Origin of the sequence: Rhodococcus sp. MS13 (assembly GCF_013277835.1) — a bacterium.
In the GTDB taxonomy this organism is placed as follows: Bacteria; Actinomycetota; Actinomycetes; order Mycobacteriales; family Mycobacteriaceae; genus Rhodococcus_F; species Rhodococcus_F erythropolis.
The window spans coordinates 401,461-459,131 of sequence record NZ_VBTL01000007.1; the positions used below are offsets into that span (position 1 = coordinate 401,461).

52 protein-coding genes and 2 tRNA genes (2 of these 54 only partly in view) are annotated in these 57,671 nt (G+C 63.5%); 24 read left to right on the forward strand and 30 right to left on the reverse strand.

What is annotated here, in order from left to right:
• Positions 1-492, reverse strand: partial view of a Xaa-Pro peptidase family protein gene (locus tag FEZ59_RS15940; protein ID WP_172932876.1) — the beginning only. It extends 645 nt beyond the left edge of the window; only the first 492 of its 1,137 coding nucleotides appear in the window; it begins with the start codon at positions 490-492; its stop codon lies beyond the left edge, outside the window.
• A gap of 37 nt (positions 493-529) precedes the next feature.
• Between FEZ59_RS15940 and FEZ59_RS15945 the strand changes: the two genes are divergently transcribed.
• Complete coding sequence (locus tag FEZ59_RS15945) at positions 530-1,495, forward strand: 5'-3' exonuclease (RefSeq protein WP_069146631.1); 966 nt, start codon at positions 530-532, stop codon at positions 1,493-1,495.
• A gap of 4 nt (positions 1,496-1,499) precedes the next feature.
• Here FEZ59_RS15945 and FEZ59_RS15950 read toward each other — a convergent pair whose 3' ends face one another.
• From FEZ59_RS15950 to pafA, 7 genes are all read right to left on the reverse strand, one after another.
• Complete coding sequence (locus FEZ59_RS15950; protein WP_020907805.1) at positions 1,500-2,333, reverse strand: DUF4333 domain-containing protein; 834 nt, start codon at positions 2,331-2,333, stop codon at positions 1,500-1,502.
• Positions 2,334-2,385: 52 nt separating this feature from the next.
• Positions 2,386-5,097 carry an RNA helicase gene (locus tag FEZ59_RS15955; protein WP_172932877.1) on the reverse strand — a complete coding sequence of 904 codons (2,712 nt, stop codon included), beginning with the start codon at positions 5,095-5,097 and terminating at the stop codon, positions 2,386-2,388.
• Between the two features lie 48 nt (positions 5,098-5,145).
• A complete protein-coding gene (tatC, locus tag FEZ59_RS15960) occupies positions 5,146-6,174 on the reverse strand; it encodes a twin-arginine translocase subunit TatC (protein WP_019748510.1) in 1,029 nt (342 codons plus the stop codon).
• A 73-nt stretch (positions 6,175-6,247) separates the two neighbouring features.
• Positions 6,248-6,523, reverse strand: coding sequence for a Sec-independent protein translocase subunit TatA (gene tatA / locus FEZ59_RS15965; protein ID WP_003944836.1), 276 nt, complete (start codon positions 6,521-6,523; stop codon positions 6,248-6,250).
• A gap of 134 nt (positions 6,524-6,657) precedes the next feature.
• The gene (locus FEZ59_RS15970) at positions 6,658-7,635 is read right to left on the reverse strand and encodes a YafY family protein (RefSeq protein WP_020907807.1); all 978 of its coding nucleotides are present in this window, start codon (positions 7,633-7,635) and stop codon (positions 6,658-6,660) included.
• Positions 7,635-8,648: a YafY family protein gene (locus tag FEZ59_RS15975; RefSeq protein WP_019748512.1), complete on the reverse strand. Its 1,014-nt coding sequence runs from the start codon at positions 8,646-8,648 to the stop codon at positions 7,635-7,637. Before FEZ59_RS15975 ends, FEZ59_RS15970 begins: the two co-directional genes overlap by 1 nt.
• Positions 8,649-8,758: 110 nt before the next feature.
• Positions 8,759-10,117: a Pup--protein ligase gene (gene pafA / locus FEZ59_RS15980; protein WP_007729869.1), complete on the reverse strand. Its 1,359-nt coding sequence runs from the start codon at positions 10,115-10,117 to the stop codon at positions 8,759-8,761.
• Positions 10,118-10,261: 144 nt separating this feature from the next.
• On the opposite strand from pafA, the gene FEZ59_RS15985 reads away from it, so the two are divergent.
• Entirely contained in the window at positions 10,262-11,680 is a 1,419-nt protein-coding gene (locus FEZ59_RS15985; protein ID WP_021344323.1) for a phosphatase PAP2 family protein, read from the forward strand.
• Between the two features lie 37 nt (positions 11,681-11,717).
• On the opposite strand, the gene prcA is transcribed toward FEZ59_RS15985, so the two are convergent.
• The 4 genes from prcA to dop all read right to left on the reverse strand — a co-directional run bounded on the left by prcA (position 11,718) and on the right by dop (position 15,198).
• Complete coding sequence (gene prcA / locus FEZ59_RS15990; protein ID WP_019748514.1) at positions 11,718-12,485, reverse strand: proteasome subunit alpha; 768 nt, start codon at positions 12,483-12,485, stop codon at positions 11,718-11,720.
• The gene (gene prcB, locus FEZ59_RS15995) at positions 12,482-13,360 is read right to left on the reverse strand and encodes a proteasome subunit beta (protein WP_019748515.1); all 879 of its coding nucleotides are present in this window, start codon (positions 13,358-13,360) and stop codon (positions 12,482-12,484) included. Before prcB ends, prcA begins: the two co-directional genes overlap by 4 nt.
• A complete protein-coding gene (locus FEZ59_RS16000; RefSeq protein WP_003944925.1) occupies positions 13,357-13,551 on the reverse strand; it encodes a ubiquitin-like protein Pup in 195 nt (64 codons plus the stop codon). Before FEZ59_RS16000 ends, prcB begins: the two co-directional genes overlap by 4 nt.
• Before the next feature lie 147 nt (positions 13,552-13,698).
• Complete coding sequence (gene dop / locus FEZ59_RS16005) at positions 13,699-15,198, reverse strand: depupylase/deamidase Dop (RefSeq protein WP_019748516.1); 1,500 nt, start codon at positions 15,196-15,198, stop codon at positions 13,699-13,701.
• 58 nt (positions 15,199-15,256) lie between these two features.
• Between dop and FEZ59_RS16010 the strand changes: the two genes are divergently transcribed.
• The gene (locus FEZ59_RS16010) at positions 15,257-15,814 is read left to right on the forward strand and encodes an NUDIX domain-containing protein (protein WP_020969670.1); all 558 of its coding nucleotides are present in this window, start codon (positions 15,257-15,259) and stop codon (positions 15,812-15,814) included.
• A gap of 50 nt (positions 15,815-15,864) precedes the next feature.
• Here the strand turns inward: FEZ59_RS16010 and FEZ59_RS16015 are convergent, their stop codons facing one another.
• On the reverse strand, positions 15,865-16,542 hold the full coding sequence (locus FEZ59_RS16015) for a TIGR00266 family protein (protein ID WP_003944961.1): 678 nt from the start codon (positions 16,540-16,542) through the stop codon (positions 15,865-15,867).
• A 117-nt stretch (positions 16,543-16,659) separates the two neighbouring features.
• Positions 16,660-18,435 (reverse strand): proteasome ATPase, encoded by a 1,776-nt coding sequence (gene arc, locus FEZ59_RS16020; protein ID WP_003944870.1) that lies wholly within the window; start codon positions 18,433-18,435, stop codon positions 16,660-16,662.
• A 195-nt stretch (positions 18,436-18,630) separates the two neighbouring features.
• Here arc and FEZ59_RS16025 point away from each other — a divergent pair, with 195 nt between their 5' ends.
• A complete protein-coding gene (locus tag FEZ59_RS16025) occupies positions 18,631-19,155 on the forward strand; it encodes a hypothetical protein (protein WP_021344326.1) in 525 nt (174 codons plus the stop codon).
• Positions 19,156-19,219: 64 nt separating this feature from the next.
• On the opposite strand, the gene FEZ59_RS16030 is transcribed toward FEZ59_RS16025, so the two are convergent.
• Positions 19,220-20,143 carry a tRNA (adenine-N1)-methyltransferase gene (locus FEZ59_RS16030; RefSeq protein ID WP_007729892.1) on the reverse strand — a complete coding sequence of 308 codons (924 nt, stop codon included), beginning with the start codon at positions 20,141-20,143 and terminating at the stop codon, positions 19,220-19,222.
• Between FEZ59_RS16030 and FEZ59_RS16035 the strand changes: the two genes are divergently transcribed.
• Together FEZ59_RS16035 and FEZ59_RS16040 are read left to right on the forward strand one after the other, a co-directional pair.
• The gene (locus tag FEZ59_RS16035) at positions 20,111-21,172 is read left to right on the forward strand and encodes a RecB family exonuclease (protein WP_031333396.1); all 1,062 of its coding nucleotides are present in this window, start codon (positions 20,111-20,113) and stop codon (positions 21,170-21,172) included. The genes FEZ59_RS16030 and FEZ59_RS16035 overlap by 33 nt on opposite strands.
• Position 21,173: 1 nt before the next feature.
• Positions 21,174-21,983 (forward strand): thioesterase family protein, encoded by an 810-nt coding sequence (locus FEZ59_RS16040; protein ID WP_019748522.1) that lies wholly within the window; start codon positions 21,174-21,176, stop codon positions 21,981-21,983.
• 46 nt (positions 21,984-22,029) lie between these two features.
• Here the strand turns inward: FEZ59_RS16040 and hisG are convergent, their stop codons facing one another.
• From hisG to metH, 6 genes are all read right to left on the reverse strand, one after another.
• Complete coding sequence (gene hisG, locus FEZ59_RS16045; protein WP_003944905.1) at positions 22,030-22,881, reverse strand: ATP phosphoribosyltransferase; 852 nt, start codon at positions 22,879-22,881, stop codon at positions 22,030-22,032.
• Between the two features lie 97 nt (positions 22,882-22,978).
• The gene (locus FEZ59_RS16050) at positions 22,979-23,260 is read right to left on the reverse strand and encodes a phosphoribosyl-ATP diphosphatase (protein ID WP_020907813.1); all 282 of its coding nucleotides are present in this window, start codon (positions 23,258-23,260) and stop codon (positions 22,979-22,981) included.
• Positions 23,261-23,301: 41 nt separating this feature from the next.
• Positions 23,302-24,216, reverse strand: coding sequence for a pseudouridine synthase (locus FEZ59_RS16055; RefSeq protein WP_172932878.1), 915 nt, complete (start codon positions 24,214-24,216; stop codon positions 23,302-23,304).
• 3 nt (positions 24,217-24,219) lie between these two features.
• Entirely contained in the window at positions 24,220-25,080 is an 861-nt protein-coding gene (locus FEZ59_RS16060) for a rhodanese-related sulfurtransferase (RefSeq protein ID WP_003944828.1), read from the reverse strand.
• 12 nt (positions 25,081-25,092) lie between these two features.
• Complete coding sequence (locus tag FEZ59_RS16065; RefSeq protein ID WP_020907815.1) at positions 25,093-25,791, reverse strand: HAD family phosphatase; 699 nt, start codon at positions 25,789-25,791, stop codon at positions 25,093-25,095.
• On the reverse strand, positions 25,784-29,353 hold the full coding sequence (metH, locus tag FEZ59_RS16070; RefSeq protein WP_020907816.1) for a methionine synthase: 3,570 nt from the start codon (positions 29,351-29,353) through the stop codon (positions 25,784-25,786). The genes FEZ59_RS16065 and metH overlap by 8 nt, the downstream gene beginning before the upstream one ends.
• 168 nt (positions 29,354-29,521) lie before the next feature.
• Here metH and FEZ59_RS16075 point away from each other — a divergent pair, with 168 nt between their 5' ends.
• From FEZ59_RS16075 to FEZ59_RS16100, 6 genes are all read left to right on the forward strand, one after another.
• On the forward strand, positions 29,522-30,376 hold the full coding sequence (locus FEZ59_RS16075; RefSeq protein WP_223257810.1) for a PAC2 family protein: 855 nt from the start codon (positions 29,522-29,524) through the stop codon (positions 30,374-30,376).
• Between the two features lie 41 nt (positions 30,377-30,417).
• Positions 30,418-31,533, forward strand: a complete 1,116-nt coding sequence (locus FEZ59_RS16080; protein ID WP_164840877.1) for an MFS transporter — start codon at positions 30,418-30,420, stop codon at positions 31,531-31,533.
• 146 nt (positions 31,534-31,679) lie between these two features.
• Complete coding sequence (locus FEZ59_RS16085; RefSeq protein ID WP_019748530.1) at positions 31,680-32,765, forward strand: hypothetical protein; 1,086 nt, start codon at positions 31,680-31,682, stop codon at positions 32,763-32,765.
• A gap of 33 nt (positions 32,766-32,798) precedes the next feature.
• Positions 32,799-34,304, forward strand: coding sequence for a TIGR02677 family protein (locus FEZ59_RS16090; protein WP_019748531.1), 1,506 nt, complete (start codon positions 32,799-32,801; stop codon positions 34,302-34,304).
• Complete coding sequence (locus FEZ59_RS16095) at positions 34,301-35,743, forward strand: TIGR02678 family protein (protein ID WP_019748532.1); 1,443 nt, start codon at positions 34,301-34,303, stop codon at positions 35,741-35,743. The genes FEZ59_RS16090 and FEZ59_RS16095 overlap by 4 nt, the downstream gene beginning before the upstream one ends.
• Positions 35,740-39,915, forward strand: a complete 4,176-nt coding sequence (locus FEZ59_RS16100) for a TIGR02680 family protein (protein ID WP_092763963.1) — start codon at positions 35,740-35,742, stop codon at positions 39,913-39,915. Before FEZ59_RS16095 ends, FEZ59_RS16100 begins: the two co-directional genes overlap by 4 nt.
• A gap of 57 nt (positions 39,916-39,972) precedes the next feature.
• On the opposite strand, the gene mshC is transcribed toward FEZ59_RS16100, so the two are convergent.
• Positions 39,973-41,214 (reverse strand): cysteine--1-D-myo-inosityl 2-amino-2-deoxy-alpha-D-glucopyranoside ligase, encoded by a 1,242-nt coding sequence (gene mshC / locus FEZ59_RS16105; RefSeq protein ID WP_172932879.1) that lies wholly within the window; start codon positions 41,212-41,214, stop codon positions 39,973-39,975.
• 10 nt (positions 41,215-41,224) lie between these two features.
• The gene (locus FEZ59_RS16110; protein WP_202022891.1) at positions 41,225-43,414 is read right to left on the reverse strand and encodes an MMPL family transporter; all 2,190 of its coding nucleotides are present in this window, start codon (positions 43,412-43,414) and stop codon (positions 41,225-41,227) included.
• Between the two features lie 30 nt (positions 43,415-43,444).
• Between FEZ59_RS16110 and FEZ59_RS16115 the strand changes: the two genes are divergently transcribed.
• Positions 43,445-43,906 (forward strand): MarR family transcriptional regulator, encoded by a 462-nt coding sequence (locus FEZ59_RS16115; RefSeq protein WP_003946187.1) that lies wholly within the window; start codon positions 43,445-43,447, stop codon positions 43,904-43,906.
• Here FEZ59_RS16115 and FEZ59_RS16120 read toward each other — a convergent pair.
• Genes FEZ59_RS16120 through FEZ59_RS16135 form a run of 4 tightly spaced genes read right to left on the reverse strand, consistent with a single transcriptional unit; the run spans position 43,903 to position 46,968 of the window.
• A complete protein-coding gene (locus tag FEZ59_RS16120) occupies positions 43,903-44,709 on the reverse strand; it encodes an SCO1664 family protein (RefSeq protein WP_019748536.1) in 807 nt (268 codons plus the stop codon). The genes FEZ59_RS16115 and FEZ59_RS16120 overlap by 4 nt on opposite strands.
• Positions 44,710-44,713: 4 nt before the next feature.
• Positions 44,714-45,313, reverse strand: coding sequence for a DUF3090 domain-containing protein (locus FEZ59_RS16125; RefSeq protein ID WP_019748537.1), 600 nt, complete (start codon positions 45,311-45,313; stop codon positions 44,714-44,716).
• Positions 45,314-45,368: 55 nt separating this feature from the next.
• Positions 45,369-46,064 (reverse strand): histidine phosphatase family protein, encoded by a 696-nt coding sequence (locus FEZ59_RS16130; RefSeq protein ID WP_019748538.1) that lies wholly within the window; start codon positions 46,062-46,064, stop codon positions 45,369-45,371.
• Between the two features lie 58 nt (positions 46,065-46,122).
• Positions 46,123-46,968, reverse strand: a complete 846-nt coding sequence (locus FEZ59_RS16135) for an undecaprenyl-diphosphate phosphatase (RefSeq protein ID WP_019748539.1) — start codon at positions 46,966-46,968, stop codon at positions 46,123-46,125.
• A gap of 228 nt (positions 46,969-47,196) precedes the next feature.
• Between FEZ59_RS16135 and FEZ59_RS16140 the strand changes: the two genes are divergently transcribed.
• From FEZ59_RS16140 to FEZ59_RS16160, 5 genes are all read left to right on the forward strand, one after another.
• Positions 47,197-48,132: an aldo/keto reductase gene (locus FEZ59_RS16140; protein WP_003946175.1), complete on the forward strand. Its 936-nt coding sequence runs from the start codon at positions 47,197-47,199 to the stop codon at positions 48,130-48,132.
• Between the two features lie 92 nt (positions 48,133-48,224).
• Positions 48,225-48,911 (forward strand): biliverdin-producing heme oxygenase, encoded by a 687-nt coding sequence (locus FEZ59_RS16145; protein ID WP_003946162.1) that lies wholly within the window; start codon positions 48,225-48,227, stop codon positions 48,909-48,911.
• A complete protein-coding gene (locus FEZ59_RS16150) occupies positions 48,908-49,915 on the forward strand; it encodes an ABC transporter substrate-binding protein (RefSeq protein WP_019748542.1) in 1,008 nt (335 codons plus the stop codon). The genes FEZ59_RS16145 and FEZ59_RS16150 overlap by 4 nt, the downstream gene beginning before the upstream one ends.
• 63 nt (positions 49,916-49,978) lie before the next feature.
• On the forward strand, positions 49,979-51,076 hold the full coding sequence (locus tag FEZ59_RS16155; RefSeq protein WP_021333494.1) for an iron ABC transporter permease: 1,098 nt from the start codon (positions 49,979-49,981) through the stop codon (positions 51,074-51,076).
• Complete coding sequence (locus FEZ59_RS16160) at positions 51,073-51,936, forward strand: heme ABC transporter ATP-binding protein (RefSeq protein WP_020969682.1); 864 nt, start codon at positions 51,073-51,075, stop codon at positions 51,934-51,936. Before FEZ59_RS16155 ends, FEZ59_RS16160 begins: the two co-directional genes overlap by 4 nt.
• On the opposite strand, the gene FEZ59_RS16165 is transcribed toward FEZ59_RS16160, so the two are convergent.
• On the reverse strand, positions 51,917-52,339 hold the full coding sequence (locus FEZ59_RS16165) for a hypothetical protein (RefSeq protein WP_020969683.1): 423 nt from the start codon (positions 52,337-52,339) through the stop codon (positions 51,917-51,919). The genes FEZ59_RS16160 and FEZ59_RS16165 overlap by 20 nt on opposite strands.
• A gap of 183 nt (positions 52,340-52,522) precedes the next feature.
• Between FEZ59_RS16165 and FEZ59_RS16170 the strand changes: the two genes are divergently transcribed.
• The 3 genes from FEZ59_RS16170 (at position 52,523) to FEZ59_RS16180 (ending at position 54,942) form a co-directional block, all read left to right on the forward strand.
• Complete coding sequence (locus FEZ59_RS16170; protein WP_172932881.1) at positions 52,523-53,548, forward strand: hypothetical protein; 1,026 nt, start codon at positions 52,523-52,525, stop codon at positions 53,546-53,548.
• Entirely contained in the window at positions 53,548-53,796 is a 249-nt protein-coding gene (locus tag FEZ59_RS16175) for a DUF5703 family protein (protein ID WP_003946171.1), read from the forward strand. The genes FEZ59_RS16170 and FEZ59_RS16175 overlap by 1 nt, the downstream gene beginning before the upstream one ends.
• Before the next feature lie 75 nt (positions 53,797-53,871).
• Positions 53,872-54,942 carry a quinone-dependent dihydroorotate dehydrogenase gene (locus tag FEZ59_RS16180; RefSeq protein ID WP_046378589.1) on the forward strand — a complete coding sequence of 357 codons (1,071 nt, stop codon included), beginning with the start codon at positions 53,872-53,874 and terminating at the stop codon, positions 54,940-54,942.
• A gap of 58 nt (positions 54,943-55,000) precedes the next feature.
• Here FEZ59_RS16180 and FEZ59_RS16185 read toward each other — a convergent pair whose 3' ends face one another.
• Both FEZ59_RS16185 and FEZ59_RS16190 read right to left on the reverse strand, forming a co-directional pair.
• Positions 55,001-55,537, reverse strand: a complete 537-nt coding sequence (locus FEZ59_RS16185; protein ID WP_007733394.1) for a YbhB/YbcL family Raf kinase inhibitor-like protein — start codon at positions 55,535-55,537, stop codon at positions 55,001-55,003.
• A gap of 65 nt (positions 55,538-55,602) precedes the next feature.
• The gene (locus tag FEZ59_RS16190) at positions 55,603-56,955 is read right to left on the reverse strand and encodes a M20/M25/M40 family metallo-hydrolase (protein WP_003946170.1); all 1,353 of its coding nucleotides are present in this window, start codon (positions 56,953-56,955) and stop codon (positions 55,603-55,605) included.
• Between the two features lie 118 nt (positions 56,956-57,073).
• Between FEZ59_RS16190 and FEZ59_RS16195 the strand changes: the two genes are divergently transcribed.
• From FEZ59_RS16195 to FEZ59_RS16205, 3 genes are all read left to right on the forward strand, one after another.
• Positions 57,074-57,159, forward strand: a tRNA-Leu gene (locus FEZ59_RS16195).
• A gap of 162 nt (positions 57,160-57,321) precedes the next feature.
• A tRNA-Leu gene (locus FEZ59_RS16200) sits at positions 57,322-57,407 on the forward strand.
• A 108-nt stretch (positions 57,408-57,515) separates the two neighbouring features.
• Positions 57,516-57,671, forward strand: the beginning of a protein-coding gene (locus FEZ59_RS16205) for an SDR family NAD(P)-dependent oxidoreductase (protein ID WP_242459822.1). 1,386 nt of this gene lie beyond the right edge of the window; 156 of the gene's 1,542 nt are visible here — the first part of the coding sequence; the start codon lies at positions 57,516-57,518; its stop codon lies beyond the right edge, outside the window.

Genomic DNA, 57,671 nt, shown 5'->3' on the forward strand with positions numbered 1-57,671 from the left:
ACCGGCCCGTCGCAACGCCTCGATCTCGGCGTCGTCCTTGACCATCCGCAATTCACGCAATACGCCGGTAGCGAGGATCGGCAACGCGCCCAAGGTGTCTGCGAGCGGGATCAGGTGCAATGCAGGCATCGCATCCGTCACCGCAACCTTGGCGCCGGTCGGGAGTTGCGCCGCCACAATCGCATACGGGTCGACACTGTCGACCCAGTCGAGGACGGTCAGCCCGAGATCGCCCACCGCCGATTCCTTCAACGACGCCAACTCCAAGCGAGGAAGCACGACAGACGCCTTCGCCGTGTCCGCAGCGATGACCAACGCGGTCAAGCGCTCGAACGAGTCGGCCCGAGAACCCGTCAGGTACCGCAGATCCGGGCCTGGAGTCACCACCAGACCGTCGAGTCCTGCTGATCGAGCCAACTCCGCGGCGCGAGCGATACGTGCGCCGTAGACGGCGCTGGAGAATCGGGAATCCTGTTCGGCTGGAGACGTCATGGCTTACAGGTTAGTGCCGACTGGCAGGATGGTGACCATGAGTGGGCCATTGCTTCTCCTCGACGGTGCCAGCCTGTGGTTTCGTGCGTTCTACGCGCTGCCCGAGTCATTCGTCGACCCCGACGGAAGACCTGTCAACGCCGTGCGCGGTTTCACCGACATGGTGGCTTCCCTGATCACCAAACACCAGCCGAGTCGTCTCGCGGTGTGCCTGGACTTGGATTGGCGACCGCAGTTCCGCGTCGATGCAGTCCCGACGTACAAAGCGCATCGCGTCGAAGAAGGCTCTGACGGTTCGTCCGAAGAAGTTCCGGACACGTTGACGCCTCAGGTCGACATGATCATGGACGTGCTCGCAGCAGCAGGAATCGCGACGGCGGGTGCCGTCGGACTCGAAGCCGACGACGTGCTGGGAACGCTTGCCGCCACCGAGCGCGAAGATCTCACCGTCGTCGTCAGTGGTGACCGAGACCTTCTGCAGGTCGTCACCGACGAGTACGTGCCCGTTCGTGTCCTCTACGTGGGCCGTGGCTTGTCCAAGGCAGAACTCTTCGGACCGGTCGAGGTTGCCGAGAAGTACGGAGTACCCGGTGACCGTGCGGGCGAGGCATACGCCGAACTCGCGGTACTGCGCGGAGACGCCTCCGACGGTCTACCCGGCATCAAGGGTGTCGGTGAGAAGACTGCGTCGACGCTGATGCTGCGCTACGGCTCGTTGGCCGGACTTCGCGCGGCCGCAGCTGATCCGGAATCCGACATGGCCAAGGGAATTCGCGCAAAACTCACCTCACCAGAGGCCATCGCTTACCTTGATGCTGCGTTGCCGGTAGTACGAGTGGTTCGCGACGCGGACGTTCAGTTCTCGAAGGACGACCAACTCCCGGCGACCCCCGCCGATCCCGCACGCTTCGAGGAAGTGGCGGCCTCGCTGAACATCGAGCGCTCGGCCGGACGGCTTGCCGCCGCGCTCGCGGCTGCGGCGGCAGGCCGTTCCGACCAGTAGAGCGTCAGCTCGGGCGGCTGACCTCGTACGTGCCGTTGTCGTCGACAAACGTCACAGTCACGTTCGACTTCACACCCGCGATCGAAAGCGTGCAGGTGAACTTGTTGCCTGACTTGACTTCCTGGTCCGCGGGGCACTGAACGTTGCTCACGTTCTTTGCCCCGTAGGACTCGGTGACGATCTTCTCGACGCCGGCCTGAGCCGCGCTCTGATCGAGTGTGTTCTTGCCGAAGACACCGAACACCAGGGCCACCACGACAGCAGCAAGAACGACGAGAACACCGATCGCACCGAAGATCAAAGGCTTCTTCGACTTACCCGACTGGTTTCCGGGCGCACCGGGACTCGGGAACGGCTGAGCCTGGTTCCACTGATTCTGCTGTCCCGGCGCTTGGCCGGGAGCCGCGGCGCCCCATGCCTGCTGAGGTGCGGCAGCAGGCGGCTGACCCCAGGCCTGGGTTGCGTCAGGTGCCTGCTGTTGCCCGGGCTGACCCCACGGCTGAGCGGGAGGCTGCTGCTGGGGTTGTCCCCACGGCTGTTGCTGGCCGGGTTGTCCTTGTCCAGGTTGCTGCGGCTGACCGTACGCAGGCTGACCACCAGGCTGCCCGGGCTGGCCGTAGGCAGGTTGTCCCCACGGCTGTTGCTGGCCGGGTTGTTGACCGGGCTGCGGTGTTTGACCAGGCTGACCCCACGGCTGCTGCTGGCCGGGCTGCTGACCAGGCTGCTGCTGACCGCCCGGCTGCTGAGGATTCTGCCCCCACTGCTGCTCGTTCGGCTGCTGCTGATCACCAGGACCCCATTGCCGATTCGGATCGTTCGGTCCGTAAGGCCCGCTCATGTTCGCCTCCCACTCGAAATACCAGTCTGCGAATCAAACCACATAGTTGCGGTCATGCTGCGTCGACAGCAACTACCCCGCGACGAATTGCAGCTACCGCCCGCGCCGCAGTCTTCGCGACGTCGGCATCCGTCGATGTCAGGCGGACCTGATCGAGGAGATCGATCACCTGACGACACCAACGTACAAAGTCACCCGCAGACAGCGCACGGCCCTGTGCTCCGGCCGCGATCAGTGCGTCGACAAGCGAGTTCTCACTCGCCCAGTGATAAACGGCGGTGACGAATCCGAGATCCGGTTCCCGCGTCGGCGGCAGCTTGTGGCGAATCTCGTCCGACCGCAGTTCGCTCCACAATCGTTGAGTGTCGTTGAGGGCGTGACGAAGCGCCGCTGTCGGCACCCGATCAACGGTGTCGCCGTCCCGACGTGATTCGTAGACCACCGAGGAGACGACGGCCGCCAACTCGGCCGGGCTGAGACCTGTCCACGCCCCGGTCCGCAGGCACTCGGCGACCAGAAGGTCGCTTTCGGAGTAGATGCGGCTGAGTCGTCGTCCGGATTCGGTGACTTCGGGCGCTGCTTCGGCAGTCATGTACTCACGCTCTTTGAGTAGCGCAATGATGCGGTCGAACGTCCGCGCCAACGAGTTGGTGGTGGCCGCTGCCTTTTCCCTCATCGACTGCGTTTCCCGGGCCAGCCGGTTGTAGCGCTCACCGATCCGGCTCAGATGTTCACGATCGGGCCAGCTGTGGCACGGATGCGAGCGAATAGCGCGTCGCAAAGTAGCGACCTCGGCGTCTTCGGACGCGCCCGCCTTGTGGCGCTTCTTCCGCCGGGGGGCACTGATCCCGGTACTACGCAACGCCGAGGCCAGATCGCGCCGGATCCTTGCGGTGTGGTGATCGACATGCTTGGGCAGGCGCATCTTTCCCAGAACGTCGGCTGCTTCCGGGAAATCACCCGAGGAGAGTCGGCCGGCCCACTGATCGGCAGTCAGAACCAGCGGACGCGGGTCCTTCGGATCGTTGTCCGGGACGAGGACCACTGCCACCCCGGAATGACGACCGATGGGAATTGCGATCACGTCACCGCGGGCGAGTGCACGGAGGGACTCCACCGCATCTCCGCGTCGATCTTCGCGGCCCTTACGTTCGAGCGCGCGCTCGCGCGCACTGAGCCGCTCACGCAACGACGCGTATTCGAAGTATTCGCCGTCCGCACCGCCGAGTTTCTCCTGCAAACCCTTCAGGGCTTCTTCGTTCCGCTCGATGCCACGCACCAGGCCGACCACCGAGCGATCCGCTTGGAACTGTGCGAAGGAACGCTCGAGCAGCTTCCGTGAATCGGCCGCGCCCATGCGTTCGACGAGGTTGATCGACATGTTGTACGAGGGGCGGAACGAACTGCGGAGCGGGAACGTCCGGGTCGACGCCAAGCCGGCGACATCCGTGGGCTCGACCCCGGGCTGCCACAGGACCACAGCGTGCCCTTCGACGTCGATGCCGCGTCGGCCTGCCCGACCGGTCAGCTGCGTGTACTCCCCCGGTGTCAGTTCGGCATGCGATTCACCGTTGTACTTGACCAGACGTTCGAGGACCACCGTGCGTGCCGGCATGTTGATGCCGAGGGCCAGCGTCTCGGTCGCGAAGACCGCACGCACGAGACCTTTGACGAACAGTTCCTCGACTGTCTGGCGAAATGCCGGCAACATGCCGGCATGGTGAGAGGCCAGTCCGCGTCGCAGTGCCTTGCACCAGTCCCGATATCCGAGAACTTCGAGATCCTCCTCGGGTAGTTCCCCGGTGTGTTTCTCGATGATGGTGTCGATCTCGCGAACCTGCTCCGGCGAAGTCAGATCCAGTCGGGACCGCAGGCACTGTGCAAGAGCCGCATCACAACCGGCGCGGCTGAAGATGAAGGTGATCGCCGGGAGCAGTCCGGACTGGTCCAGCTGCGCGATGACGTCAGGTCGTGGCAAGGGTCGGAAATCGTTGGAACTCTGGTAGCTGCCACGACGCCCGCGGCCACGCGGCTGCCAGCTCTCGACGCGTTCGAGAGCCTGACGCTGCTTGACGTGGCGAACCAGATCCTGATCGACGAGCACGGTCTTCGGCCCAGCGGCAGGATGACTGCGGCTGTCGAAGAGATCGAAGATCCGTCGACCGACCATGATGTGCTGCCACAGCGGGATCGGCCGCGTCTCGTCGACGACCACGGTGGTGTCGCCGCGGACGGTTTCCATCCAGGAGCCGAATTCTTCGGCATTGCTCACGGTCGCCGACAAACTCACCAGCCGAACGTCCTCGGACAGGTGCAGGATCACTTCCTCCCACACCGCACCACGGAACCGGTCCGCCAAGTAGTGCACTTCGTCCATGACTACGTGCGAAAGCCCGCGCAGTGCCTCGGAATTTGCGTAGAGCATGTTCCGCAGGACTTCAGTGGTCATGACGACCACCGGTGCGTCGGAGTTGATACTCGAATCACCCGTCAGCAGGCCGACCTCGCTCGGGCCGTACCGCTCGACGAGTTCTGCGTACTTCTGATTACTCAACGCCTTGATCGGCGTCGTGTAGAAACACTTGCGGCCCGCCGCGAGAGCCAGGTGGACAGCGAACTCGCCGACCACGGTCTTGCCTGCGCCGGTCGGCGCGCAGACAAGGACTCCGTGGCCCGCTTCGAGCGCAACGCATGCCTTCACCTGGAATGGATCGAGTTCGAACTTCAGGCTGGACGCAAACGTGCTCAGTTCACTCTTGTTCATAACCACCTCGTCAGGGTTTCACACGCCGCCGACGTGGTGGCACGGCGCTCAGAGGGTGTCAGTGAAATCCTGACCGGGCGCGTTGTCGCCGCCGGTGTCGGATTTCTCCGCAACCGGAGCCTTGGACTTGGACTTACGTCCGAACAATCCACTCGATTCGGCCTTGGGTTTGGTCGGATTGTCGAAAGCCTCGTTCAGATCGGACGGAGACGAGATGGAGGAAGCTTCCTCGTCGGACAGTGCGCCCCAGTCTTCACCGGCTCGCTTGGCCTTACGTTTGTCGTTGAGGCGAGCGATCTGAACAGCGACCTCGAAGAGAAGCGTCAGGGCCAGCGCGAGCGCCAGCATCGAGAACGGATCCGAACCCGGCGTGGCGACTGCAGCAAATACGAAAAGCCCGAAGATCAATCCTCGACGCCAGGCCTTCAAACGCTCGTACGTCAGAATGCCGGCAAAGTTCAGCACGACGACGAGCAGTGGAATTTCGAAGCTGACACCGAAGATGAGCAGCAGGTTGATGATGAAGCCGAAGTACTCCGAACCACTGAGCGCGGTGATCTGGACGTTGTCACCGATGGTCAGGAGGAAGTGCAAAGCCTTCGCCACGACGAGGTACGCCAGGATCGCGCCGAGAATGAAGAGAGCGGCACCGGCGGTGACGAATCCGACCGCGTATCGACGTTCTTTGGCGTAGAGCCCCGGGGTGATGAATGCCCACAATTGGTAAAGCCACACCGGGCAGGCAAGAACGATGCCGGCGGTGAGCGCCACTTTGAATCGCAGCATGAACTGCTCGAACGGCCCGGTCGCCAGCAATCGGCACGCGTCGTCGGTGCTGAGGTTGGCGCGACTCTCGGACGGAAGCTCGCAATACGGTCCACGAAGCAGATCGCCCAGACTCTCGAGACCGAGTATCGAGTGTGAGTACCAGAAGAAGCCGAACGCCGTGGTGATGATCACGCCGAGGAATGCGAACAACAAACGAGTCCGCAATTCGTACAGGTGGTCGACCAACGACATGGTGCCGTCTGGGTTGACCTTCCGCTTGCGGTTACGCGGATCTAACGGAATACGCACTGTGCATCCTGGTCTTGGTCAGCAGACAACCGGGGTGAACGAATATTTCACCCCGGCTAGAACGCAGTGTGTACTAGAGCGGCTTGACTTCGGTCGGCTGCGCAACAGGTGCTGCTGCACCGTTTGCGACCACCGCGGTGTTGGCCGTCGGCAACTGTGCCGGAGCAGGCTGTGCGACCGGCGCGCTTGCGGGCGCCGCATCGTCGTTCTGCATTTCCTTGACTTCGCTCTTGAAGATGCGGAGTGAACGACCCAGACCGCGTGCTGCATCGGGAAGCTTCTTCGACCCGAACAGAATTACGACGACAACAGCGACAATCAGCCAATGCATCGGCTGCATTGCACCCATAACGACCTCCCATGATCAGATTCCTCGATGCTACCGGACACAACCGGCGCTCGGAGGTGTCAAAGCACTTACTTCAGCTACCTTTTACCTGTTTGTTTCCTGCGAACCCACTGAACGCGTAGTTTCCCCAACTTTTACGAACCGATTACGTCGTAGGCGTCGAGTGCCGCAACGGCCCGATCATGGACTTCGGAGACCAGTTCCGGCGGATGAAGGACCCGAACTCCCTCACCGAATCCCAACACCAGCCTTGCCATCCATTCGAGTGTTCCGAAACTCATCGTCGCCTCGACCGACCCGTCGCCGTTCACGTGCTCGACGTCCATCGGGTAGTAGTCGAGCATCCACACCCACTCTTTGGTGATGAACAACCGTGCTTCCGGAAGGGAACCGTCGCCGCTGAACAACTCGAGATTCGAATCCTCCTCGAGGGCCTGCGGCGGCGGGTCGGCCGGCTCGTCGAGTTGGACGGCGGCATCGATCCGATCGAATCGGAACAACCGCACACCCTCGGCCTGACGGCACCAGGCCTGGAGGTAGCTGTAGTTGTCGACCAACACGATACGAACGGGATCGACGATGCGCTCGGAGACCGCGTCACGCGAGGCCGAGTAATACGTCAATCGCAGGGCGGTCTTGTCTGCGAGCGCGGCTCTGACCGTCGCGGCGATCGGGTCTTCGGCGATGTCCGGCGCCGGCGATGTATCCCGGTCCTGACCGATGGCTCGTGCCGCGGCCGAGCCTGCTGCGTCCTCGATCTTCGCGATAGCGCGCTGGGCCGACGACGGATCGACCATGCCCGGCATTTCCACCAACGACCGAAGGGCGATCAGCAATGCCGTCGCTTCGGTAGAGGTGAGGCGCAGCGGGCGATCGATCCCGGCCGAGAACGTGACCTCGATACTTTCCTCGGAGAAGGACAGGTCGATGAGATCGCCGGGACCGTACCCGGGCAGTCCGCACACCCACAGCTGATTCAGATCGGTCATCAGTTGAGTCGTGCTGACGCCGAGTTCCTCGGCGGCCTCGGCGGGACTGATGCCCGGATTCGCGATGAAGTACGGCACGAGGTTGAGCAGCCGTGCCAACCGCGATGACAGTCGATTGCTCATCAGTTGTCCCCCTGTCCGTCATTGCTGGTGGCCGGGCTCGCCGCGGCGGCGCGAAGCTTCGCGACGACCTCAGCACGCAAATCCGGTGGGTCCAACACCAGTGCATCCAAACCGTGACCGGCGATCAACCGAGCGGTCCATTCCCAGGATCGGACGGGAATAGCCAGCACGCTGCCATCACGATCGGTCAGCCGCCGATCGGACGACGACGTCGCAAGCCGCCGAAGCTCATGTGCGCGGCCGTCTGCGACCCAGACCGTGGCGGTTCCGGTGACGACTCCCGATCCGGTCACGCGGTCGACGACCTCGCGAAGATCAACACCTTCGGGTTTGTGAACCGAACCGGCCGGGCCGAACTCCCTGACATCGTCACCGATCCGGGAGAGCCGGAAGGTCCTCACCGCATCACGGTCGACGTCGTGCCCGACCAGATACCACTTGCCGTTGTGCGTGACGACGCCCCACGGCTCGACGGTGCGCTCGGTGAACGGTTCGTTCAACGCGCCGCGGTGCTGAAAATGAACTGCTCGTCCGGCGTCGACGGCTGCAAGCAGCTTGCCGAGCGCGGGCTCCGAACCGCGGGTGCGCGCGGGAATCGCCGTGACCGGCGCGGCACTGACTTCTGAGTCGACCTGGACGCCGGCCGCTCGGAGTTTGAGTAGTGCACTCTGGGCTGCCGAAATCAGTTCCGGCGACTCCCACAACTGCACGGCGACGGCAACCGCAGCAGATTCCTCGCTGGTGAGGTCAACGTCCGGAAGCTCATAGGCATTGCGATTGATCCGATAACCCTCGACTGTCGAGAACCGTCCTGCCAGACCGGTTTCCAACGGGACACCCAGGTCACGAAGTTCGTTCTTGTCGCGTTCGAACATGCGACTGAACGCTTCGTAGTTCGCGGAATCGTTGTACCCGGCCACACTGTCGCGGATTTTCTCCGCCGTGAGGAACTGTCTGGTGGACAGCAATGCGATCACCAGGTTCATCAACCGCTCGATTTTTGATGTCGCCACGCCGAAATCCTAGTGGCTATCCGATAACCGAACGCGCGCCGGACACTTTCGTGCCCGGCGCGTCGCCGCAAAACAGACCTGCCGTGTTGTAAATCGTGAAAATGAGTGACCTACATCGAAGCGATCAAACGCTCGACACGCTCGTCGACGGAACGGAACGGATCCTTGCACAGCACCGTTCTCTGCGCCTGGTCGTTGAGCTTGAGGTGAACCCAGTCGACCGTGAAGTCCCTGCCTGCGGCCTGGGCTGCAGTGATGAAGTCGCCTCGCAATTTGGCGCGCGTGGTCTGCGGCGGATTCTCGACGGCATCGTCGATCGTCTCGTCCTCGGTGACCCGCTTGACCAAGCCCTTTCGCTGCAGCACGTCGAAGACACCCCGGCCGCGTTTGATGTCGTGGTACGCCAAGTCGAGCTGCGCGATCTTGGGATCGGACAGGTCGAAACCGTGACGGTCCTGGTAGCGCTGGAACAGCTTGCGCTTGATGACCCAGTCGATTTCCGTGTCGACCTTCGCGAAATCCTGAGCTTCGACGGCATCGAGGGTGCGACCCCACAGGTCGACTACCTGCTCGACCTGCGGGTCCGGTTCGCGGTTACGCAGGTGTTCGACTGCCTTGGCGTGGTATTCGCGTTGAATGTCGAGGGCACTGGCCTGACGACCACCAGCTAGACGGACAGGCTTTTTACCCGTCACGTCGTGACTCACCTCGCGGATGGCACGAATCGGGTTGTCCAAAGCGAAATCGCGGAACGAAACCCCGGCTTCGATCATCTCGAGCACGAGTGCTGCAGAACCGACCTTGAGCATCGTCGTTGTTTCGGCCATGTTCGAATCGCCGACGATCACGTGCAGTCGGCGGTACTTCTCGGCGTCGGCATGCGGTTCGTCGCGGGTGTTGATGATCGGGCGCGAGCGCGTGGTCGCCGACGAGACACCTTCCCAGATGTGTTCCGCACGCTGCGAGAGGCAGAACGTCGCGGCCTTCGGCGTCTGCAGCACCTTGCCGGCGCCGCAGATCAACTGGCGCGTGACGAGGAACGGCAACAAGACATCCGAAATGCGGGAAAACTCACCGGCGCGCGCGACGAGAAAGTTCTCGTGGCATCCGTACGAGTTTCCGGCCGAGTCGGTGTTGTTCTTGAAGAGGTAGATGTCGCCACCGATCCCCTCCTCGGCGAGTCTCGCCTCGGCGTCGATCAGCAGTTCTTCGAGCACTCGCTCACCGGCACGGTCGTGATTGACCAACTGGATGAGGCTGTCGCACTCTGCGGTCGCGTACTCCGGGTGCGAACCCACATCCAGGTACAAGCGGGCTCCGTTACGGAGGAAGACATTGGAGCTGCGACCCCACGACACGACACGACGGAAGAGGTAACGAGCAACCTCGTCGGGGCTCAGTCGCCTGTGCCCGTGAAAGGTGCAGGTAACGCCGAATTCCGTCTCGATACCCATGATTCGTCTCTGCACACTTCGACACTACAACCAGAATGCGAGGTTCACCCGTGTACTTCGATCGCGTCGTAAGTCACGACTCGACAACGTCGGGCGGCGGCATAGTGTGACGGTGTGAGCCTTATTCGCCGAAAAGTTGTCCGAAGCGACGTCAAAGTCATGGAAAGCACTGGAGCACTGCGTCCTTCCGTGCTCGACCCGACCATGCGGTTTCTCTCCAGAGCTGCCGATCACGGCGTTTTGTGGATGGTTGTCGCAGCCTTGCTCGCGATGATCGGTGGCCGCCCCAGGAGGGCAGCGGCACGTGGGATGCTCGCGCTGGCAGGTTCGAGCGCGCTGGCCAACGGCATACTCAAGCCCCTCTTCCCCCGCCGGCGCCCACCGGCGCGTGTCTGGCTGAGCCCGAAGCGAGGCGTCGACATTCCGACGTCGTCCTCGTTCCCCTCCGGGCATTCGTCTTCTGCCGCGGCATTCACCGCGGCAGTGGCCATGGAGTCCCCGGCGGCGGGCGCCGCACTCGCGCCACTGGCCGCAGCAGTGGCGTACTCACGCGTTCACAACGGAGTGCACTGGCCGTCCGACGTCTTCGCAGGCCTCGCGGTCGGCGGCGCAATCGCTGCCGGCACACGTCGTTGGTGGGCGGTGCGAGACGAAGAACCCGCCGAACTCGGACCCGAGTGCGTGGTTCCCGCGCTCGCGCGCGGAGAAGGCTTGTTGGTCTTCACCAATCCTGGTTCAGGCTCCGAGGACGACGGGATCGTGGAATCGATTCGAGAACTGCTACCGGAAGCCATCGTCTACGAGTTCGACGCGGACATCGACTTCGACATGCAGATCGATGCCAAGATCCCCGAACTCTCGCCGAAAGCGTTAGGAGTATGCGGCGGCGACGGAACAGTGGTCACGGTCGCGACCGCGGCGACAAAGCACGAGCTACCACTTGCCGTCTTTCCCGGCGGAACGTTGAACCATTTCGCCCGCGACGTCGGGGCGGTGAATGTCGAGGAGACCGCACAGGCAGTCGAGTCCGGTCAGGCGGCATTTGTCGACCACGCGGTGGTGCGCACGGATTCCGGAGTGACTGCACGGTTTCTCAACACAGCCAGCCTGGGCGGATACCCGGACGCTGTGCGTCTGAGGGAAAAGTGGGAACCGCGTTTCGGTAAGTGGCCGGCCGCTGGTGCTGCAATGATCCGGGTTCTCGCAGCGGCAGAGCCGATGACTGTCACCATCGACGGGAAGCGGACCACCATCTGGATGCTGTTCGTCGGAAACGGGCGATACTCCCCCGCTGATCAGGTGCCGATGTCGCGTCCGGAGATGAACCGTGGACTGCTGGACGTCCGCTACTTGCGCGCGGACAAGAAGTTCTCGCGTTCACGCCTGCTGTTTGCTGCTGCCACAGGAACATTGGGCAGCTCGCGGGTCTACGTTCGCGAACTCGTGTCCTCGATGTCGGTTCGAGTGGCCGATTCACCGGTAGCCATCGCCACCGACGGTGAAGTGGTGGCAGACGCGCGCCGGTTCGATTTCGACACCGAACCGGGCGCGGTGGCCGTCTACAGAATCACGCAGTAACTCCAGACCTGCAGTAACTCCCAGACCGACGCAGCAACTACGAGGGTGCGTCGCCGTTTGCCGGCGGCGCGTCCTCAGTTGCTGCCGGAGTTGGAAGCATCTCTTCCAATGCCGAACCAGCGATTCTTTTGAACGCACGGCGTGGACGGTTGCTGTCGAGAACGGCAACCTCGAGTGCACTCACATCGAGTGTTCGCGGTTCCGCCTCAGTGGTTCCGGCCGGCGCCGGACCGCCCTTTTGAAGCGCCCCAACCGCGAGCCGCACCGCGGATTCGAGGTCGAGGTCTCGCTGGTAGGACTCGCGCATCGCCGTCACGATCGGTTCGGTTGTACCGCCCATGACCACGAATTCCTGCTCGTCCGCGATGGAACCGTCGTACGTGATCCGGTAGAGCTGAGCCGGCGTACTACTCCCGAAACGGCCGATCTCGGCAACGCAGATCTCGACCTCGTACGGCTTGGGCTGCTCGGTGAAGATCGTTCCCAAGGTCTGTGCGTACGCATTGGCGAGGGAACGCCCCGTGACGTCCCGACGGTCGTACGAGTACCCACGCATGTCGGCGTGGACGATGCCCGCGCGGCGCAGATTCTCGAACTCGTTGTACTTGCCCACTGCCGCAAATCCGAGACGGTCGTACAGTTCACTGACCTTGTGCAGCGCCCTCGACGGGTTCTCGGCGACAAAGAGCACTCCGTCGCGGTAGGTGAGAACGACGACGCTGCGTCCGCGGGCAATTCCCTTGCGCGCCAATTCCGAACGATCGCGCATGATCTGTTCGGCTGATGCGTAGTACGGCATCGTCATAGCGCAGACTCCCCTTCCGGACTCGCTGTCGCAGTACGAGCCGCGACGATCTCCCTTGCGATCTCGGCAGCCTTGGCCGTCGACAACTCCACGGCACCGGCCGAGGTGATGGTGACCGCAGTCGGATAGATCCCGCGTGTCAGATCAGGACCACCGGTAGCCGAATCGTCATCTGCCGCGTCGTACAGCGCCTCGACTGCGAACCGAAGCGCGGTGTCCTCGTCGATTCCCGGGGAATACAGCTTCTTGAGCGCCGATTTCGCGAACAGGGAACCGGATCCGACTGCGTGATAGCCCGCGCGCTCCTCGTATCGCCCACCGACGACGTCGTAGGAGACGATGCGACCTGCCCTCGACGGATCGACCGCGTCCAGGTCGTAACCCACGAGCAATGGCACGACCGCCAAACCTTGCATCGCTGCTCCGAGATTTCCTCGAACCATCGACGAAAGTCGATTAGCCTTGCCGTCGAACGTGAGTGGGACGCCTTCGATCTTCTCGTAATGTTCGAGCTCGACCGCGAAGAGCCGGACCAGTTCGATTGCGATCCCGGCCGTACCGGCGATACCCGCAGCCGAGTAGTCGTCCGTGACGTACACCTTCTGCACGTCACGGCTGGCGATGAGGTTGCCCATCGTCGCTCGGCGATCACCCGCGAGCAGAACTCCACCCGCATAGCTGATCGCGACGATGGTGGTGCCGTGCGGAGCTACGTCTCCCCCGCCCATGACAACACCTCCTGTGTCGGCGAAGCGGTTCTGCGGAAGATGCTCCGGTGCATGCACCCGAAGGTATTCCGAGAATGACGACAGATTCGAGCCGAAGCTCAACCGTGTGTCCCCGTCGGTGATCCGGGGCGCGCGATCCACCGTCACTGGCCGCCCTTCTGGACATAGGCACGGACGAAGTCCTCGGCGTTCTCTTCCAACACGTCGTCGATCTCGTCGAGCAGGTCGTCGGTTTCTGCAGCGAGCTTCTCACGACGTTCCTGGCCGGCACTGCCGTCGCCACCAGTGGTTTCGTCGTCTTCGCCGCCACCGGCACGCTGCGTCTGTTCTTGAGCCATCGCCGTCGACCTCCTTGTGTGAAGGGAGCTCTCGCGAGCATCCTGTTCGGCCCAGCAGAGTCGGTAACTGATCCCGCTCGGACCTTCACCCTACCGAGCGGCACCGTCAGGTGTGGAGAGACGCGACGGCGAGCCGCATCGGCTGTTTCAGTGAGTGAGCTGATCAACCAGTTCCGCGGCGCTGTCAACGGAGTCGAGCAACGCTCCGACGTGCGCTTTGGTACCTCGAAGCGGCTCGAGGGTGGGGATGCGGATCAACGACTCGCCGCCGAGATCGAAGATGACCGAATCCCAGCTCGCGGCCGCGATATCGGCACCGAATCGGCGTAAGCACTCGCCACGGAAGTATGCGCGAGTGTCGGTGGGAGGGTTCGTGACCGCGTCGAGAACCTGCTGTTCGGTGACAAGCCGCTCCATGGAGCCGCGAGCAACCAGACGGTTGTAGAGGCCCTTGTCGAGTCGCACGTCGGAGTACTGCAGATCCACCAGATGCAATCGCGGAGCCGACCACGCGAGTCCCTCACGATTGCGGAAACCTTCGAGCAGGCGCAGTTTGGCCGGCCAGTCGAGGATGTTCGCGCACTCCATGGGATCGCGCTCGAGGAGATCGAGAACCATCGCCCACTTGGCGACGATATCGTCCGCTCGCGGATCACGATCCGCCTCGCGATCGAGGAACTTCGAGACACGTTCGAGGTAAATACGTTGCAGCGCAAGCCCCGTCAGTTCGCGACCGTCGGCCAGCGCAACGGTCTTGCGAAGGGTGGGGTCGTGGCTGATGTGGTGGACGGCGGTGACCGGACGTGCCAGTTGCAGATCGGTGAGGTCGACGCCCGCCTCGATCAGGTCGAGTACCAGCGCGGTTGTTCCCACCTTGAGGTAGGTCGACATCTCCGCGAGGTTCGCGTCACCGATGATGACGTGCAGCCGGCGGTACTTGTCCGCATCCGCGTGCGGTTCGTCGCGGGTGTTGATGATTCCGCGCTTGAGGGTGGTCTCGAGGCCTACTTCGACCTCGATGTAGTCGGATCGCTGCGAAAGCTGGAATCCGGCCTCGTCGCCGGACTGACCGAGACCCACACGACCGGAACCACAGATCACCTGCCGCGACGCGAAGAACGGCGTCAAGCCGGTCACGATCGAGGCGAAGGGGGTGTCACGCGAGCAGAGGTAGTTCTCGTGCGTGCCGTACGACGCACCCTTGCCGTCGACGTTGTTCTTGTACAACTGCAACCGTGGGGCACCCGGCACGCTGGAGGCATGCCGCGCAGCTGCCTCCATCACTCGTTCGCCGGCCTTGTCCCAGATCACGGCATCGAGCGGGTCGGCGACCTCGGGGGCCGAATACTCCGGATGGGCGTGGTCGACGTACAACCGTGCCCCGTTGGTGAGAATCATGTTCGCGGCGCCGATCTCGTCCGCGTCGATGACCGGTGCGGGCCCGCTCATTCGCCCCAGATCGAAGCCTCGGGCATCTCGCAGCGGAGATTCGACCTCGTAATCCCAGCGTGTGCGCTTGGCCCGTGGCACGCCCGCTGCGGCGGCGTAGGCAAGCACCGCCTGGGTTGAAGTGAGAATCGGATTCGCCGACGGCTCACTGGGTGAAGATATTCCGTATTCGACCTCGACACCGATGATCCGCTGCATGACACAAGAGCCTATGTGATTGCGGCGCGGCACCCACAGGCGTGGCACAGTTGGAGGAATGCACCAACCTCTCACCGCAGACCTGAATCCCGCGGACGAGGTAGTCGCCGTGTACGACCGGACGGGTAATCCGATCGGCCGAGCACCACGTTCCGTCGTCTACTCGGGTGGGCTCTGGCACGCGAGTGCGGGCGTCCTGGTTCGCACCGGGGACGGCTCCCGCATCTACGTCCATCGCCGAACCGATACAAAAGCGGTGTTCGGGGGCTATCACGACTGTCTTGCCGGAGGTGTCGTTGATCCAGGTGAGACGCCGCAGGAAACCGCGATCCGTGAAGTCGGTGAAGAACTCGGAATCTTCGGAACAGCAGATCAGCCACTCCAACTGACGGAGATCGCTCGAATCTCCTGGGACGGCGAGTGGAACAACTCTCCGTTGCGCTGTCACCTGTTTGCGTTCGAACTCAGATACGACGGGCCGATGGCACATCAACCCAGCGAGATCGCCGAAGGTTGGTGGTGGACGCCGAAAGAACTCGGCGCCCACCTGCAGGACCCGTCGTGGCCGTTCGTTCCGGACTCACGCGCGCTGCTGGCCGACTATTGCTGGAGCTGAACACCGCTGGAGTTGAACACCGCTGGGACTGAACACTGCTGCGACCGTGATCAGCCCGGGGTGATCGCTGAGAGCCAAGCTGCAAACGCGCTGGGGTTGCGGGTCTGCGCGAGAACGCGTCCTGGGCCGGTGAAGTCGAAGACAAACCCTTCACCGGACTTCATCGACTGAATGGTGCGCCCCTGAACGGCGCGCCGCATGTTGAAGTTCATCCCGAGGTCGTAGGCGACCACGTGACCGGTATCGATCGTGACCGTCTCGCCTGGCTGCAAGTCGATGACGTCGATCGCGCCGTAGACGGCCAGCACTACTTCACCGTCGCCACTTGCCCGCAGACCGAATCCACCCTCACCGCCGAAGAGGTTGGACATGCCTCCCCACTTGGACTCGACGGTCACGCCGTAGGAGTTGGCCAACCAGGTTCCACGGTTGAGGAAGAACGGGCGGTCGGACGTGATGGTCAGTGGGATCAGATCGCCGGGAAGCACGCCGGTCACGTCGACCCAACCACCTTGCGGCGGAGCGGTATACGTCGTGACGAAAAACGACTCCCCACTGAGCATCGACCGCTTGAGTCCCTGCAGGACGCCGCCCTGCGCCTTCGCTTCGAGAACTACGCCTGCGGAATGCGCGAGCATTGCCCCGCTCTCCACGCGCAGCGGTTCGCCGGGCGCGAGGTAGCAGCGAGCGACAGTGGACGACGGATTGTGTCGAAGATGTATCTGCACGGCGGGACTCTAAACCAGCGCGACCGACCGGTCCAATCGCAACGGAGGGAACGGCAGCGACGCACAGATCGGGCCGACGACTCCCGAGGAGTGCCGGCCCGATCGGTGTTCGTTTCGCTACAGGTACTGGCCCGTGTTCGACTCTGTGTCGATCGCGCGGCTGGCACTGGCGTTCTTACCGGTGACGAGTGTGCGGATGTAGACGATCCGCTCACCCTTCTTGCCCGAAATACGTGCCCAGTCATCAGGATTGGTGGTGTTGGGCAGATCCTCGTTCTCGGCGAACTCGTCGACGATGGAATCGAAGAGGTGCTGCACACGCAAGCCAGGAGCACCGGTGTCGAGTACCGACTTGATCGCGTACTTCTTGGCGCGGTCGACGATGTTCTGGATCATCGCACCCGAGTTGAAGTCCTTGAAGAACAGAACTTCCTTGTCGCCGTTGGCGTAGGTGACCTCGAGGAAACGATTCTCTTCGCTCTCCGCGTACATGCGATCGACGACGCGAACGATCATCGCCTTCAAGCATGCGGTGCGATCGCCACCGAACTCGGCAAGGTCGTCCGCATTGATCGGCAGACCGTCCACCAGGTACTTCGAGAAGATGTCCTGAGCGGATTCCGCGTCGGGGCGCTCGATCTTGATCTTCACGTCCAGTCTGCCCGGACGCAGGATGGCCGGGTCGATCATGTCCTCACGGTTGGAAGCGCCGATGACGATGACGTTCTCGAGCCCTTCCACACCGTCGATCTCGCTGAGCAGCTGCGGGACGACCGTTGTCTCCACGTCGGAAGAGACTCCCGAACCACGGGTACGGAAGATCGAGTCCATCTCGTCGAAGAAGACGATCACCGGCGTCCCCTCGGACGCCTTCTCACGAGCACGCTGGAAGATCATCCGGATGTGACGCTCGGTTTCGCCGACGAACTTGTTCAGAAGTTCCGGGCCCTTGATGTTCAGGAAGTAGGACTTGGCGTCCTTGCTGTCCTGACCGCGAGCTTCGGCGATCTTCTTCGCCAACGAGTTGGCGACGGCCTTGGCGATGAGCGTCTTACCGCAACCAGGCGGACCGTAGAGCAGTACACCCTTCGGCGGCCTCAGCGAGTACTCATGGAACAGGTCCTTGTGGAGGAACGGGAGTTCGACGGCATCACGGATCTGTTCGATCTGACGCCCGAGACCACCGATGTCGTCGTAGTGAACATCCGGAACTTCCTCGAGAACCAGATCTTCGACCTCGGCCTTCGGGATGCGCTCGAAGGCGTACCCGGCCTTGGTGTCGACGAGCAACGAGTCGCCCGGACGCAGTTTCCTGGTCGGAGAATCGGCGTCGTACGCGATGATGTCGGCTTCGGGGTCGGCGAAGACCGCTGCCAACGGCGCTGCGAGCCAGACGATGCGCTCTTCGTCGGCATGACCGACCACCAGTGCGCGCAAGCCGTCGTCGAGTACCTCACGGAGCGTGCTGATCTCACCGACCTGCTCGTAGGTGCCGGCCTCGACGATCGTGAGTGCCTCGTTGAGGCGCACCGTCTGTCCGAGGGCAAGGGTGTCCGTGTCGATGTTCGGTGAGCACGTCAATCGCATCTTGCGACCCGACGTGAACACGTCGACGGTCTTGTCCTCGTGTACCGAGAGAAGGACTCCGTAACCGCTCGGCGGCTGACCGAGTCTGTCGACTTCTTCACGAAGTGCGATGAGCTGCTGACGGGCCTCCTTGAGGGTGTCCATCAACTTGCTGTTTCGGATGGACAGCGAGTCCACCTTCGACTCCAGCTCACGCACCTGCTCCGGCGATTGTGCAAGTTGTCGGCGCAGTACTTGTGCTTCCACTCGTAGCGCGTGGAGTTCTTCTGCTGCCGCAACCGAATCCGGGTTCTCTGTCGAGCTCATGTGCGTCTCCTCCCAGTGCGATCCATCAACGCTACCGGCATAAGGCCCCAAGTGTCGCCAGACACGGTGCGCGAGTGCGAATTCACACCTGAGTACGGACCGTGCCGACTGGTCTCGAGCCAGGTTTTGGTCATGTTAGCCTTGCCTACAAGATGGAGACAGCGCCTGTCTCTCTTTACAACGAAAGGTAACGCTGTGATCATCCGCAAGACTCTCATCAGCGCTTGTGCCGTCGCTGCCGTCCTGACCATGGGCGCATGCAGCTCGGACGACAACAAGGATTCGACGGCTGCCAGCTCGACTTCGGTCGCCGCCTCGAGCACCACGGCCAAGGCCTCGGCTTCCGCTACGACGCCTGCTGCCGCTGCCGCAACGGCTCCGACGGCCGAGGAGCTCAACGCTTCGCTCGTCGCTCTGATCGATCCGGCCAAGCCGATCGAGGAGAAGACCGCTCTGGTGGTCGACGGAACCAAGCGTCAGGCCAACATCGAGACGATGAGTGCTGCGCTGGGCGGTAACCCGGCCTACGCGATCACGTTCAACGTGGACAACGTCAAGGTCGACGGTCAGACCGCAACCGCAGACGTCGCCGTCGTCAGCCCGCACGGCGCCGCACCCGCCACCCCGTGGACCTGGGAGCTCGAAGACGGCTCCTGGAAGCTGTCCGACACCTCGGCATGCGTGCTCCTGGAAATGGGCCGCGCTTCCTGCACCGCATAACTTCCAGCTACGACAAGAGCGGCGATCCGGAATCCGGATCGCCGCTCTTGTTGTTTTCGTATGACTACTTGGCTGCCGTGTTCGAGCCCTTGCCCGCGCGCCGCTGCGGCTTCGGGGTGACCGTTCCTTCGGCCAGACGACGAGCGCTCACGAGGAACGCGGTGTGGCCCTGCATCCGATGCTCGGGACGCACCGCCAAACCGACGACGTGCCAACCGCGCACGATCGATTCCCACGACCGTGGCTCGGTCCAGCATTCCTGCTCACGCATCGCTTCGACGACCTTCGAGAGCTGAGTAACGGTCGCGACGTAGACGATCAACACGCCGCCTGGCACGAGCGCCTTCGAGACGGCGGGCAGGACGTCCCATGGAGCCAGCATGTCGAGTACGACGCGATCGACCTTGCCGCCGTGCGCTTCCGGATCGAACTCCGCCAGATCGGCGATGGTCAGTTCCCAGTTCGGCGGACGTTCACCGAAGAAGGTCTCGACGTTGCGAACCGCGTGTTCGGCATGATCGTCGCGGACCTCGTAGGAGATGACCTTGCCCTCGGGTCCGACGGCACGCAGTAGTGAACACGTCAGTGCGCCGGAGCCGGCTCCGGCTTCGAGCACGCGTGCTCCTGGAAACACGTCGCCTTCGTGGACGATCTGAGCTGCGTCCTTCGGGTAGATGACCTGTGCACCGCGCGGCATGGACAGCACGTAGTCGACCAGTAGCGGGCGCAGGGCGAGGTAGGGCGTGCCGTTGACCGACTTGACGACGCTGCCCTCGTCGGCGCCGATCAAATCGTTGTGAACGATTCCGCCCTTGTGGGTGTGGTACTCGCGGTTCGCCTCGAGAACGATCGTGTAGTGGCGTCCCTTGCCGTCGGTCAGCTGGACTCGGTCGCCGACGCGAAACGGCCCCGACGGCCGCTTGCCCGGCGCAGTGAGATCAGCTTCTGGAAGCTCTTGTTCGGGAATCTCGGCGACAGCGGACTGCACAACCTCATCCACTTCGGTCGTGCCTTCTTCTGGTTGCAGCTCGTTCGCCATGCGCAGATGATCCCTGTTCGCTTGTTTCCGGTGTCCTCGCCACCGGCTCCGACGGAGTTGTCGGACCAACCGCATAGCCTGCCAGGTGTGAGCTCTGTCGAATTGCCAACCCCCACTCCAACGGGTGCAACATCACAGGAGCGCCCGCGTAGTCGGCCGGCGCTCTCTCCTTCGCGTGCGGGTGACTACAAGCAATGCCCCCTGCTCTACCGGTTCCGAGCGGTCGACAGAATTCCGGAAACACCTACCAGAGCCCAGGTCAGAGGCACCGTCGTCCATGCGGCCTTGGAAGCGCTTTTTGCACTCCCGACCGGCCACCGGGTTCCCGATCGCGCAGCCGAACTCGTCCGTCCCGCGTGGGAACGTGTCAGTGCCGAGTCTCCCGAGGCAGCTGATCTGATTCCGGAAGACGAGCTGGACGCGTTTCTCGGCGAAGTCGGCAAGCTCGTCGCGACGTACTACACGCTCGAAGATCCCACTCGATTCGATGCCGAGGCGTGCGAGGTCTACGTCGAGACCGAGTTGGAGAACGGCGTTCGACTCCGCGGCTTCGTCGACCGGATAGACGTTGCACCTACCGGTGAGGTGAGGGTGGTCGACTACAAGACCGGAAAGGCACCCCGCGAGTTCACCGAGTCCAAAGCGCTCTTCCAGATGAAGTTCTACGCGCTCGTATTGCTGCGCACTCGCGGAATCGTTCCCGCGCAACTGCGCCTGATCTATCTGGCCTCCGGCTCGATTCTCACGTACGCCCCGGATCACGACGAGCTCATTCGATTCGAGCGGACCCTCTCCGCCATTTGGAAGGCGATCCTCGCGGCAGGTGCGACCGGAGACTTCAGACCCAAGCCTGGCAAACTGTGCGACTGGTGCGATCACAAGTCACTGTGCCCCTCGTTCGGCGGAACACCACCGCCGTATCCAGGTTGGCCGGACCTGCTGAGCACCGAACCTGTTGCTGCAAAGGAGAATTCATAACATGACGGACAGTTCGTACTACCGCTACCTCGGAACCACGGAGGAAGGGCACGAGCGGTTCGCGAGCACGCAGGCGACTGTCAGCATCTGGGGCCCGACACTGCAGCACGGTGCTCCCCCGTCGGCGCTGTTGGTACGAGCCCTCGAGCGGTGCGGTGCGCGCGACGAAACCCGTCTGACGCGCGTCGTCGTCGAGATTCTCGGGCCCATTCCGATTGCCGACCTCGAAGTCCGGTCGTGGATCGAACGCCCCGGTCGCCGAATCGAATTGATCGTCGCCGAGCTGTGGGCAACCACCGCCGACGGATCTGCCCGCGCGGTTGCGCGCGGTACGGCATGGCGGATGGAGACCGTCGATACCGGCGAGGTCGTCCACGTAGTCGATCCCCCGCTCGAACCCCGTGACAGCGGCACCCCGGGCGTTCTCGAGGGTCTCTGGAGCGTCGGCTACCTCAAGACCCTCGACTGGTCCTGGATTGCTCCGATCGGGTGCGTGGGAACCGGGAAGGTCTGGGCACGCCCCAAGCCCGAGCTGGTCGAGGGCGAGAAGATGTCTGCCCTCGAGCGTTTGTTCGCGGTGGCCGACATCTCCAACGGCGTCGGCGCCAAGCTCGACCCTGAGCACTGGACGTTCCTCAACACCGATCTCACGGTGCATATCTTCCGTGTACCCGAGGGCGAGTGGGTCGGTGTCGCCGCCGAAACCACTACCGGTCCGGACGGCGTCGGCATGTGTGCGGGAGTGCTCTACGACGAGCAGGGTGCCGTCGGCCGTATCGCCCAAACTTTGCAAATTCGCGCCCGTTCCTGATTTCCAGGAACGGGCGCGAATGCGCGTAAATCTATTCAGACGGTGATCAGAAAGCGCGTACCGAGCGGATGTTCGACGCGAGGATGGCCTTGGCGCCGAGTTCCGCCAAGGCATCCATCACCTGGTTGTGTCCCTTGATCGGAACCATCGCGCGAACCGCGACCCAGTCGGGGTCAGCCAACGGCGAGAGGGTCGGCGACTCCATACCCGGAGTCATCTTGATCGCGTCGTCGAGGATGGTGCGCGGGCAGTCGTAGTCGATCATCAGATTCTGCTGCGCGAAGACAATTCCGCGTACGCGTTCGATGAGCTGATTGCGTGCGGGATCGTCCTGCGGAGCGCCGGTGCGCTCGATCAGGACACCTTCGGAATCGCAGAGCGATTCACCGAAAGCAACGAGGTTGTGTTGGCGGAGAGTACGACCCGACCCGACCACGTCGGCGATCGCGTCGGCGACACCGAGCTGAATCGAAATCTCCACTGCTCCGTCGAGACGGATGACGGTTGCGTCGAGTCCGCGATCGGTGAGGTCCTTGCGGACAAGGTTCGGGTACGACGTCGCAATGCGCAGGCCGGACAGATCCTCAACGGCCCAGTCCTTGCCTGCTGGTGCTGCGTAGCGGAACGACGAACGGCCGAAGCCCAGTGACAGACGCTCGGATACGGGAGCGCCCGAGTCGCCGGCGAGATCACGACCAGTGATACCGAGATCCAGCTCACCGGAGCCGACGTAGATCGCAATGTCCTTGGGACGCAAGAAGAAGAACTCGACCTGGTTGGCAGGATCGAGGACCGTCAGATCACGGGAATCGGTGCGTCGACGGTAGCCGGCCTCGCTGAGAATTTCGGCGGCGGACTCGGACAGTGAGCCTTTGTTGGGAACTGCTACGCGCAGCATGGTGGATGTCCTTTCGGAAGGTGTGGGTGACGTGAGACGACATGAATCGGAAGCCCTGGACGAGCGAGATGGCGAACATCTCGCTGGTCAGCTCCGATCACAGATGTCGGTACACGTCCTCGAGGGTCAGTCCGCGACCGACCATCAACACCTGCGTCCAGTACAGCAGCTGGGAAATTTCCTCGGCTAGCTGCTCATCGCTCTGGTATTCCGCAGCGATCCACACTTCACCGGCTTCCTCGATGACCTTTTTGCCCTGAGCATGCACACCGGCGTCGAGGGCGGCGACAGTGCCGGACCCCTCGGGGCGAGTAGCAGCACGCTCGGTCAATTCGGCGAACAAGGATTCGAAGGTCTTCACGGGTACACATTCTTTCACGAGGACGGAAGCGGTTTGCACACGCCCACGAACAGCGGTGTTCACAGGCCTGCGTCGAGGCTGCGCGAACTCACGAACCTGCGAGTCTGCCCGGTGATCGGATCCGGGTATTCCAACGCCCGCGCCAACAATCGCAACGGAGTCGAGAAGTCGCCGGGCACCGCGGGAAGGTACTCGGGGTAGTAATTGTCACCGACGATCGGGACGCCCAGCGAGTTGATGTGCAGCCGAAGCTGATGGGTACGGCCGGTCCGTGGGAGCAACCTGTATCGGCCGAGAGTCCGGCCGGCCGAGTCGGTGATCGTCTCGATCAGTTCGATCGAAGTCTCACTGTTCGGCTCGCCATCGATCTCGGTAGCCGTCATCTCGCCGTGAACTTTGTTGATGCGGCTACGCACCGTGCGAGGGAAAGTCAGTTCCGGATCGAACCCTGCAATCGCCTCGTATTCCTTGACGATCCGCTGCTCGGCAAAAAGTTCCTGGTACGGCCGTCGTAGGTCCGGTGTCACCGTGAACACGATGACACCCGCCGTCATTCGGTCGAGGCGGTGAACGGGCGCAAGGTCCGGAAGATCCAGATCACGACGCAGTCGCACGACGGCGCTTTCGACGATGTGCGCTCCCCGCGGAATGGTCGCCAGGAAGTGCGGTTTGTCGATCACGAGAATGGAGTCGTCGCGGTACAAGATCTTGATCTCGTGCGGAACCGGAATCTCGGGGGCCGGCTCGCGGTAGAAGTACACGAAGCGGGTCGGCTGATAGGGCGTTCGACTCGTGATCTTCCGCCCGTGCTCGTCGACGACGTCTCCGGCATTCACGAGGTCCGCCCACAGGTCCCGCTCCCCCGGGTGCTCGCCGATCAGATGCTCGAGGACGGTATGCGCCGACGACTCCGCCGGCATCCGCAGCCGGTCGGGTCCGAGACCGTTTCGGATCGGCAACGGTGCCTTGGGCACTGCTCAGTCCTGCTCGAGGTCTGGTGAACAACTCTCGCAGAGCAATTCGAGGGTGCGGCCGTCGCCGTCGATCCGATTGCGGTACCGCGGTGTCGGAGTACCACAATCGACACACACGCCGAGTGTCTTGGCTTCGGATGAGAACTCGATGTTCATCCGCTTGTCGAACACGTACAGGGAACCATCCCAGAGGCCGCGGTCGCCGAAAGTCTCGCCGTAACGGACGATTCCGCCGTCCAACTGGTAGACCTCGTCGAAGCCACGTGAGCGCATCAGCGAAGACAACACCTCACAGCGCACTCCGCCAGTGCAGTAGGTGACTACGGCTTTGCCCTTGAGATGGTCGTATTTTCCACTGTCGAGTTCGTCGACGAAATCGCGGGTGGTGGCGACGTCCGGAACTACCGCATCCCGGAAGCGGCCGATCTCGGCTTCGAATGCATTGCGGCCGTCGAAGAACACAACGTCGTCACCGCGACTGTCGACGAGTTCGTGTAGTTCCTTGGGCGCCAGATGAACTCCGCCACCGACAACACCGTTCTCGTCGACTTTCAGCTCGTCGGGGGCTCCGAACGTCACGATCTCCGAGCGAGCCTTGACGCTGAGGCGAGGGAAGTCGTTTCCGAGTCCGTCCGACCACTTGATGTCAGCGGTACGGAACGGCTCGTAGCCACGTGTTCCGCGGACGTATCGCTTGACATCCTCGATGTCTCCGCCGACCGTCGCATTGATTCCGTGAGGCGAGACGATGATCCGGCCCGTCAGGTTGTTGGACTCGGCCAGGCTGTGCTGCCACAGCTTGATCGCTTCCGGGTCCGCCAACGGCGTGAACTGGTAGAACAGAACAATTTTCGGAATAGCCACAGCAAATCCCGCCTAACGTGCCGCGCTCGAGTGAACGTCGTGAAGATCGTGAATGGACAAGTCCACCAGAGACTCTCGAAACACGCGTCCAGGCCCCTCCGGGACATCGACCTCACACGGAACGACGAGCACCGCGCAACCCGCGGCGCTTGCCGACGCAGTACCGGTCGGCGAGTCCTCGATGGCGAGGCACTGCGCCGGCTCGAGTCCGAGTAGATGCGCTCCGCGCAGGTACGGATCCGCCGCCGGTTTTCCGTTGGGAACCTCGTCGCCGCACACCGAGTGGTCGAAGAATTCACGGCCGAGCATGCCGAGTGCCCGATCGACCAGTACTCGCTCGGTGTTGGTGACCAGTGCAGAACGCAGACCACCGTCACGCACGGTCGCCAGTGCATCGCGAGCACCCGGCCGCCAGGTCACGCCGTCCTCGAACAGATCGCCGACGCGGGTGTACATCCAGTCCTTCGCCTCGGCGACGGCATCGGGATGCTTCTCCAGGCCGAGCGCGTCGAACACCGTCGCCAGAGCGAAGGGGCTCGACGCACCGATGACGGCGATGCGTGTCGCTTCCGTCATCGGTCCGCCCAGGCGTAGGGACAACTCACGAAGCGCGATGTCCCACAGCTTCTCCGAATCGAGCAGGGTGCCGTCCATGTCCCACAGGACACCACCGAGGGTCGATTCGGATACCTCGGTCAACAACTCAGACATTGAAATACTTTGCTTCCGGGTGGTGCAGGACAAAAGCGTCCGTGGACTGCTCGGGATGCAGCTGCAGTTCCTCGGACAATTCGACACCGATTCGCTCGGGTTCGAGCAACGCCACCAACTTGGCACGATCCTCGAGGTCCGGGCACGCGCCGTATCCGAACGAGTAACGAGCGCCGCGGTACTCGAGATCGAAGTAGCCGGCAACCTCGGTCGGGTCCTGCTCCGCGACGGTATGCCCCTCGGGAAGCACAAGCTCTTCACGAACGCGTCGATGCCAGTACTCGGCCAGAGATTCCGTGAGCTGGACGCCGATTCCGTGAACTTCGAGGTAATCACGGTACGAGTTCGACGCGAACAACTCGTTGGCGAAGTCCGCGATCGGCTGACCCATCGTCACCAACTGGAACGGAAGAACGTCCACCTGGCCGGTCGCTTCTGCTTCCTTACGCGAGCGCACGAAGTCAGCGATGCACAGGAAACGGTCGCGATGCTGACGCGGGTAGGTGAACCGGAACCGTTCAGGTGCATCCGGTTTCGGTTCGGTGAGCACGATGACGTCGTCGCCCTCCGAGATCGCCGGGAAATAGCCGTACACAACCGCGGCGTGCGCGAGGATGCCCTCGGACGTCAGCCGATCGAGCCAGTACCGGAGCCGCGGACGGCCTTCCGACTCGACCAGTTCCTCGTACGTCGGACCGTCGCCCTTGCGCTGACCGCGAAGGCCCCACTGGCCGAGGAAGAGAGCGCGCTCGTCGAGCAGCCCCGAGTACTCGGACAGAGAGATTCCCTTGACGATGCGCGAGCCCCAGAACGGCGGTGTCGGCACCGCAATGTCGGTAGCGACATCGGAACGTTCCGGCAGGACGACGGGAACCGCTGCAGCTTTACGCTTTTCGGCGATGCGCTTGGAACGCTCGTGACGAGCCTTACGCTCGGCAGCCTTCTCGCGAGCAGCGATGGCCTCCGGGCTGTCCGGCGCCGGGCCGCCGCCGCGCTTGGTCGTCATGATCTGGTCCATCAAGTTCAGACCCTCGAAAGCGTCGCGGGCATAGCTGACGTCGCCCTCGTACACCTCCTGCAGATCGTTCTCGACGTACGAACGCGTCAGCGCGGCACCACCCAGCAAAACCGGGAACTGTTCCGAGACACCGCGAGAGTTCAGTTCCTTGAGGTTGTCCTTCATGACCACTGTCGACTTCACGAGCAGTCCAGACATGCCGATGACATCGGCCTTGTGCTCGATCGCGGCATCGAGAATGGTCGCGATGGGCTGCTTGATGCCGAGGTTCACGACGTCGTAACCGTTGTTACTCAAGATGATGTCGACAAGGTTCTTGCCGATATCGTGGACGTCGCCCTTGACCGTCGCAATGACGAGGCGGCCCTTGCCGTCGTCGTCCGTCGCTTCCATGTGCGGCTCGAGGAACGCAACTGCTGCCTTCATGACCTCGGCGGACTGCAGAACGAACGGCAACTGCATCTGTCCGGAACCGAACAGTTCACCGACGGTCTTCATGCCCGAAAGCAGTGTCTCGTTGATGATTTCGATCGGGGACTTGACCGTCATCGCTTCGGTGAGATCGTCGTCGAGGCCGTTGCGCTCGCCGTCGACGATGCGACGCTCGAGCCGGTCGAACAACGGAAGTCCGGCGAGTTCCTGCGCACGGGACTCGCGCGCCGACGCAGCCGAGACACCCTCGAACAGAGCCATCAGCTTCTGCAGCGGGTCGTAGCCCTCGCTACGACGGTCGTAGACCAGGTCGAGTGCGGTTTCACGCTGCTCGTCCGGAATTCGCGCCATCGGCAAAATCTTGGACGCGTGAACGATCGCCGTGTCCAGACCTGCCTCGGTGCACTCGTGCAGGAACACCGAGTTGAGGACCTGCCGTGCGGCCGGGTTCAAACCGAACGAAATGTTCGAGATACCCAGGGTGAAGTGCAGTTCCGGGTACGCAGCCTTGAGCTGACGGATCGCTTCGATGGTCTCGATGCCGTCGCGACGCACCTCTTCCTGACCGGTGGAGATGGGGAAGGTCAAGGCGTCGACGATGATGTCGGACTCGGCGAGTCCCCAGTTTCCCTTGATGTCCTCGATCAGACGCTTGGCGATGGCGACCTTGGTCTCGGCGGTGCGAGCCTGGCCCTCTTCGTCGATGGTCAGGGCGACGACCGCCGCGCCGTGCTCCTTGACCAACGTCATGATCTTGTGAAAACGCGATTCGGGGCCGGCGCCGTCCTCGTAGTTGACGGAGTTGACAGCGCAGCGGCCACCGAGGTGTTCGAGACCGGCCTGCAACACGGCAGGCTCGGTGGAGTCGAGCATGATCGGCAGCGTCGAGGACGTCGCCAGACGGCTGGCCAGTTCCGACATGTCGGCGGCACCGTCGCGGCCCACGTAGTCGACGTTGAGGTCGAGCATGTGTGCGCCGTCGCGGGTCTGGTCCTTGGCGATGTCCAGGCACTTCTGGTAGTCCGCGGAGAGCATTGCCTCACGGAAAGCCTTGGAGCCGTTGGAGTTCGTGCGTTCACCGATCATCAGGATGCTGGCGTCCTGCTCGAACGGCACCGCCGAGTACAGCGAAGAGGTACTCGGCTCGTGGATCGGGGTGCGCTGGGCCTTCTCGACCTGACGGACCGCGTCGGCGACCGCGCTGATGTGCTCGGGTGTCGTACCGCAGCAGCCGCCTACGAGGCCGAGTCCGAACTCGGAAACGAAACCACTGAGGGCTTCGGCCAATTCGTCGGCGGTCAGCGGGTACTCGGCGCCCTTGGGGCCGAGCTGCGGCAGGCCGGCATTGGGCATGACCGACACCGGCAGCGTCGAGTACTTGGACAGGTGCCGGAGATGTTCGCTCATCTCGGCCGGCCCGGTGGCACAGTTCAGGCCGATCATGTCGATACCGAGTGGCTCGAGTGCCGTCAGCGCCGCACCGATCTCACTGCCCAGGAGCATCGTTCCAGTTGTCTCTACCGTCACGTGCGTGATGATCGGCAACCGCAGTCCGAGTTGCTCCATCGCGCGCTGACTGCCGAGAATGGCCGCCTTCACCTGAAGCAGGTCCTGGCAGGTTTCGACGAGGATGGCGTCGGCGCCACCGTCGATCATGCCGAGCGCAGCTTCGGTGTACGCGTCACGAAGGACTGCGTACGGTGCGTGCCCGAGGCTGGGGAGCTTGGTTCCCGGTCCCATCGAGCCGAGTACGAATCGGGCCATGCCGTCGCGGCCTGGTCCCATCTCGTCCGCTACTTCACGGGCGAGAGCAGTGCCTTTTTCCGCGAGTTCGCGGATCCGGTGAGAGATGTCGTAGTCGGCGAGGTTGGGCAGGTTGCAACCGAAGGTGTTGGTCTCGACGGCATCGGCACCAGCGGCGAAGTACGCACGGTGGATGTCTTTGAGCACGTCGGGACGGGTGTCGTTGAGGATCTCATTGCACCCCTCGAGGCCGAGGAAGTCGTCCAGGGTGAGGTCCGCGGCCTGCAACATGGTGCCCATCGCTCCGTCGCCGATGACAACGCGCTGTTTCAGCGCATCAAGCAGGGCAGAGTTAAATGGGGCAGACATGCCGTCCAGAGTAGTGGGCGCACCGACAAGCTCTGGCCGTAGGCTAGGTGGGTGAGTCCAAGTGAGTTCCCCGTCACTCCCGACGGCCCGGTCGATTTCGACGATTCCGCGGCCTTCGAGAGCCCTGACGGCTTTGCCGTCGACAGCAGCGACCGCCTCGAGGGCGACATCCCTGTCCTACGTGATCCCATCCTCGTTGCAGCTTTCGAGGGCTGGAACGACGCCGGTGACGCAGCCAGCGGTGCGGTCGAACATCTCGAGCTGATCTGGGATGCCCAGCCGCTCGCCGAACTCGATTCCGAGGACTACTACGACTACCAGGTCAACCGTCCCACGGTCCGTCAGGTCGACGGTGTCACTCGCGAAATCGTTTGGCCGGCAACACGTTTGTCGGTCTGTTCGCCTCCAGGCAGTGAGAGCGACATCGTCCTTCTTCGCGGGATCGAACCCAACATGCGGTGGCGCAGTTTCTGCGAGGATCTGCTCGAGTTGATCGACCAACTGAACGTCAAGACGGTGGTCATCCTCGGAGCCCTGCTCGCCGATACTCCGCACACCCGCCCGGTGCCGGTCACGGGCACGGCGTACAGCAGCGAATCCGCGGCACGATTCAACCTCGAACAGACCCGATACGAAGGCCCGACAGGCATCACCGGAGTTCTTCAGGATGAGTGCGTTCGTGCTGGTGTACCCGCTATTTCGTTCTGGGCAGCGGTTCCGCACTACGTCTCGCAGCCACCCAACCCGAAGGCCACAGTGGCCCTCCTTCAACGAGTCGAGGATGTTCTCGACATCGAGGTCCCCCTCGGTGAACTCCCAGCTCAGTCGGAAGATTGGGAGGAAGCGGTCAACGAAATGACCGCGGACGACGAGGAAATCGGCGAATACGTGCGCACCCTGGAAGAGCGGGGAGACGCCGAAACCGACATCAGCGAAGCAATCTCCAAGATCGACGGCGACGCCATCGCCGCGGAATTCGAGCGCTACCTCAGACGGCGAGGACCCGGCAGCTTCGGACTGTGAGCAAGAACACTCCAGAAGAAGGTGGAAGTACACAGCGCCCACTGCGCCTCCGGCTTCAACTGATCGCGCTGTACGCCGGCGGGTTCCTCGGCCCGTTCGGCGGCGGCGTGGTTGCTTCGATCCTCCCCGAGATCGGTGACGATCTAGGGGTCGGACCGTCGGCGGCCGCCTCCTCCCTCACCGCGTACCTGCTCCCCTTCGCCGCTCTGATGTTGGTGTCGGGGACGCTCGGGACACGGTGGGGCAAGGTCCGGACGGTGCGGATCGCATACGGCGTCTACGTCTTCGCGTCGTTGGCATGCTTTCTCGCCCCGACACTCGAGATCTTCCTGGCCGCCCGGGTACTGCAGGGCTCCGCGAACGCATTCACCACGCCGCTGTTGCTTGCTTCGTTGGCGGCCGCAACTCCGCAGGCTCGATTGGGTCGAGCCCTCGGTGCCTTCGGCGCATTCCAGGCTGCAGGGCAGTCGTCGGCTCCGTTGATCGGCGGACTGGCGGCCGAATTCGACTGGCGTCTGGCCTTTCTCGTCATCGCAGTGGTCGCGGGCATCCTGGGAGCCGTCGGGCTCCCGAAGTCCGAAGCACCGGCAGCGACCACTCCCGCCCGTCTCCGCGATGCATTACGCCCCGAAGTGCTCCGCATCGGTATCGCTGCATTGCTCGGCTGGGGCGCCCTCGGTGGACTGAGCTTCCTGCTCGCCTTCCGCTTCGAAGACGAGTTCGGGCTGTCCCCCACCGTCCGCGGCCTACTGCTCACCGTCTTCGGCGTGGCCGGCATCCTCTCGGCCCGGCGCATCGGAATCCTCATCGATCGCATCGGCGCACGCTCCTCCGTGATGATCGGTGCACTGGGCGGAGCAGTTCTGGTCTCCGTCGTCGGCCTTGCCGGCTTGGTGCCGGTGATCGCGATCGCATGGTTTGTCGCAGGTGTCGCGAGCCAGTTCGTCCTTGTCGGCGTCAACGCGGCGGTGCTCGGATCCGCGGGGCCCAACCGTGGCGGCGCTGTCTCGGTCGTCCAAGCGATGCGCTTCGGCGGCGCCGCTCTTGCTCCCCTGGCCCTGACACCGATTTACGACTCTTCGCCTGCCGCGAGCTTCCTGATCCCCGCACTATTGCTCGCCGTCGTCGCTCCCCTGATCATGCCGAAGCAACGCTGATCGGTCTCGGCAGTTTCGAATTTGAAGTTGTGTAGGTAGTGAGTTTGTCGGCGAAAGCGACCACCGTTGTCGCGAGGCTGTCAGGGCGAACATTGTTCGGAAAATCTTGTGTTTCCGTCGTCGACAGATATTGATACCATTGGAACATGAGCGAATCTGAGTCGGAACCGGAACGGCCGATCGACATTTTTCGGCGATCGGTTGCCGTCATCGAAGAAAATTTGCCTCCTACCTGGTCTTTGTCGACACAGCGCTCCCCCGACCTGTCCGAGGCGCCACTCCGACTCGACCTCCGCTCCCCTGACGGCGCGGTGGCCAAATTCGGCGTCTACGCCGCTCACGGTGTCCTGAGCAGCGACGTTCCCGGTATCGCCGATCGCTTCCCCACCGGTCAACCCGGCTTCGTGTGCGCAAAATATCTGTCCGAGCCGGTCCGCCGGCAGCTCGATTCCCACGCGATCTCGTACGCAGACGCCACGGGCAACGTGTCGTTGACCGCTGATCGACCCGCCGTCTGGGTGCGTGGACGCGGAGCCGACGCCGATCCGTGGCGGGGGCCCGGACGTCCTTCCGGACAGTTGACGGGCGATCCGTCAGCTCGCGTCGTGCGTGCGCTTGCCGATTTCGCGGCGCCACTGGCGATCACTGCCTTGGTGCGCCTGGCCGGTGCGTCGACGGGAGCAACCTATCGGGTGGTTCAGACACTGTCGGATCGTGAACTGGTGACCAGGCTCCCCCGCGGTGGGATCGGTGACGTCCGCTGGCCGAAGATGCTTCGTGAATGGGCGGCCGAAGCCGGCGCCAAAGCGCCGACGCCTCACGGCTTTCACGCGCCGGACGGGTTGGAAGCACTCTTCGATCAACTGCGTCAGCTCAGCGGTCACATCTACGCCGGTACCGCCTCGGTGGCCGCGGCACCCTTTGCTCGGTACGCGCCCACTCGACGTGCCCACTTCCATGCCGACAACGTCGATCAGTTCGCCGACGCTCTCGGACTACGGCGGGTGGAATCCGGCGGTGACGTGTGGATCACCGCTCCCCTCTCACCGTCTGCCTTCGACCGATTGCTCACCCGCGACGGCATCCGCATCGTCGCCCCCAGCCAAGCGTTCGCCGATCTGCTGGTCGGCCCGGACTCCGACGAGGCGGCGGCCGAGCACCTGCTCACATGGATGATCGAGAACGAATCGCAGTGGCGACGCGCCGCATCCCCTGCTACGGATCGCCCGTAGGAAAAAGAGGGGGCGTCTCTCGCCTACCCTGTCATGGTGGAAGAAACGAGTGCGCCCGATTACGCCGCGTACGCCGACACCAATCGACTGAAGCTGTTTTCGTTCACGATCGCGGAAAAACGGGCCGAGTACCTCTGGGTACTTCGTGCCTTCGACCATGCTCGCGCCAACTACACCGTCCTGCTGCATGCCGGAGCCGTCGCGCAAATCCTCGAGAAGATCGGTGGATCGGATCCGGCGGCCGATCTGTCGGCAGCAGAGGTCACTCCCCTGTTGGATCAGCTCCATGTGTGGGAGATCCTCGAGCGCAGCTACGACGGCACCCGCGCGGCCACGCTGGCCGAGTACCGCAATCGCCACTTCGTCTACCAGTTCGGTCAGGCCGGATACCAGGTCTATCGATCAGTCGAGGACGTTCTCGCCGCACGCCTGGACTCGGCCTCGCTCTCGCGTCTCGCTCTGCCGGACCTGCTCGCAGACATGTCCGAACTCGCCGAGGCCAACCGAAGCTCCGACGGCGATCTGATCTTCCGCAAGCTCAAGCGCCTCGACTCGACACTCTCCGACATGGCCGATCGAGCCGCGCACTTCTATCTGACCCTCGGCGACCTCGTACGGACCACGGAGATCACTCCGCAGGCTTTCCTCACGCACAAGGACGCTCTGCTCACGCACATGCGGGAGTTCAGCTCCGATCTGGCGCGCTACGCCCCCAAGCTCAAGGAAGCGATCGAGCACGTCGAATCCACCGGGGTCGATCGCATGATCCGCCTCGCCGCCGCCAGTGACGAACGGGTGTTCGTCCCGATCACCGAACGCGAAGACGACTGGGCTGCGCGTTGGCGAGGATTGACCGCCTGGTTCGTCTCCGCGGAATCGGGGATCAGCGAGTCCGAGCGTCTACGTGAGGGCACGATGAGCGCGATCGCCGCGGTTCTGGCGCTCCTTCGCCGCGTCACGGAAACCCGTCGCGGCGGCGTCAGCCGCGAGAGCCAGCTCCGGCACCTCGCCGGCTGGTTCGCCGCCACGCCGTCCGAAGACGCAGCTCATGCTCTGTTCCAGGCAGTGTTCGACCTCGGCCGTCCACGCCACCTCTCGATGGTGCATCCGGACGCCGACATCATTTCTCACTCACGTTCGTGGTGGGAGGCACCGCCGGTCGAGATCGCGCGAACACTCGCCGAAACCGGCCGCCCGCCCTCACCAGGATTGCCGAGCAAGGTCGCCCGCAACGACGGCAGCATCCGCCGCCTACGCGAAGAGCAGTTGGCAGCGCAACGTACGCGCAGCGCCGCGGCGCAATCACTCGCGTCCAACGGCGTCTATCAGCGTGAACTCAACGAGCAGGAGACCGAAGTTTTGCTGAGTCTGCTCAATGCAGCACTGACCGCGCGCGTTCCGGTAGTGGGACGCGTCAAGAGCTCCACCGGTAGTGAGAACGGGGTGAAGCTGACGCTCAGTCCCTCGGACGGTTCGACCACCATCAAGACCGCCCGCGGGCGTATGCACCTCGACGGCATCGAGGTCAGTGTTCGATGAGAGCTCGCGAGATCACGCCCCTTGCCCTCGACTCGTATCAACGCGCGGCGCGAGTGATCCTGTCCAACCACCTGATCACCTCGACGTACCCGGATCGAATTGCGTTGCCGCTCTTGCGCCGGTGGGCCACCGAGCTGCGTGACGACCTACTCGAACTGTTCGGCTACCGCCTCGAGGTGACGGAGACCACCGCGCGCCTGTTCACGGTGTCGGATCGACTCAACCCGTCGGCACCGGCCCGAACTGCCTCCGAGCGAACCTTCGATCGCACGCGTTACGCCTACCTGGCACTGTGCCTGGCCGCGTTGGGCCGCGCCGGGAACCAGATCACGTTGTCGGAGTTGGCCGATCACGTCGCGGCCGACGCTGCACAAGTCGACGGCGTCGAACTCTCCACCGATCGTGCGTCGGACCGCGACGCCTTCGTCGACGCAGTGGGCTGGCTCGGCGTCAGAGGCGCCATCGCACTCGCCGACGGTGACGCAAACGGCTGGGCGTCCAATCCCGAAGCGGGAGAAGCGCTCTACGACATCGACCGTTCCGTCGTCGTAGCCCTGTTCCGTCCGCCGCGCGCCCTGCAGCACCTGCACTCCATCCGCGGACTCCTGGCCACGGAGACCTCGAGCGCTGCCGAGGACGACGGAATTCCTGTGGACGCGAAAGAGATCGGACGCCGAGTGCGTCGGGCACTGGTCGAGCGGCCGGTCGTACTGGCGGGTGAACTCGATCAGCACGAATTGATCGCCTTGGCGCAGCCCAAGACCGCGTCGGAAGTCGAACTACTGACGGGGTTGGTGGCCGAGCGTCGCGCCGAGGGAATCGCGATGATCGATCCCACCGGTCGCCTCTCCGACGTCCGCTTCCCGAGCACCGGAACTATCGCCCAGGTAGCTCTACTCCTCGCCGGCGAGATTGCCGACCGCGTACTCGACGTCGACGCTCCGGAGCTGCCGAAACTTCCGATCCCGCACGTGTCGGACGATCACCTGATCGAACAACTCGATGCCGCCATCCCGGAGGCCGGGATCTTCGAGGACCTCGCCGACGAGGACGACGACTTCGTGTTGCCTGCCGGCGAACCGGCCGAGCCCCCGGAACCCGTCACGTACCCGATGATCGACGACGACTGGCTCGCCGACAAGGTCAGCGAGTTGGTGGACCAGTTCGGACGCACGTTCGCAGCGCAATGGCAGGCCGATCACAACGGGCTGCGCAAGCAGGCGCTCGGGTTGCTGCAACGTCTGCGCCTGACGCATGCGGTCGACGGCGGCGTACTGGTGTTGCCCGTCCTTGCCCGGTACCGCGACGTCGTGGTCTCCGTACGCGAACGCGATCCTCAGATCGACTTCGCGGTAGACAACTCCGCACCGGATCCGGTCGACGAATTCGGCCCCGAATCTTCCACCAACGGCGAACTATCAGAGGTAGAGAACGTATGAGCAACGCCCGCTTCCGACCTACTCGGGCTGGAATCATCAACCTCTGGGATTACCGAGACCAGGAGTTCTCGTTCGCCGACGGTCGACTGGTCCTACGAGGGCCAAACGGATCCGGTAAGACCAAGGCCCTCGAGGTCTTGTTCCCGTTCGTTTTCGACGGCCGCATCGAACCGCGGCGCCTCAACCCCTTCGCCGGTGAAGAGCGCACGATGAAGTCCAACCTTCTCTACCGGGGCCAGGACAGCGCGCACTCCTACGTGTGGATGGAGTTCTGCCGCGGCTCCCTCGAAGATCCCGAGTCGGTGACCGTGGGAATCGGCATGCGGGCAACCCGCACCAACGACAAGGTCACCCGCTGGTACTTCGTCGCCGACGGCCGCGTCGGAGTCGACTTCTCGCTGATCGGCAACGACGATCGTCCTCTCACCAAGAAGCAGTTGGCCGAACAACTCGGCAGCGATTCCATCACCGACCGTCCCCTCGACTACCGCACCGCGATCGACGCGCGAATGTTCGGTCTCGGAGTGCAGCGCTACGACCAGCTGATCAATCTCATTCTCACGCTTCGCCGTCCCCAGCTCGCGAAGAACCTTGATCCGAAGGGCCTTTCGCAAGCGCTCACCGACGGCCTCCGTCCACTCGACGACCAACTCGTCCTCGAAGCTGCGCGTTCGTTCAGCGATATGGAAGAGGTCGGCCGCGCGCTCGAGGGGCTCGCAGCCGCCGATCAGGCAGCGCAGAGTTTCATCGGCGTCTACACCAAGTACCTGCGTCAGCAGTCGCGCGGAGAGATCGAACAGGTCAGCACCCGCCTCGCAGCAGTCACCAGAGGCGTTGCCGCCATGGACGAGTCGTCGCTCGCCCAGACCCGCAGCCGTGAAGCCCGGGCAGCAGCCGAGGAGCGCTTCAACCAGGCCGAGCAGGCACTCGAGAACGCGCGCGCCAATGTCGAGGCGTTGCAACGCTCGAGCGCCTACGAAGGCAAACAGCAGCTCGACGATCTCGCCCAGGCCGTCTCGACGCTCAAGCTCTCGACCGAGCAACAGGCAGACAAGTCGAGGAAGGCGCAGGCTGCACTCGCGCAGCGCGGCGACGAAGCCGACAAGGCCGCATCGTCGGTCAAGCGTGCAGCCGAGGCACTCTCACGTGCCGAGGACGAACTGCAGGCAGCCGCCGAGGACGCCGGCATCGTCTGGACTCCCCTGCCCGACGGCTCACGCAGCGACCAGATCACCGCAGCAGTGCGTGGCCATGCCGAGGAGCGTGACGGCGACGTACGCGTAGTCCGCACTGCGCTCGCGACCGTCGAGAAGGCCGCTACCGAACGAACCCGGGCCGAAAACAGCTCGCGCCGTGGACAAGAGCTGCTCGAAGCGTCCAAGGCCGCTGTGCTCGAAGGCGAAGCTGCCGTGGAACTCGCACGCAGTCAGTGCGCCAGCGGGCTGCGCGCGTGGTGGACCGATCACTCCTCCCTGTTTTCGGCTGTCGGCGCGGACACGTCGCTGTTCGAGGCTCTCGACGCGGCGCTCGCCGAGGTCGGCGACGAGGACGCTCCGGCGCTGTCCGCAGTTCTCACCGAGCACACCGAGGCAGGCACCGAGACGCTGCGTGAGCGACGTCGTGAGGCCGAAGCTGAAATATCTGCATCACACGCCTCCATCGCAGCTCTGAAATCCGAGCGCAAGGCCGTCTCGGCGGAACATGACGATGCTCCGCCGGCCTTCCACGCACGCACCGACAACCGCAGTGATCTGGGTGGGGCACCGCTGTGGCAGCTGGTGCGCTTCGCCGATTCCGTCGAACCAGACGTGGCCACGGGAATCGAATCCGCACTCCAGGCGGCAAATCTGCTGGACGGCTGGGTCTGCCCCGACGAAAAGATTCCCGATCACGTCAGTGAGCAGTTCCTGACCGCTCTGCCGGTCAAGCAGCGCCCGAAGGGACGAACGCTGGCCGACGTCCTCGAGGTCGAAGGCAATGCCGACGTACCCGACGCTCGGGTACAGGACATTCTCGCGTCGATCAGTCTCGTCGAGGCACCGGGCGACTCCGATGCCAGCGTCGCGATCGGCGTCGACGGGCGCTTCTGGCAGGGCGTCGCGCGTGGCCGGCACGTCAAGGCCGACGCCGAGTACATCGGCACGACAGCGCGGGCGCGTCGACGCGAAGCTCGGATCACCGAGATCGACGCGGCTCTGGAAGAACTTGCCGCCGCTGTCGATGCAGCCAAGGCACTGGTGACGCAGACCAACGAGCAGCTGAGCCGAATCAACTCTGCGGCAAAGGAATTGCCGAAGACAGGATCGATCCTCCGCGCACTCAAAACTGTCACCGAATCCGCCGGTGCACTCCGCACTCGCTCGGAGGCCACGGAAACGGCACAACGCGAACTCGATGCGGCGATCGCCGATCTCGCGGCGAAGGAAAAGCAACTCCGGGCGACGGCGTCGCAGCACCGGACCCCGCATATCGGCCGTGAACTCGACTCCCTCGCGGCGGCGATCCGTCATTTCGAGAAGCAGGGCGAACTGGCGCTGCGCTGCCGACGCGAACATGCCAAGGAAGTCGAACTCGAACGCGAGTCTCGCGACCGTCTCGACGAATCACGCGCCAATGCGGAGGAATTCGCCGAGGAAGCCGCCATCGCCGAGGAGAGTCTGCTTCAGCAGGTCCAGCGCCTCGAGACACTGCGCGACACCCTCGGGGCCAGCGCCGAGCAGATCGACCTCGACCTGGCAAAAGCCCGCGCGAAGATCGAAGAATGCAAGGTCGAACAGCGTGCAGCACGAAAGGCGTACGACGCTGCCGTCCTCCAGATCGGCACGGCAGAGGGTGCGTACAACACCGCCGTCGAGACTCTTCGGCACACCCTGACCGAAACCCGCAGTGATGCAGAGCGACTCGCACCCTATGCGCGCCCGGACCTTCTCGAGTTGTTGGGCGTCAAGGAACATCTGAGCTGGCCGGCAAGTTCAGCGGCGTGGATGAGCCCTGATCAGTTGGTCTACCGCATCCAGAACGAAGATCGCAGCGAGGACGCGGCCCACCCGCCCGTCCTCCCCGAAGACGTCGACAAGTTGTACCGAGCGCTCGAGGCTGCGACCTCGGCGGTACGCGTCACCGACGGAGCCCGCAAGGCAACCCGCACGGCACTGACCTCGGCGTTGCAGGACTTCGACGCCCAACTCGCAGCGGCCGGACAGGACTACCGCCTGCAGTGGGACGCACCGGACGGACTGACCGTCGTACGAGTGCAGGACGATCAGGGCTATTCGTCGATCGGTGAATTCGCAACGCGGATCCACGATGCTCGCGGCGATCAGGAGCAGTTGCTCACCGAATCCGAGCGTCGCATTCTCGAAGATGCCCTGCTGACCGGATTGGCTCAGCAGATCCACGAGCGCACGGTCGATGCACGCGTGTTGATCGCACAGATGGGCACAGAGATGCGTGAGCGTCGGATGTCCTCGGGCAACACCATCGGCGTTCACTGGGTGCTCGCCGACAACCTCGACGACAGCTCGCGGGCGATCTCCAAGCTGCTGGATCGAGATGCGTCGGCCCTCGGCGTCGATGAACTGGCTACTCTGCGAGCTCATTTCGCGACCCAGATCCGTACCGCCCGCGCGGCGCACCCCGAACGCTCGTACCCGGAAATCCTGTCCTCGGCGCTCGACTACAGGCAGTGGCGCGTGTTCTCGTTCACCCTCATCAGCGGTGAGGGCAAGGAAGACCGCCTTACCGTCGCGCGGCACAGCGCGCTGTCCGGTGGCGAGCAGTCGGTTTCGCTGCACCTTCCTTTGTTCGCCGCGGCGCACGTCATGCTGGACTCGGCCGACCCGCACGCCCCGCGTCTGCTGGCACTGGACGAGGCCTTCGCCGGTGTCGACGACAACGGACGCAGCGAGCTGCTCGGCTTGAGCGTTCAGTTCGACCTGGATCTCTTCATGACCGGCTACGACCTGTGGATCACGTACGCAGACGTCCCCGGCTGTGCGCACTACGACCTCGCGCACTCCACGGCCGAACAAGCTGTCAGCGCCGCGCTGCTGGTGTGGTCGAACGGTGAGCTGCTCGCCGAGCACGACGGAACGGATCTGGCGCGGGCATTGGGCTCGCCGCTACGGCGCCGGGTCCCGACACCAGCCGAAGGTGCGTTGGACTACGCCTAGAAACCACTGTGCGCCTTTATTAACCGCCCGCGGTTAATAAAGGCGCACAGCAGGGGTTCAGCGAAGCGAAATACCCAGTAGGGCGTCGACGGCATCGGCGAACTCGCCGGGTGCCTGCGTGTCGGATCCGCCGCCCTCGATGGCGCGGCGTGCCCAACCGTCGAGCGCGTCGAGCGCCTTCGGAGTGTCGAGATCGTCGGCCAAATGCTGACGCAAACGCGCAACAGTGTCGGTGGCTGACGGCGCGGCATCGAGAGCCGCGGCCTCGCGCCATACCTTCAGACGCGACTGAGCATCCTCGAGGACCTGATCGGTCCACGCGCGATCCTGGCGGTAGTGGCCGGAGAGCAATCCGAGACGGATTGCCGCTGGGTCTACCCCCTCGCCGCGCAGCTTGGAGACGAAGACCAGGTTTCCGCGACTCTTCGACATCTTCTCGCCGTCGAGGCCGATCATGCCGGTGTGCACGTAGTGCCGCGCGAAACGGCGATCACCCGTTGCCGATTCGGCATGTGCTGCCGAGAACTCGTGGTGCGGGAAGATCAGGTCGCTGCCACCGCCCTGGACGTCGAAGCCGGAGCCGATGCGGTTGAGAGCAATGGCCGCGCACTCGATGTGCCAACCGGGGCGCCCCGGCCCGAAGGGTGAGGGCCAAGAAGGCTCGCCCGGACGCTCCGCCCGCCAGACGAGTGCGTCGAGCGGATTGCGCTTTCCGACGCGATCGGGATCTCCGCCACGTTCGGCAAAGAACTTCTCCATCGTCGCGCGGTCGTAGCCCGACTCGTAGCCGAACTGCTCGGTCGCGTCGGCGCGGAAGTAGACGTCGGGGAACTCCGCGTCGTCGACGATGTACGCGGCGCCGGACGCCACGAATTTCTCCACCAACTCGACTACTTCGTTCACCGATTCGACGGCGCCGATGTAGTCCTTCGGCGGAAGCACGCGCAGCGCTTCCATGTCCTCCCGGAAGAGCGCGGTCTCACGCATGCCGAGGACGATCCAGTCCTCGCCGTCGCGATTGGCGCGCTCGAACAGCGGGTCGTCCACGTCGGTCACGTTCTGGACGTAATGGACGTCGTGTCCGGCGTCGCGCCAGATGCGGTTCACGAGGTCGAACGTGAGGTAGGTGGCCGCGTGACCGAGGTGGGTGGCGTCGTACGGGGTGATGCCGCAGACGTACATCGTCGCCTTCTTGCCCGGGGTGACGGGGCGAACCTGACGGTCGGCTGTGTCGTACAGCCGCAACGGCGGCCCCTGACCGGGAACGGACGGGAGTGCGGTATCGGACCAAGACTGCATGCTGCCGAGCCTAGTGGAGACTGCTCTGAGGCTGGGAAGGTGCTGGCTGATCCTGCTCCGGTTCGGGCGTCGACGCGAGCTTGCTCGGCCACCAGATCTTCTGACCGATGTCATAGGTCAGGGCCGGGACCAGCAAGGATCGGACGATCAGAGCGTCGAGCAGGACACCGAACGCCACGATGAACGCGATCTGCGCGAGGAACAACAGCGGGATCACCGCCAACGCCGAGAAGGTTGCTGCCAGAACAACTCCGGCAGACGTGATCACCCCGCCGGTCACGGTGAGTCCCCGCAGCGCACCCGCCCGAGTGCCGATCTTCAGCGCTTCCTCACGCACCCTCGTCATGAGGAAGATGTTGTAGTCGATTCCCAGAGCCACCAGGAACACGAACGCAAACAGCGGGACCACCGGATCCGCGCCGGGGAACCCGAAGACGTGGTCGAACACCAGCGACGAAATGCCCAGTGTCGCAGCAAACGAGAGCACAACGGTGCCCATGAGAAGCAGCGGTGCGAGAAGCGAACGCAGCAACAAGGAGAGAATCACGAACACCACGATGATCACCACGGGAATGATGAGTGTCCGGTCCCGTGTCGAGGTGGTCTTCGTGTCGAGGTCGGTCGCAGTGACGCCACCGACCAACGCGTCGGCACCGTCCACGGAGTGAACTGCATCACGTAGTCGCACGATGGTGTCTTCGGCCTCGAGTGAGTCGGCAGCGTCAGTCAACGTCGCCTGCAGTGAGACTCGTCCGTCGACAACCAGAGGGACTCCCCCGTTCTGTACGACGCTTACGTCGCTGACGCCCTCCACGCGACTGGCTGCCGCGACGGCGTCCACCTGATCCGCATTCGCGATGACCACGGCCGGGGAACCCGAACCCGCCTCGAAGTGCTCGCCGAGAATCTCCTGGCCTGCAACCGAATCGACGTCGAGCAAGAAGATGTCGGACGAAGAGACACCGCTGGCTTTGAACTGCGGCATCATCAGCGCGAAGATCACAAGCACCAGCGTCGACGCCACCCAGAAGCGGCGCGGGTGCCGTCCGATTCGAGCAGCGAGCCCGGCCCAGAACCGGTGATCGTTCGCCTCGTCGTGGTGCTCGCGGTCGGCGTCGAACTTCGGCTTGGTCGGCCAGTACGCAGTCCGCCCGAACAGAACGAGGACAGCGGGTAGGAACGTCATCGACGCGAGGAAGGACGCGGCGATACCGATGGCGGCCACCGGGCCCAGCCCGCGGTTCGAGTTCAGGTCGGAGAGCAACAGGCACAGAACGCCCGCGATGACCGTTCCGGCAGACGCCGCGACGGGTTCGAGCGTCGCGCGCCACGCAGTCCGCATTGCTGCGTACTTGTCCTTCTCGATCCGCAATTCTTCCCGGTAGCGAGAGACCAGAAGCAGCGCGTAGTCGGTGGCGGCACCGAACACGAGGATGAACAGGATGCCCTGGCTCTGACCGTTCAGTGCGATGACGTCCGCGTCGGCGAGCAGATACACGAGCAAGCTCGACAATCCGAGTGCGAAGATCGCCGAAAAGATCACCACGAACGGCAGGATCGGGCTCCGGTAGACGATGATCAGGATCAGGATCACGACCGATCCGGCTACCAACAACAGCAGTCCGTCGATACCGGCGAATGCTGCCGACAGATCCGCAACCTGCCCAGCGGGGCCGGTGACCTTGACTGTCAGTCCGTCAGGGCTCGACTCCAGCGCCGCGCGCAGCGCTTTCACGCTGTCCTTGACCTCGAGGGTGCTGTCGACCGGCAGGAACATCTGCAACGCCTGGCCGTCGGCCGACGGGATCGGCGGCGATGACGCGTCACCGAATCCCTCGGTACCGACAAACGAATCGACGGTCTGGGACAGGAAGGTGGAGTCGGTGGGCTCGAGGCCACCTGGTCGTTCCGCCACGACGATGGCCGGCACGAAGCGGGTGTCCGTGAAGCTCTCTTGAAGCTTTGCCACCTCGGTGGCTTCGGCCGACGCCGGCAGGAACGACGTGTTGTCGTTCTGCTGCACGGTGCTGAGCTTTCCGGCGAACGGGCCGCCGAATCCTCCGATTGCCAGCCAGCCGATGACGAGGAGAGCTGGCACAATCCATCGAAGGCGACGAACAGGACGATTTTGTACTGGTGTGCTCACTGGGTCTCCAGGGATCGGCAGCAGAGAGGACTTGCCGACTATTTTGTTCAGCATGCTGAGTAATTGCAAACGGAAGGCAAAAACATGAGCAGCGACGGCCTGGACGACTGGCCAACCGGCCGGCTGTTGTCCACCGCTGCGCGCCTGGTAGAGCACTCGTGGGAGAAGGTTCTGCGGTCTCAGGACATGACGCACGCGGGCCTGATCGTGCTCCACTCGATCGCCGGTGGGGCGGCATCTCAACGCGACATCGCGAAGAACGCCCGCGTCACCGATCAGACGATGAGCCGCACGATCGACCGTCTCGAACGAGCGGGTTACGTCACGCGTGACACCGATCCGCGGGACGAGCGCCGGCGCGTGATCGCGATAACCGACGCCGGAAGACTGACGTACGAGCGACTACTGACGCTCGAGAAGGAAGATGCGGCGTTGACCGTCGGCGTCGGGGACGTCGCCGCGCTGCGCGAACAACTACTGCGATTGGTTCGCTCACCCGGATTGAAGACGGCAACTCGCGAACAGCAGGAAACGTCTCGAGACTAGAAAGCCGGCCAGGGAATCGTTCGATGGCCGTTCGGTTCGGGCATCACGGCCGACTCTGCGAACTGCATCGCCCGGACCGCCAAGGCCACGATTTCCTCTTCGGTGATCAGTTCGGACAACTCGTCCCCGAGATCTCCATCGAGAGTTGTCGCGAATTCGGCGACGTCGGCGATCAAAGCACCGGGTACGGGCTGCCCCGCCCACCCCCACAACACGGTCCGCAGCTTGTTCTCCGAGTGAAGACAGATTCCGTGATCAACGCCGTACACCGAGCCGTCGACGCCTTCGAGGGCGTGACCACCTTTGCGGTCGGCGTTGTTGATGAGGACGTCCAGAACGGCCATTCGCTGCAGCCGTGGATCGTCCGCATGGATCAGAGAGACTGGTTCGCCCTCCGAGTCGAAGGCCTGCAGGACCTCGAACCACCCTGGCGGAACATTGCCGGGACTGCACAGGTCGACCATCTCGAGTCCGCCGGATCCATCCGCGCGGCGATCGACGGTGTCAATCCAGCGCTGCACCATGCCTGTCCCGAAAGGGCCGTCCCGCAACACTGTTCGCGGAATCACTCCCCAGCCCAGCGCCTCGGACACGCGGTACGACGCAACCTCACGCCCGGCCAGAGTGCCGTCCGGGAAATCCCACAGTGGGCGTTCACCCCGCACCGGTTTGTAGACCACACGGGTGGACTGCTCCCCCAGAGTCGACTCGCACACCAGCGTGGCGTTGCTTGCCGTGGTGATCTGGCCGATCAGGGTCAGATCTCCCTCGAGCAGAACGTCCGGCACTCCAGGTTCGGACACGACGTCAGACCTCGTCGTCGTCTGCGTCGTCGATCGCAAAACCGAAGGACTCGCCGCGCCGGTATCCGTTGGTTCGGATGCACACGTGCCCCTCGGGCGCCAGCGGCTCACCACACAGAGGGCATGGCGCGCGTCCCGCCGCGATGACGCGTTCGGATCGGAGCGAGAATTCGCGCGCTTGTTCCGGGGTCAGGAACACACGGACCGCGTCCGGACCGTCGTCGGCGTCGTCGAGGACAACCGATTCGTCGAACTCCGTCTCGCTGACGGCAAGCAACTCCACGACGACCGCACCGGCATCGGCGTCCCAACCGAGCCCCATCGTGCCGACCCGGAACTCCGCGTCGAGCGGTGTGACCAGCGGGCTGAGATCGGAGACATCGTCGGCCTGCGGCGGAACCTCGGTTCCGAAGCGTCGATGTACCTCTTCGAGGAGAAGGCCCATGCGATCGGCGAGGACCTGAACCTGCTGCTTCTCGAGCAGCACACTCACCACCCGTGAATCGTGCACGGCTTGGAGATAGAAAGACCTGTCACCGGGCTCGCCCACCGTTCCTGCGACAAATCGGTCAGGAGTGCGAAATACGTGAATCGCGCGCGACATTGCACCTCCTCGAGTTCGAGCAGAACATCACTGAATACCCATTATCCGTCACAGCTCACGCACCGACCTCTCCACCGGGGACGGACTCCTGCGCGGGAGCCGAACCGTTGGTCGCGGTCTTCGCTGCACTGATCGCTGCGAGCACGTCTCCGGTGTCGTTGACTCGAAGAACGAACGGCAGTGTGGCCGTGTAGCGAATCACGCTGACCGAGGCCGGCTCGGCGACGATCCGCTGGAACGAATCGAGGTGCATCGCAAACGCGTCGGCGAGAACCGATTTGATGACGTCACCGTGTGTGCAAGCGATCCAGACGACGTCCTTGCCGTGCTCTTCGGCCAGCCGTGCATCGTGCTCTCGGATCGCGGCAACGGCTCGCGCCTGTACCTGGGCCAGCCCTTCACCGCCGGGAAAGACCGCACCGGAAGCGTGGCGCTGCACCACTTTCCAGAGCGGTTCTTCCAAGAGTTCCTTCAGCGGGCGACCCGTCCAGTCGCCGTAATCGACCTCGATGAGGCGATCCTCGACCACCGGCGTCAGACCACGGTCGACGGCAATGGGGCCGACCGTCTGCTCGCACCGCAACAGCGGCGAGCGGACGATCTCCGCGATGTCCAGACCGACCAGCCGATCGACGACGCCTTCGGCCTGTTTCCGGCCGTGGTCGTCGAGTTCCACACCCGGCGTTCGACCGGCCAGGGTATGGGCAGTGTTGGACGTCGACCGCCCGTGCCGCAGTAGGACAACTGTCATTCCACAACCCTAATGGGGCGGTGGCCGCACGGACGGGTGGTCGACGTCGAAACGGGCTCTATGTCGCGGACACGACCCCTGTGGCCAGCAGCGCAAGGACGACTACGCCGAGAGCGATTCTGTATCCCACGAACCAGTACATGGAGTGATCGACAACAAATCGAAGCAGCCAGGCGATCGCTGCGTAACCGACCGCGAAGGCGATGACGGTTGCCACCAGCAACTGCGGACCGCTCGCGTTCAGACCCTCACCGGCCGGCTCGAAGGCATCCGGGAGGCTGAACAAACCGGAGGCGAGAACCGCCGGGATCGCCAGCAGGAACGAGTAACGAGCTGCGGCCTCACGGGTGAGTCCGAGGAAAAGACCGGCACTGATCGTGCCACCCGAACGTGAGACACCCGGGATGAGCGCGAGCGCCTGAGCCGAACCCATGATGATGCCGTCGCGCGCTGTGAGCGATTCGATCGGGCGCGTCTTGCGTCCGTAGTACTCGGCAGCGGCGATGACGAGCGCGAACACGATCAACATCGTGGCAATCAGCCACAGATTGCGTGCGCCGGTACGGATCTGGTCTTTGAACAGAAACCCGAGGATGCCGACCGGAATGGTACCGATGATGACGTACCAGCCCATCCGGTAATCGAGATCGCCCCGGTGCTCGGCATTGAACACACCCCGGAACCAGGCAGTGATGATCCTCACGATGTCGCGCGCGAAGTAGATCAACACAGCCAGTTCGGTGCCGAGCTGCGTCACCGCGGTGAACGACGCACCGGCGTCACTGCCGAAGAATATCTCCGACACGATTCGCAAATGTCCGGAAGACGAGATGGGCAAGAACTCGGTCAATCCCTGCACGAGGCCCAGGATCACGGCCTGGAGCCAGGTCATCGCTTCGCCCATCACTCACCGATCCCGGCTGATTCGAATGGGGTTACTGCACACAGGTTTCGTGTGTCGGGTTCACGTTTCACCGGCGCCACGCTACCGGGGCCCACGACGCCGCGCCGCGCCCGGCACGTCCGTGTCCGAATACCCCGACTCGAGGCGAGCGCCTACTAGTCTGCACGTGGTGAGATCTCTCGGGTGCCGCACTTGCGCACACGAGTCGGGCGCGAGATGCAGGCGGTTATGAAGCACAGATCTGTCGGAACGAGCGGACTTCGGGTCTCGCGACTTGGGCTCGGCACACTGACATGGGGACGCGACACGGACGGCGACGAGGCTGCGGCGCAGCTGCTCGCCTTCGCCGAGGCCGGCGGAACCTTGGTCGACACCTCGCCCGCATACGGCGCCGGTGCGGCGCAACGGATCCTCGCCGAGTTGCTCGACGACGTCGTTCCACGTGACGAACTCATCATCAGCTCGAGCGCCGGCATCGATCCCACTCCGATCGGCACCGACCGCGTCGACTGCTCGCGGCGCGGATTGCTCCGTCAGCTCGACGCGACTCTTCGTGAACTCGGAACCGACTTCCTCGACATGTGGCAGGTCGCAACCTGGGATCCGCTCACGCCCGTCGACGAGGTTGCAGCAACCCTCGACTACGCGGTCTCGAGCGGCAAGGTGCGGTATGTGGGCGTGCGCGGCTACCTCGGCTGGCAGCTCGCGACGGCCGTCGGAGCCGGTGGCGCAACAACACTCGCCGCGACGCAGGCCGAGTACTCGTTGCTCGCGCGCGGCGTCGAGGAAGAATTGTTCGCAGCGGCGGCCCACCACGGCGTCGGAGTGTTCGCCGCAGTACCCCTGGCGGGCGGTGTTCTGACCGGCAAGTACCGCGACGGCATTCCCGTCGATTCCCGCGGCGCCGACGAAGCACATTCGCAAGATGTACAGAGCTATCTGACCGATTCCTCGATCCGGGTGGTCGACGCCGTCGTTACCGCCGCCGACGGTCTGGGTACTTCCCCACTGGCGGTGGCACTGGCCTGGGCGCGCGATCGCGCCGGGGTGGCCAGCGCCGTCGTCGGCACGCGGGATCTCGCCCAGTTGACAGGAGTACTGGCAACCGAAGAATTGGAACTTCCGAAAGCGATTGCCGCGGCTCTCGACGATGTGAGCGCTTGATCTGTCCCGCTGATCGAAATACCGAAGGTATCGTGTTGGCCAGGGCAGGCTAACCTAGTAGGCAACGCTTGACTACAGCCTCAGGAGAATCAATGACCACGCTCGACGTAGACAGCCTTTCCGCAGACGCAGGCCCCGCCTTCTCCGAACGAATCAAGACCGAGACGGACGCAGCACACCGCGAGACGGAGCAGTCCCGATTCGTAGGCGCGCTTCTCGGCGGTGAGCTGACCACGGCTGGCTACGCCGCTCTTCTGGGACAGACGTACCTCGTCTACACGAGCCTCGAAGAGGCCGGCCGCACACACGCCGACAACGAGTTGGTCGCTCCGTTCCTGTCCGAGGATCTGTTGCGGGTGGCTTCGCTCGAAGCCGATCTCGAGTTCCTCGGCGGACCGAACTGGCGCGACGAACTCGTGGCCTTGCCGGCAACCGAGCGTTACATCGCCCGCCTGAAGGAAGTGGCGTTCGACTGGCCCGCCGGCTTCGTCGCACATCACTACCTGCGATACATGGGTGACCTCTCGGGCGGACAGATCATCCGCCGGATGCTCGAGCGCGCCTACGGATTCGAGACCGACGGACTTCGCTTCTACATCTTCGAAGGCATCCCCAAGCCGAAGCCTTTCAAGGACGACTACCGCTCGAATCTGGATGCGCTGCAGATTCCGGCCGAAGAACAGCAGCGTTTCATCGACGAGGTGAATCTGGCGTACCGCCTCAACGGTGACCTGTTCGCCGACCTCGAAGGCGACATCGAGAGCTACCTCGTCAAATGATGAAGCGCTTGGCCGCGGCGGCACTGGTCGCAGCAGCCGGTTTCGGTCTGGTGGCTTGCGGATCGAGCGACAACTCCACGACATCTCAGGGTGCCCGGACCGCAGTACTCGAAGATTCCAGCCCGGTTCCCGTGTCCGACAACCCGACCGCAACGCTGCCCGTGACGGTGAAGAGCTTCGACGGCGTCGACGTGACCATCACCGACAACAGCCGGATCGTTGCGGCCGACCGCTACGGGACGCTCGCAACGACAACGGTGGCGCTCGGCCTCGGTGACAACCTTGTCGGCCGCGACACCGCCGCCAAGTTCCCCGCGGTCGCGGACGTACCGGTTGTCACGGTCGGCGGCCAATCGCTCAATACCGAAGCCATCCTCGATTTGAATCCCACCGTGGTTCTCACTGACACGAGCATCGGGCCCAAGAGCGTCCAGGATCAGTTGCGCGCCGCCGGTGTTCCCGTGGTGTTCTTCGACCCGACCCGAACCCTCGAAGGTGTGCCGGGGCAGATCCAAGCAGTCGCCGACGCGCTCGGCGTTCCGGCCCAGGGCGCAGCGCTGATCGATCGAACCGAATCGGAGATCGCTGCTGCGCGCGATCTGGTTCCCAACGACGGCGATCCACTGAAGATCGCGTTCCTCTACATGCGCGGATCGGCCATCACCATGATCGGTGGTGAAGGTTCGGGTGCCGATTCCTTGATCGAGGCCCTCGGCGCCACAGATGCGGGTACCGCCTCGGGCATCACACAACAGTTCGTACCCATCACCAGCGAAGCGCTCATCGCCGCAGCGCCTGACGCCCTGCTGATGATGACGGACGGATTGGCATCGATCGGCGGAATCGACGGCCTCGAAAAGGTCCCTGGCATCGCTCAGACGCCGGCCGGAAAGAACAAACGAGTAGTCGACATGGAGGACGGTGTCCTGCTCAGCTTCGGGCCGAACACCGGACGCGTCATGGCGGCACTCGCCGAAGCGATCTACGAGCCCGGTGGATCGTGAGCAAAGATTTGTGAGTGCTGATTCGTGAGTACAGAAACAGGTAGTTCCGAAGCAGGTAAGTCTGTGTCCGCAGCCGAGGATTCACATGACGTCGGGGGCGCCGACAAATCGGCGTCTGGCCCCGCGTCGCGGTCGCGGGTGAGTGCGGTTCTGGTCAGCTTGACTCTCGCCCTGGTGATCGTCGCAGTGCTGTCGGCGTGCATCGGTCAAGTTCCGACATCGCCTCTCGAGGTTTTGGGCAGCATCCTGCACCGCATCGGGATCGATCTCGGTCCGATGCCCGCCCATCCCAGCGGTGAAGTGACTTTGTGGGAGGTTCGCTTCCCCCGCGTCGTGCTCGCCATCTGTGTCGGCGCGGCGCTGGGATGTTCCGGTGCGCTCCTGCAGGGTGTGTTCTCCAATCCACTCGCGGAGCCCGGGGTGATCGGAGTGTCCGCGGGCGCTGCAGTTGGCGCGAGCGCTGTCATCGTCGTCGGCGGCACGTTCGTGGCCGGCTGGGCCGTTGCTGCGGCAGCGTTCGTCGCCGGGCTGTTCACCACCGCGGCGGTCTACCTGCTTGCGCGCCACGAAGGCCGAACCGAAGTAGTGACATTGGTGCTGACCGGCGTCGCGATCAATGCGTTCGCCGGCGGACTCATCGCGTTCTTCACCTTCGTCGCCAGCCCGTCCGCTCGCGATCAGATCGTGTTCTGGCAACTCGGCTCACTCAACGGAGCGTCGTGGAATGCCGTCATGATCGTGGCGCCGATGACCGTTGTCGGAATTGCCGCGACGGTCATGATCGCTCCGCGTCTGGACCTTCTCGCACTCGGTGAACACGCAGCTCGTCACCTGGGTGTCAACGTCGAACGGCTGCGCCAGTTCGCGGTTCTGATCGTCGCTCTCCTGGTCTCGGCGAGTGTTGCCTTCACCGGCATCATCCTCTTCGTCGGCCTGGTCGTTCCGCACCTGATGCGCATTCTTGTCGGCCCCGGCCACCGCGCGCTGATTCCGGCGAGCGCCCTTGCCGGCGCACTGGTTCTGCTTGTCGCAGATCTCGGCTCGCGGTCGCTGATCGACAACGCAGACCTGCCCCTCGGAATGCTGACCGCTCTGGTTGGCGGCCCCTTTTTCTTCTGGCTTCTCCGACGAACACGCGCGCAACAGGGCGGGTGGGCATGAGCAGCCTCGTAAGAAACTGGCGCGAACTGTTCGGCCGCGTCACCCCCGAACCGGAAAGCCCTGGCGTCGGTGATGTCACCCTCGAAGCGCGCGACATCACCGTCGAACGCGGTGGTCGACACATTCTCGAAGGCGTATCCATCGAAGTCCGGGCAGGCGAGCTCGTCGTCCTCGTCGGACCGAACGGCGCCGGTAAGTCGACTCTTCTTGCGGCGTTGGCCGGTGATCAGCCCGTCATCGCTGGGCGGGTGGACGTCGAAGGCACTGACCTCACTCAGTGGTCGCCGATCGACATGGCGCGCCGACGCGCGGTTCTCCCCCAGAAACACACGATCGGATTTTCGTTCAGCGCTCGCCAGGTCGTTCGCATGGGACGTGCGCCATGGGCCGGAACGCGCCGAGAAGACCGCGACGGCGCTGCTATCACCGCGGCGATGAAGACCTGCGATGTCGAGGGGTTCGCCAATCGGCCGTTCGCCGTGCTGTCCGGTGGCGAGCAGGCGCGGGTCGCTCTTGCCCGGGTACTGGCACAGGAAACGTCGACCATCCTGCTGGACGAGCCGACTGCAGCACTCGATCTCGGACACCAGGAAGCGGTGATGTCCGTGGCGCGCGCTCGCGCTGCGGACGGCGATGCCGTCGTCGTCGTTTTGCACGATCTCGCGTTGGCAGCGGCGTATGCCGACCGAATCGTCGTACTCGAGAATGGACGCATCGCCGCCGACGGTCCCCCGGAATCGGTGCTACACGAAGAGCTTCTGACCCGCGTCTACGGTTATCCGGTCGAGGTGTTCCCGCATCCGACAACCGGAGCAACGCTGGTTATCCCGCGCCGAGAATTCACCGAACAGAATCGATGATCGATCCCAGCCTGTTCAGGACTGCTCTCACCGTCGGCAGGCTGCGACCCTCGCCCTGACGAACGCCGTCACCGACGTCCGGATGTGACCAATCAGTCTCGGTCGAGAGAACTGCGTCGCGCACCACACCGGCGATGCTTCGCTCGTCGGTCAGATCGATGTCGGTGACCGATCGCTCCGCCGTGGCGACAACGTCCGAAGGGGTCGGCACACTGTGCTCGCAGTATTCGCCGTATACCTCGACGAACAGCACGCTCTTGCGTACGCGGAACGCGAAAGTTCGACCGTCGGACCTGCCGAAACCGTGTGCATGAGCGCCGACGGTGAGGTCCTCGATCTCGAAGCCCGGCCGCGCCGGTTCGGGCGGCTGTGCGCCGGAATCGGTGGGTTCTGTGGGAATCACAATGATCTCCTCGGTGATTGCAGCGTCAACCGCAACCGCTGTTCGTACGGTATCGCGTCAAGGGTGTGAGCGGAATGGTCGGTAGTTCCTCGACGCGATGAACGGCGCCCGACTGCGATCAGGGATGATCGATGACAGTCGCACTGCGTGAAGAACAGATGACAAGAAAAAGAGGAACTACACATGGCTCGCCTAGGGATCCGCACCACTGCAGCAGCAATGGGGGCGGCGGTTCTGCTGGTCACAGGATGTTCTTCCGGAGATGGCCGAGACGACCTCATCACGATCGATCCCGCTACGGCAGCGGTCTCACCGGCCACCACCAGCACCCCGGACGGCGTGGTTCACCCGTATTCAGGTCTGATCGATTCCATCACATTCGACCCGATCACGCGCAGCGCTGTTCTGGTTGCCAACGACCCACGATCGGTGCTGGTCGTTCCTTCGGACAGTTTGGCCGGCGCCGACCCCGCCTCCGCAGGTCGTCCGATAGCTCTGGATTCAGACGTACGCGACGTTTCGATCGGCTCCGACGGTAGCGCTCTGCTGGCGATGGATCGCCAGGTAGTGAAGCTGAATCTGACATCGGGCGAACAGACGTCCATACCGGTCGACGGCCAGGCGAACTCCGCGGTCGAGCTGACCGACGGCCGCATCGCGATCGGCACGGACAATGGTTCAGTTCACATCGTCGACCCGAAGACCGATCAGTCACAGACGGTTTCGGGGTTTGCATCCGTCGACGAACTTGCGGTGACCGGCGACAACCTGAGCGCCCTCGATCACCGTCAGACCTCGCTGACGGCGATCAATCTCGAAGACGGCAAACTCGGCGTCGCTCTCCGCGCCGGTGAAGGCGCAACTCATCTGGCCACCGATCGCTTCGGACGCATCCTTGTCACCGACACCACCGGCGACGAACTGCTCGTCTTCACGGCCGATCCGCTCCTGATGCACCAGCGCTACCCCGTCGGCGAGTCGCCATACGCCGTCGCCTACGACGAGACCGCGGATCGGGTGTGGGTGACACTGACCGCGACCAATGAAGTGGTCGGCTTCGATCTGTCGTCCGGCATCCCCGTGGAGACCGGACGGTTCAAGACGGTGCGACAGCCGAATTCGTTGGCCGTAGACTCTTCCAACGGCAATCTGATCGTCGGATCGGCAACCGGTGACGGGCTGCAGGTCATCCCGTCACGGGAGAACTGATGGAAAAGCGTACGCGCGGGATCCCCGCGCAGTGGGAGACGTCGGACGACAAGTTCGACTACGTGCCGCTCCGGCTACCGCCGAACGTTTCGCGGGTCACGGCGTCGATGCGCCTGGCGATCTCCGCCGAGTTCGGCGGGTGGGAACTCTCCCGAGTCCGTCTCTACCCCGACGGCAGCCGTCGCGTGCTCCTCAAGCGAAAGAAGACGCCGCTGCACGTGACCGATCCGGACGGCATTCAGCACTGATCGTTCAACAGACGACCAGAACCCGCCGCTATCGAAACCGCTGACAAAATCACACCATCGAAGAGCTGGAGAATCGTGTACCAACTGCTGCTGAGCCTGATGTTCCGAGTCCCACCGGAACGCATCCACCACATTGCCTTCACCGCGATGAAACTGGTGACACGGTTCGCTCCCCTTCGCTGGCTGGTCGCAAAAGTCCTTGTCGTCGACGACCCGGTTCTGCGCAGTCAGGCTTTCGGTCTGACGTTCCCGGCACCTCTCGGTCTGGCCGCAGGATTCGACAAGGACGCCACCGGAGTCGACGCCTGGGGCCCGTTGGGATTCGGTTTCGCCGAGGTCGGAACAGTAACGGCCCAAGCTCAGCCCGGTAACCCCGCGCCGCGTCTCTTCCGACTTCCGGCCGACCGCGCTCTGATCAACCGAATGGGCTTCAACAACCACGGCGCTGGTCACGCGGCGAATTTCCTGCGACAGCGCCGCGTCACGGTGCCGATCGGTGCCAACATCGGCAAGACCAAGATCGTCGAAGCTGCCGACGCCGCTGCCGACTACACCGCCAGCGCACAGCTTCTGGGTCCGCTGGCCGACTTCATGGTCGTGAATGTCAGCTCGCCGAACACACCCGGACTCCGTGATCTGCAGGCCGTCGAATCTCTGCGCCCGATCCTGCAGGCCGTGCTCGACACCGTCAGCGTGCCGGTACTGGTGAAGATCGCGCCCGATCTCTCGGACGAGGACGTCGACGCTGTCGCCGATCTGGCAGTCGAGCTCGGGCTTGCCGGAATTGTCGCGACCAACACCACGATCCGCCGCGACGGTTTGAAGACCCCGGATGCCGAGGTAGCTGCACTCGGCGCTGGCGGGCTGTCCGGTGCACCGGTTGCCGACCGCTCGCTCGAGGTGCTCCGGCGCCTGTACGCCCGAGTCGGCGACAAGATGACCATCATCTCGGTCGGCGGTATCGAGACAGCCGACCAGGCGTGGGAGCGCATCCTCGCCGGCGCGACGCTGGTGCAGGGGTACACCGGCTTCATCTACGGCGGACCGTTCTGGGCTCGCAGCATCCACAAGGGCATAGCCAAGCGGGTCCGCGCAGCCGGTTTCTCGTCAATTGCCCAGGCTGTGGGAGCTGAGAACCCTCGCTAGAAACTGCTGTGCGCCTTTATTAACCGCCCGCGGTTAATAAAGGCGCACAGCAAAGTGATTACTCGACCTCGAACGTCCCGGTCAGGGTTGCACGCGCGATCGCGTGATGGAACACGTTGAAACCGAGGAACGCCGGCGACGAGTCAGGGGTGACTCCGTCGAGCGTCTCCACGTCGAGGGCATGCACCGCCACGATGTAGCGATGCGGACCGTGCCCGGGAGGCGGGCCTGCGCCGATGAAACCGAACCCGCCACCGTCGTGGCGGAGGGTGACGGTTCCGGCAGGCAGGACATCGCTGTCCGCCGCGCCGGCACCGGCCGGGAGTTCGGTGACGGAAGCGGGGATGTTCGCCACGGCCCAGTGCCAGAATCCTGACGCCGTCGGTGCGTCCGGATCGAACACCGTCACCACGAAGCTCTTCGTCTCGGCTGGAAAGCCGGACCACGAGAGTTGCGGTGAGATGTCTTCGCCACCGGGAACTCCGAAGGCTCCACTGGCCTGAGCAAGCTTCAGCGGCTGGCCCGCAGTGATGTCGTCACTGGTCAGCTCGAAACTCGGCAACTTCGGCAATGGTTCGTACGGATCGTGCGCCATGCGAATCCTTTCTGTGACAAGAGAGCTCGATGTGCGTCGAGCTCACGGATCTATCTACGTGCTCGTCAGGAATTGAGCAGGAAATGTTCCAGAACACGTGTCCCGAACAGTAGTGCGTCCACCGGAACTCGCTCGTCGACGCCGTGGAACAGCGCGCTGAAATCCAGCTCGGGCGGCAACTGCAAAGGTGCGAAGCCGAAGCAGCGAATGCCGAGTTTCGCGAATGCCTTCGCGTCGGTTCCGCCGGAGAGCATGTACGGAACTGTGCGAGCCTCCGGATCGTGGGCGAGGATCGCCTCGTTCATGGCGTCGACGAGATGGCCGTCGAACGTTGTTTCGTACGAATCCAGCTTGGTGATCCACTCGCGGGTCACGTCGGGGCCGATCAGCTGGTCCACCGTGCGCTCAAATTCGGCCTGCCGTCCCGGCAGCACGCGGCAGTCGAAGACCGCCTCGGCAGTCTGCGGAATGACGTTCGCCTTGTATCCGGCCTTGAGCATCGTCGGGTTCGCCGTGTCACGGAACGTCGCCCCGATGATGTTGGCTATCGTCCCCAACTTCGCGAGAGTCCCGTCGATGTCAGGTGATCCCGGATCGAAGTCCAATCCGGTCTCTTCGCCGACGGCGGTAAGGAACTCGGCAACCGAATCCGAGATCACGATCGGGAACTGATGAGCAGCGAGTCTCGAGACCGCGCCGGCGAGTGTCGCGACTGCGTTGTCGTCGTGGAGGAAGGAGCCGTGCCCGGCACGTCCCTTGGCCGTCAGACGCATCCAACCGAGGCCCTTTTCCGCAGTCTCCACGAGGTAGAGCCGTCGGTCGGTTCCGTCCGGCCGCGGAACCGTCAGCGAGAAACCGCCCACCTCACCGACGGCTTCGGTCACTCCCTCGAACAGATCCGGGCGGTGCTCGACCAGCCACTGGCATCCGTACTTTCCGCCCGCTTCCTCGTCCGCCACGAAGGCGAACACCAGGTCACGCGGCGGTACGACGCCTTCCGCCTTGAACTGTCTGGCGAGGGCCAGGATCATCCCGACCATGTCCTTCATGTCCACGGCGCCGCGCCCCCAGACGTAACCGTCCTGGACGGTGCCGGCAAAGGGATGGACGCTCCAGTCGGCGGGCTCGGCCGGAACGACGTCGAGGTGACCGTGAAGCATCAATGCACCTCGACCCGACTCAGCTCCCTTCAAGCGAGCAAAGACGTTCCCGCGGCCGGGCGCACCGGACTCGACGTATTCCGTCTCGTAGCCGACTTCTTGAAGCTGCGCGGCAACCCACTCCGCGCACGCACGCTCACCCTTGGTGGTTTCGAGTTCTCCCGTGTTCGAGGTGTCGAAGCGGATGAGAGAACTGACCAGTTCGACTACTTCTGCTTCGGCTCTGCTCGGATTCGGATTATTCGGGGTTGTGGTCATTCCACTTTCCTACCATCGAATCAAACGACGCGGGCGACCGGAATGCCCCGCAACCTGGCGATTTGGGGCAGCTGACCTAATCGGATACTCTTTCCCAGCACCGAGAAATCGGGGCCGAGTCCGAGTGGCGGAATGGCAGACGCGCTAGCTTGAGGTGCTAGTGTCCTATTAACGGACGTGGGGGTTCAAGTCCCCCCTCGGACACTCGAATACAGCAGAAAGACCCTAGCCTGATCAGGTTGGGGTCTTTTTGCTGTGCGCCTTTATTAACCCCCGGCGGTTAATAAAGGCGCACAGCAGTGGGGCGATTTGGGACCTGGCGATGGCATCGGATACTCTTTCCCAGCACCGAGAAATCGGGGCCGAGTCCGAGTGGCGGAATGGCAGACGCGCTAGCTTGAGGTGCTAGTGTCCTATTAACGGACGTGGGGGTTCAAGTCCCCCCTCGGACACTCTGTGTTGAGACAGACAGGAAAAGCTCCGGTTCATCGAACCGGAGCTTTTCTCGTAATTGGCGAAGTTCCCGCACCAGGGAACAGTCCGCGCGAGCGGCGATCGAGATGGAACAGAAGTTCGAAGTGGATACAGACACCAAGAAGTCGGATGCACTGCAGGCAGATTCGCTGGAAACAGCCGATTCAGAATCTGCTCGAGCCGAACTCACCGGCCTCGACCCCGCAGAACTCGAAATCTGCCTGAAGGTCCTTTCCGAAGCC

Coding starts and splice junctions, on each gene's coding strand:
- hisG (WP_003944905.1), bottom strand. CDS start 22,881: ATGCTGCGCGTAGCAGTTCCCAACAAAGGCTCACTGTCCGAGTCCGCC.
- FEZ59_RS16085 (WP_019748530.1), top strand. CDS start 31,680: ATGAGCGAATCTGAGTCGGAACCGGAACGGCCGATCGACATTTTTCGG.
- FEZ59_RS16090 (WP_019748531.1), top strand. CDS start 32,799: ATGGTGGAAGAAACGAGTGCGCCCGATTACGCCGCGTACGCCGACACC.
- FEZ59_RS15955 (WP_172932877.1), bottom strand. CDS start 5,097: ATGAACAAGAGTGAACTGAGCACGTTTGCGTCCAGCCTGAAGTTCGAA.
- FEZ59_RS15945 (WP_069146631.1), top strand. CDS start 530: ATGAGTGGGCCATTGCTTCTCCTCGACGGTGCCAGCCTGTGGTTTCGT.
- prcA (WP_019748514.1), bottom strand. CDS start 12,485: ATGACGATGCCGTACTACGCATCAGCCGAACAGATCATGCGCGATCGT.
- FEZ59_RS16175 (WP_003946171.1), top strand. CDS start 53,548: ATGGAAAAGCGTACGCGCGGGATCCCCGCGCAGTGGGAGACGTCGGAC.
- FEZ59_RS16065 (WP_020907815.1), bottom strand. CDS start 25,791: ATGTCTGAGTTGTTGACCGAGGTATCCGAATCGACCCTCGGTGGTGTC.
- FEZ59_RS15970 (WP_020907807.1), bottom strand. CDS start 7,635: ATGAGCAATCGACTGTCATCGCGGTTGGCACGGCTGCTCAACCTCGTG.
- FEZ59_RS16095 (WP_019748532.1), top strand. CDS start 34,301: ATGAGAGCTCGCGAGATCACGCCCCTTGCCCTCGACTCGTATCAACGC.
- FEZ59_RS16100 (WP_092763963.1), top strand. CDS start 35,740: ATGAGCAACGCCCGCTTCCGACCTACTCGGGCTGGAATCATCAACCTC.
- FEZ59_RS16135 (WP_019748539.1), bottom strand. CDS start 46,968: ATGGGCGAAGCGATGACCTGGCTCCAGGCCGTGATCCTGGGCCTCGTG.
- FEZ59_RS16185 (WP_007733394.1), bottom strand. CDS start 55,537: ATGGCGCACGATCCGTACGAACCATTGCCGAAGTTGCCGAGTTTCGAG.
- FEZ59_RS16190 (WP_003946170.1), bottom strand. CDS start 56,955: ATGACCACAACCCCGAATAATCCGAATCCGAGCAGAGCCGAAGCAGAA.
- arc (WP_003944870.1), bottom strand. CDS start 18,435: ATGAGCTCGACAGAGAACCCGGATTCGGTTGCGGCAGCAGAAGAACTC.
- mshC (WP_172932879.1), bottom strand. CDS start 41,214: ATGCAGTCTTGGTCCGATACCGCACTCCCGTCCGTTCCCGGTCAGGGG.
- FEZ59_RS16115 (WP_003946187.1), top strand. CDS start 43,445: ATGAGCAGCGACGGCCTGGACGACTGGCCAACCGGCCGGCTGTTGTCC.
- FEZ59_RS16170 (WP_172932881.1), top strand. CDS start 52,523: ATGGCTCGCCTAGGGATCCGCACCACTGCAGCAGCAATGGGGGCGGCG.
- FEZ59_RS15985 (WP_021344323.1), top strand. CDS start 10,262: ATGGAAAGCACTGGAGCACTGCGTCCTTCCGTGCTCGACCCGACCATG.
- FEZ59_RS16140 (WP_003946175.1), top strand. CDS start 47,197: ATGAAGCACAGATCTGTCGGAACGAGCGGACTTCGGGTCTCGCGACTT.
- FEZ59_RS16150 (WP_019748542.1), top strand. CDS start 48,908: ATGATGAAGCGCTTGGCCGCGGCGGCACTGGTCGCAGCAGCCGGTTTC.
- FEZ59_RS16160 (WP_020969682.1), top strand. CDS start 51,073: ATGAGCAGCCTCGTAAGAAACTGGCGCGAACTGTTCGGCCGCGTCACC.
- tatA (WP_003944836.1), bottom strand. CDS start 6,523: ATGGGTGCAATGCAGCCGATGCATTGGCTGATTGTCGCTGTTGTCGTC.
- FEZ59_RS16130 (WP_019748538.1), bottom strand. CDS start 46,064: ATGACAGTTGTCCTACTGCGGCACGGGCGGTCGACGTCCAACACTGCC.
- FEZ59_RS16125 (WP_019748537.1), bottom strand. CDS start 45,313: ATGTCGCGCGCGATTCACGTATTTCGCACTCCTGACCGATTTGTCGCA.
- FEZ59_RS16145 (WP_003946162.1), top strand. CDS start 48,225: ATGACCACGCTCGACGTAGACAGCCTTTCCGCAGACGCAGGCCCCGCC.
- dop (WP_019748516.1), bottom strand. CDS start 15,198: ATGCAGCGGATCATCGGTGTCGAGGTCGAATACGGAATATCTTCACCC.
- FEZ59_RS16000 (WP_003944925.1), bottom strand. CDS start 13,551: ATGGCTCAAGAACAGACGCAGCGTGCCGGTGGCGGCGAAGACGACGAA.
- FEZ59_RS16110 (WP_202022891.1), bottom strand. CDS start 43,414: ATGCTGAACAAAATAGTCGGCAAGTCCTCTCTGCTGCCGATCCCTGGA.
- FEZ59_RS16040 (WP_019748522.1), top strand. CDS start 21,174: ATGACGGACAGTTCGTACTACCGCTACCTCGGAACCACGGAGGAAGGG.
- metH (WP_020907816.1), bottom strand. CDS start 29,353: ATGTCTGCCCCATTTAACTCTGCCCTGCTTGATGCGCTGAAACAGCGC.
- FEZ59_RS15950 (WP_020907805.1), bottom strand. CDS start 2,333: ATGAGCGGGCCTTACGGACCGAACGATCCGAATCGGCAATGGGGTCCT.
- FEZ59_RS16010 (WP_020969670.1), top strand. CDS start 15,257: ATGCACCAACCTCTCACCGCAGACCTGAATCCCGCGGACGAGGTAGTC.